This is a genomic window from Mucilaginibacter flavus (assembly GCF_030409315.1).
Classification (GTDB): domain Bacteria; phylum Bacteroidota; class Bacteroidia; order Sphingobacteriales; family Sphingobacteriaceae; genus Mucilaginibacter; species Mucilaginibacter flavus.
In genome coordinates, this window is the sequence record NZ_JAUFPS010000096.1 from 55,864 (window position 1) to 113,534 (window position 57,671).

45 protein-coding genes and 1 other RNA gene (2 of these 46 only partly in view) are annotated in these 57,671 nt (G+C 42.0%); 34 read left to right on the forward strand and 12 right to left on the reverse strand.

Going from position 1 to position 57,671, the window contains the following annotated elements; genetic code table 11:
- On the forward strand, window positions 1-142 hold the end of the coding sequence (locus tag QWZ17_RS28190; RefSeq protein WP_290308698.1) for a rhomboid family intramembrane serine protease. The gene continues 1,322 nt to the left of window position 1, outside the view; only the last 142 of its 1,464 coding nucleotides appear in the window; the start codon falls outside the window, past its left edge; it ends in the stop codon at window positions 140-142.
- A 74-nt stretch (window positions 143-216) separates the two neighbouring features.
- Here QWZ17_RS28190 and QWZ17_RS28195 read toward each other — a convergent pair whose 3' ends face one another.
- Both QWZ17_RS28195 and folB read right to left on the reverse strand, forming a co-directional pair.
- Entirely contained in the window at window positions 217-1,614 is a 1,398-nt protein-coding gene (locus QWZ17_RS28195; protein WP_290308699.1) for an FAD-binding oxidoreductase, read from the reverse strand.
- Window positions 1,611-1,973 carry a dihydroneopterin aldolase gene (gene folB / locus QWZ17_RS28200; RefSeq protein ID WP_290308700.1) on the reverse strand — a complete coding sequence of 121 codons (363 nt, stop codon included), beginning with the start codon at window positions 1,971-1,973 and terminating at the stop codon, window positions 1,611-1,613. The genes QWZ17_RS28195 and folB overlap by 4 nt, the downstream gene beginning before the upstream one ends.
- Before the next feature lie 260 nt (window positions 1,974-2,233).
- On the opposite strand from folB, the gene QWZ17_RS28205 reads away from it, so the two are divergent.
- Window positions 2,234-3,415, forward strand: coding sequence for an acyl-CoA dehydrogenase family protein (locus tag QWZ17_RS28205; protein WP_290308701.1), 1,182 nt, complete (start codon window positions 2,234-2,236; stop codon window positions 3,413-3,415).
- A gap of 162 nt (window positions 3,416-3,577) precedes the next feature.
- Window positions 3,578-5,590 carry a sensor histidine kinase gene (locus tag QWZ17_RS28210; protein WP_290308702.1) on the forward strand — a complete coding sequence of 671 codons (2,013 nt, stop codon included), beginning with the start codon at window positions 3,578-3,580 and terminating at the stop codon, window positions 5,588-5,590.
- On the opposite strand, the gene QWZ17_RS28215 is transcribed toward QWZ17_RS28210, so the two are convergent.
- Window positions 5,562-6,968 carry a GH1 family beta-glucosidase gene (locus QWZ17_RS28215; RefSeq protein ID WP_290308703.1) on the reverse strand — a complete coding sequence of 469 codons (1,407 nt, stop codon included), beginning with the start codon at window positions 6,966-6,968 and terminating at the stop codon, window positions 5,562-5,564. The two genes, QWZ17_RS28210 and QWZ17_RS28215, sit on opposite strands and share 29 nt — an antisense overlap.
- A 450-nt stretch (window positions 6,969-7,418) precedes the next feature.
- Here QWZ17_RS28215 and QWZ17_RS28220 point away from each other — a divergent pair, with 450 nt between their 5' ends.
- The 9 genes from QWZ17_RS28220 to QWZ17_RS28260 all read left to right on the forward strand — a co-directional run bounded on the left by QWZ17_RS28220 (window position 7,419) and on the right by QWZ17_RS28260 (window position 16,256).
- Window positions 7,419-7,817 carry a hypothetical protein gene (locus tag QWZ17_RS28220; protein WP_290308704.1) on the forward strand — a complete coding sequence of 133 codons (399 nt, stop codon included), beginning with the start codon at window positions 7,419-7,421 and terminating at the stop codon, window positions 7,815-7,817.
- 2 nt (window positions 7,818-7,819) lie between these two features.
- Window positions 7,820-8,467, forward strand: a complete 648-nt coding sequence (locus tag QWZ17_RS28225) for an SCO family protein (RefSeq protein WP_290308705.1) — start codon at window positions 7,820-7,822, stop codon at window positions 8,465-8,467.
- 35 nt (window positions 8,468-8,502) lie between these two features.
- On the forward strand, window positions 8,503-8,886 hold the full coding sequence (locus tag QWZ17_RS28230; protein WP_290308707.1) for a c-type cytochrome: 384 nt from the start codon (window positions 8,503-8,505) through the stop codon (window positions 8,884-8,886).
- 227 nt (window positions 8,887-9,113) lie between these two features.
- Window positions 9,114-9,506: RNase P RNA component class A (rnpB, locus tag QWZ17_RS28235), an RNA gene on the forward strand.
- Window positions 9,507-9,628: 122 nt separating this feature from the next.
- Window positions 9,629-11,011 carry a sigma-54-dependent transcriptional regulator gene (locus QWZ17_RS28240; RefSeq protein ID WP_290308708.1) on the forward strand — a complete coding sequence of 461 codons (1,383 nt, stop codon included), beginning with the start codon at window positions 9,629-9,631 and terminating at the stop codon, window positions 11,009-11,011.
- A 99-nt stretch (window positions 11,012-11,110) separates the two neighbouring features.
- Window positions 11,111-11,572 carry a lipocalin family protein gene (locus QWZ17_RS28245; RefSeq protein WP_290308709.1) on the forward strand — a complete coding sequence of 154 codons (462 nt, stop codon included), beginning with the start codon at window positions 11,111-11,113 and terminating at the stop codon, window positions 11,570-11,572.
- 141 nt (window positions 11,573-11,713) lie between these two features.
- Window positions 11,714-13,363: a hypothetical protein gene (locus QWZ17_RS28250; protein WP_290308710.1), complete on the forward strand. Its 1,650-nt coding sequence runs from the start codon at window positions 11,714-11,716 to the stop codon at window positions 13,361-13,363.
- Between the two features lie 147 nt (window positions 13,364-13,510).
- Entirely contained in the window at window positions 13,511-15,298 is a 1,788-nt protein-coding gene (gene lepA, locus QWZ17_RS28255; RefSeq protein ID WP_290308711.1) for a translation elongation factor 4, read from the forward strand.
- Window positions 15,299-15,374: 76 nt separating this feature from the next.
- The gene (locus QWZ17_RS28260) at window positions 15,375-16,256 is read left to right on the forward strand and encodes a bifunctional 5,10-methylenetetrahydrofolate dehydrogenase/5,10-methenyltetrahydrofolate cyclohydrolase (protein WP_290308712.1); all 882 of its coding nucleotides are present in this window, start codon (window positions 15,375-15,377) and stop codon (window positions 16,254-16,256) included.
- Window positions 16,257-16,347: 91 nt separating this feature from the next.
- Here the strand turns inward: QWZ17_RS28260 and QWZ17_RS28265 are convergent, their stop codons facing one another.
- Window positions 16,348-16,683 carry a Rieske (2Fe-2S) protein gene (locus QWZ17_RS28265; protein ID WP_290308713.1) on the reverse strand — a complete coding sequence of 112 codons (336 nt, stop codon included), beginning with the start codon at window positions 16,681-16,683 and terminating at the stop codon, window positions 16,348-16,350.
- A gap of 5 nt (window positions 16,684-16,688) precedes the next feature.
- Window positions 16,689-17,453: a hypothetical protein gene (locus QWZ17_RS28270; protein WP_290308714.1), complete on the reverse strand. Its 765-nt coding sequence runs from the start codon at window positions 17,451-17,453 to the stop codon at window positions 16,689-16,691.
- A 199-nt stretch (window positions 17,454-17,652) separates the two neighbouring features.
- On the opposite strand from QWZ17_RS28270, the gene QWZ17_RS28275 reads away from it, so the two are divergent.
- The 3 genes from QWZ17_RS28275 (at window position 17,653) to QWZ17_RS28285 (ending at window position 20,951) form a co-directional block, all read left to right on the forward strand.
- Window positions 17,653-18,276 (forward strand): 7-carboxy-7-deazaguanine synthase QueE, encoded by a 624-nt coding sequence (locus QWZ17_RS28275; RefSeq protein ID WP_290308715.1) that lies wholly within the window; start codon window positions 17,653-17,655, stop codon window positions 18,274-18,276.
- A 39-nt stretch (window positions 18,277-18,315) separates the two neighbouring features.
- Complete coding sequence (locus QWZ17_RS28280; RefSeq protein ID WP_290308716.1) at window positions 18,316-20,223, forward strand: OmpA family protein; 1,908 nt, start codon at window positions 18,316-18,318, stop codon at window positions 20,221-20,223.
- A 77-nt stretch (window positions 20,224-20,300) separates the two neighbouring features.
- Window positions 20,301-20,951, forward strand: a complete 651-nt coding sequence (locus QWZ17_RS28285; RefSeq protein WP_290308717.1) for a carbohydrate-binding protein — start codon at window positions 20,301-20,303, stop codon at window positions 20,949-20,951.
- A gap of 83 nt (window positions 20,952-21,034) precedes the next feature.
- On the opposite strand, the gene recQ is transcribed toward QWZ17_RS28285, so the two are convergent.
- Window positions 21,035-23,227, reverse strand: a complete 2,193-nt coding sequence (gene recQ / locus QWZ17_RS28290; RefSeq protein WP_290308794.1) for a DNA helicase RecQ — start codon at window positions 23,225-23,227, stop codon at window positions 21,035-21,037.
- 236 nt (window positions 23,228-23,463) lie between these two features.
- Here recQ and QWZ17_RS28295 point away from each other — a divergent pair, with 236 nt between their 5' ends.
- The gene (locus QWZ17_RS28295; protein WP_290308718.1) at window positions 23,464-24,549 is read left to right on the forward strand and encodes a mannose-1-phosphate guanylyltransferase; all 1,086 of its coding nucleotides are present in this window, start codon (window positions 23,464-23,466) and stop codon (window positions 24,547-24,549) included.
- Between the two features lie 134 nt (window positions 24,550-24,683).
- Here QWZ17_RS28295 and rlmB read toward each other — a convergent pair whose 3' ends face one another.
- Entirely contained in the window at window positions 24,684-25,451 is a 768-nt protein-coding gene (gene rlmB, locus QWZ17_RS28300; RefSeq protein ID WP_290308719.1) for a 23S rRNA (guanosine(2251)-2'-O)-methyltransferase RlmB, read from the reverse strand.
- A 305-nt stretch (window positions 25,452-25,756) separates the two neighbouring features.
- Between rlmB and dnaB the strand changes: the two genes are divergently transcribed.
- Window positions 25,757-27,322: a replicative DNA helicase gene (gene dnaB, locus QWZ17_RS28305; RefSeq protein WP_290308720.1), complete on the forward strand. Its 1,566-nt coding sequence runs from the start codon at window positions 25,757-25,759 to the stop codon at window positions 27,320-27,322.
- Window positions 27,323-27,528: 206 nt separating this feature from the next.
- Here the strand turns inward: dnaB and chrA are convergent, their stop codons facing one another.
- Window positions 27,529-28,734, reverse strand: a complete 1,206-nt coding sequence (gene chrA / locus QWZ17_RS28310) for a chromate efflux transporter (protein WP_290308721.1) — start codon at window positions 28,732-28,734, stop codon at window positions 27,529-27,531.
- Between the two features lie 181 nt (window positions 28,735-28,915).
- On the reverse strand, window positions 28,916-29,257 hold the full coding sequence (locus QWZ17_RS28315) for a CDC27 family protein (protein WP_290308722.1): 342 nt from the start codon (window positions 29,255-29,257) through the stop codon (window positions 28,916-28,918).
- 46 nt (window positions 29,258-29,303) lie between these two features.
- On the opposite strand from QWZ17_RS28315, the gene QWZ17_RS28320 reads away from it, so the two are divergent.
- The 4 genes from QWZ17_RS28320 (at window position 29,304) to QWZ17_RS28335 (ending at window position 33,187) form a co-directional block, all read left to right on the forward strand.
- On the forward strand, window positions 29,304-30,041 hold the full coding sequence (locus QWZ17_RS28320) for an electron transfer flavoprotein subunit beta/FixA family protein (RefSeq protein ID WP_290308723.1): 738 nt from the start codon (window positions 29,304-29,306) through the stop codon (window positions 30,039-30,041).
- Between the two features lie 36 nt (window positions 30,042-30,077).
- Window positions 30,078-31,055, forward strand: a complete 978-nt coding sequence (locus QWZ17_RS28325) for an electron transfer flavoprotein subunit alpha/FixB family protein (RefSeq protein WP_290308724.1) — start codon at window positions 30,078-30,080, stop codon at window positions 31,053-31,055.
- Between the two features lie 27 nt (window positions 31,056-31,082).
- Window positions 31,083-31,688 carry a bifunctional nuclease family protein gene (locus QWZ17_RS28330; RefSeq protein ID WP_290308725.1) on the forward strand — a complete coding sequence of 202 codons (606 nt, stop codon included), beginning with the start codon at window positions 31,083-31,085 and terminating at the stop codon, window positions 31,686-31,688.
- A gap of 239 nt (window positions 31,689-31,927) precedes the next feature.
- The gene (locus QWZ17_RS28335) at window positions 31,928-33,187 is read left to right on the forward strand and encodes a nucleoside permease (RefSeq protein ID WP_290308726.1); all 1,260 of its coding nucleotides are present in this window, start codon (window positions 31,928-31,930) and stop codon (window positions 33,185-33,187) included.
- A 270-nt stretch (window positions 33,188-33,457) separates the two neighbouring features.
- Here the strand turns inward: QWZ17_RS28335 and QWZ17_RS28340 are convergent, their stop codons facing one another.
- The gene (locus QWZ17_RS28340; RefSeq protein ID WP_290308727.1) at window positions 33,458-34,099 is read right to left on the reverse strand and encodes a ThuA domain-containing protein; all 642 of its coding nucleotides are present in this window, start codon (window positions 34,097-34,099) and stop codon (window positions 33,458-33,460) included.
- A gap of 136 nt (window positions 34,100-34,235) precedes the next feature.
- Window positions 34,236-35,945, reverse strand: coding sequence for a GMC oxidoreductase (locus QWZ17_RS28345; protein ID WP_290308728.1), 1,710 nt, complete (start codon window positions 35,943-35,945; stop codon window positions 34,236-34,238).
- Window positions 35,946-36,538: 593 nt separating this feature from the next.
- Between QWZ17_RS28345 and QWZ17_RS28350 the strand changes: the two genes are divergently transcribed.
- The 7 genes from QWZ17_RS28350 to QWZ17_RS28380 all read left to right on the forward strand — a co-directional run bounded on the left by QWZ17_RS28350 (window position 36,539) and on the right by QWZ17_RS28380 (window position 43,651).
- On the forward strand, window positions 36,539-37,381 hold the full coding sequence (locus QWZ17_RS28350) for an MOSC domain-containing protein (protein ID WP_290308729.1): 843 nt from the start codon (window positions 36,539-36,541) through the stop codon (window positions 37,379-37,381).
- Window positions 37,378-37,656, forward strand: coding sequence for an Rdx family protein (locus QWZ17_RS28355; protein WP_290308730.1), 279 nt, complete (start codon window positions 37,378-37,380; stop codon window positions 37,654-37,656). Before QWZ17_RS28350 ends, QWZ17_RS28355 begins: the two co-directional genes overlap by 4 nt.
- 252 nt (window positions 37,657-37,908) lie before the next feature.
- Window positions 37,909-38,346 (forward strand): RrF2 family transcriptional regulator, encoded by a 438-nt coding sequence (locus QWZ17_RS28360; RefSeq protein WP_290308731.1) that lies wholly within the window; start codon window positions 37,909-37,911, stop codon window positions 38,344-38,346.
- A 236-nt stretch (window positions 38,347-38,582) separates the two neighbouring features.
- On the forward strand, window positions 38,583-40,673 hold the full coding sequence (locus tag QWZ17_RS28365; RefSeq protein WP_290308732.1) for a ferredoxin-like domain-containing protein: 2,091 nt from the start codon (window positions 38,583-38,585) through the stop codon (window positions 40,671-40,673).
- A complete protein-coding gene (gene cobA, locus QWZ17_RS28370; RefSeq protein WP_290308733.1) occupies window positions 40,673-41,452 on the forward strand; it encodes a uroporphyrinogen-III C-methyltransferase in 780 nt (259 codons plus the stop codon). The genes QWZ17_RS28365 and cobA overlap by 1 nt, the downstream gene beginning before the upstream one ends.
- Entirely contained in the window at window positions 41,430-42,938 is a 1,509-nt protein-coding gene (locus QWZ17_RS28375; RefSeq protein ID WP_290308734.1) for a TSUP family transporter, read from the forward strand. Before cobA ends, QWZ17_RS28375 begins: the two co-directional genes overlap by 23 nt.
- 2 nt (window positions 42,939-42,940) lie before the next feature.
- A complete protein-coding gene (locus tag QWZ17_RS28380; RefSeq protein WP_290308735.1) occupies window positions 42,941-43,651 on the forward strand; it encodes a phosphoadenylyl-sulfate reductase in 711 nt (236 codons plus the stop codon).
- Window positions 43,652-44,128: 477 nt separating this feature from the next.
- Here QWZ17_RS28380 and QWZ17_RS28385 read toward each other — a convergent pair whose 3' ends face one another.
- Window positions 44,129-47,077, reverse strand: coding sequence for a TonB-dependent receptor (locus QWZ17_RS28385; RefSeq protein WP_290308736.1), 2,949 nt, complete (start codon window positions 47,075-47,077; stop codon window positions 44,129-44,131).
- Between the two features lie 305 nt (window positions 47,078-47,382).
- Between QWZ17_RS28385 and proB the strand changes: the two genes are divergently transcribed.
- The 6 genes from proB to QWZ17_RS28415 all read left to right on the forward strand — a co-directional run.
- Window positions 47,383-48,462 (forward strand): glutamate 5-kinase, encoded by a 1,080-nt coding sequence (gene proB, locus QWZ17_RS28390; RefSeq protein ID WP_290308737.1) that lies wholly within the window; start codon window positions 47,383-47,385, stop codon window positions 48,460-48,462.
- A 3-nt stretch (window positions 48,463-48,465) separates the two neighbouring features.
- Window positions 48,466-49,713, forward strand: coding sequence for a glutamate-5-semialdehyde dehydrogenase (locus QWZ17_RS28395; protein WP_290308738.1), 1,248 nt, complete (start codon window positions 48,466-48,468; stop codon window positions 49,711-49,713).
- Between the two features lie 1,156 nt (window positions 49,714-50,869).
- Window positions 50,870-51,958 (forward strand): tRNA 2-thiouridine(34) synthase MnmA, encoded by a 1,089-nt coding sequence (mnmA, locus tag QWZ17_RS28400; RefSeq protein WP_290308739.1) that lies wholly within the window; start codon window positions 50,870-50,872, stop codon window positions 51,956-51,958.
- A gap of 326 nt (window positions 51,959-52,284) precedes the next feature.
- Window positions 52,285-54,684 (forward strand): type I DNA topoisomerase, encoded by a 2,400-nt coding sequence (gene topA / locus QWZ17_RS28405; RefSeq protein ID WP_290308740.1) that lies wholly within the window; start codon window positions 52,285-52,287, stop codon window positions 54,682-54,684.
- A gap of 102 nt (window positions 54,685-54,786) precedes the next feature.
- Window positions 54,787-55,191, forward strand: coding sequence for a hypothetical protein (locus QWZ17_RS28410; RefSeq protein ID WP_290308741.1), 405 nt, complete (start codon window positions 54,787-54,789; stop codon window positions 55,189-55,191).
- Between the two features lie 225 nt (window positions 55,192-55,416).
- Window positions 55,417-57,671, forward strand: the 5' end (the start) of a protein-coding gene (locus QWZ17_RS28415; protein ID WP_290308742.1) for an alpha-2-macroglobulin family protein. 3,337 nt of this gene lie beyond the right edge of the window; the window shows 2,255 of its 5,592 coding nt (coding positions 1-2,255); it begins with the start codon at window positions 55,417-55,419; the stop codon falls past the right edge of the window.

Below are 57,671 nucleotides of genomic sequence, written 5' to 3' on the forward strand. Positions count from 1 at the left end.
ACACCGATATATCGATTTGCGTATTAAAAGCTATGAGGTGCTTTATAAAGGTGTTAGCGAAAATACTGATAAATACAAACCCGACATCGAAAATTATAATCGTCAAATTCAACTCAGCCTTGATGATCTTAAAGGAAAATAACCTGACTTAATGGTTTGAGTATTTGAATAAAATTTGGTCACATTTTCAAATACTCAAACCATCAAATTCTCAAATTAAAATATCTTCCCCGGATTAAGTATCCCCTTCGGATCAAATACGGCTTTGATGCCTTTCCAAAGAGCGAAATGTACATCGGAGTATTTTATCGGCATGAAATCCTTTTGTACCAGGCCGATACCATGTTCGCCGGATAAGGTGCCGCCAAGGCTTACGGTAAGCTCGAAAATTTCTTTGATGCCATCTTTTAATTTGTGGTTCCAGTCATGATCGCTCATGTTGCCTTTGATGATATTTACATGCAGATTTCCATCGCCGGCATGGCCGTAACACACGGATTCAAAGCCGTATTTTGCACCGGTTTCTTTTATCCCTTTAATCAGTTGCGGCAAGGCCGCACGCGGCACTACAGTATCTTCCTCTTTATAAACCGAGTTTGATTTTACAGATACCGCCATGGTACGGCGCAGGCGCCAGAGTTCTTCTTTTTGCGCAGATGAATCGGCAAACAACACGTCGACGCAATCATGCGCTTCTAAAACGGTGTTGATCTTTTCGCAATCGGCAAAAATAACATCCTGATTACTGCCATCTACTTCTATCAGTAAAAAAGCCTCCACTCCATCTTGTAAATTAAAGGCGATATCGTCATGTTCTTTTACCCACTCCACTCCTCTTCTTTCCATAAACTCAAGTGCTGATGGTATTACACCCGCTCTGAATATAGCCGAAACAGCCTTGCAGGCTGCCTCGTTACTCGGGAACGAGGCCAGCATCAGTGCATCCAGTGTTGGTGCTGGTACCAATTTTACTACTATTTTGGTTACTATCCCCAAAGTACCCTCAGAGCCAATGATCAGTTGGGTTAAATTGTAGCCCGACGCATATTTAAGGGTATTGGCGCCCGTCCAGATGATTTCGCCGTTGGGCATTACCACCTGCAGATTAAGCACATATTCGCGAATGGTGCCATATTTAACAACCCTTGGGCCACCAGAACCGTGAGATACATTGCCGCCGATAAAACAACTTCCTTTACTCGCAGGGTCCACGGGGTAAAGCAGACCTTTGGCTGCTACCTGGTTCATAAACTCTTCGGTGATCACGCCGGGTTCAACAGTAGCCTGTAAGTTTTGCTCATCAATCTCCAATACATTGTTAAAACGTTCCATGGCGATGAGCAATCCGCCCTGCACCGGCAACGCGCCTCCGCTTAGGCCGGTGCCTGCGCCGCGCGGCGTTACCGGGATCATGTTATCGTTACAAAGTTTCATTAATGCCGATACCTGCTCTGGCGTGTTGGGCTTTACAACAACTTCGGGATAATATACCAGGTCTTCGGTTTCATCGTGGCTGTATTTTTCCAGGTCGGCATGTTGGGTAATCACCGCATCGGCACCAACAATGGTAGTTATGTGTTCTAAAACACCCGGGGTTATAATATTGTACTTCATTTTGCAGGCTGATAGTTAATGGTGACGCTTGAGCATGCTATTTTACCAATCAATGGTGGATTAAGCTTTTTAACGGCAACCCGGATACTTCGTACAAAAGGGTATTTTTCCACTATCTTTTCAATGATGGCTTCGGCCACGGTTTCAATCAATTTACGGGGATGCTTCATCTCTTCGCAGGCTATGTTATAAACCTTTTCATAATCGACGGTGTTGTTAATATTATCGTCGCTAAAATCGTGTTTAGGCGAAAAATCAACCTCTACATCTACGAGGAAACGGCAGCCTAATTTTTGTTCTTCGGGATAAAAGCCATGGTATGCAAAAAATTCCGCACCCTGCAAAGCGATAGTCATCATGCTTCAAAAGTAGCAGATTTTGTTGGTTTACTCAATAAAATACGTCCTTCAGGGGTTCTACATAAACTAAATAGACTGAACTGATAGTTATTGTAGAACACGTTTGAATTTTTTTGGAAAAATATTTTCTCTAAAAACTATGTTTAAATCATCTAAACATAGTTTTTGATATAAAGTGGCTTCTGGTAACTAAAAACGGCGTTTTTGAATGAAATAACTCCACTTTAAATCCTATATATTTGCTCACCAAGTATAACGTTATGGCCAAAACAGATCTGTACGAATCGCCCGATTATTATTTATTAGATGAATTACTTACCGAAGAACATAAGCTGATCCGCTCGTCGGTACGCGACTGGGTGAAAAAGGAACTAAGTCCAATAATTGAAGACTACGCCCAAAAAGCAGAGTTCCCGATGCAGCTGGTAAAAGGCCTTGCCGAGATTGGCGCTTTTGGCCCTACTATCCCCGTTGAATATGGTGGTGCAGGTTTGGATTATATATCTTACGGTATCATCATGCAGGAAATTGAACGTGGCGACTCAGGCATCCGTTCGGCTTCATCTGTACAGGGGTCTTTGGTAATGTACCCTATTTATGCTTACGGATCTGAAGAACAACGTAAAAAATACCTGCCGCGTTTGGCATCAGGTGAAATCATGGGCTGCTTCGGCCTCACCGAACCCGATCATGGTTCAAACCCGGGTGGTATGACTACCAATATTAAAGATGCCGGCGATCATTATATTTTAAATGGCGCCAAAATGTGGATTTCCAATGCCCCATTTGCCGATATTGCTGTAATATGGGCGCGTGATGAAAACAAAAAAGTACGTGGCCTTATTGTAGAGCGTGGCATGGAAGGTTTTACCACTCCTACTACGCATAATAAATGGTCGCTTAGGGCATCGGCAACAGGCGAGCTTGTTTTTGATAATGTTAAAATTCCAAAAGAAAATATACTTCCTGATGCGATAGGATTAAAAGGCCCCTTAGGCTGCCTTAACCAGGCACGATACGGGATTGCATGGGGTGCGTTGGGCGCAGCAATGGATTGTTATGATACCGCCTTAAGATATGCTAAAGAACGTGTACAATTTGGCAAGCCGATAGCCGCTTTTCAATTGCAGCAAAAGAAACTTGCAGAAATGATTACAGAAATCACCAAAGCGCAGTTGCTGGTTTGGCGTTTAGGTGTACTTAAAAATGAAAACCGTGCAAGCGCGGCGCAAATATCAATGGCCAAACGAAACAGTGTAGAAACCGCGATAACTATAGCCCGCGAAGCGCGTCAGATGTTGGGTGGTATGGGCATAACCGGCGAATATCCTATCATGAGGCATATGATGAACCTGGAATCGGTTATTACTTATGAGGGTACACATGATATTCATCTTTTAATTACCGGCATGGATATTACCGGCGAGGACGCTTTTAAATAAAAAGTAATTTAATCAAAAGGTAAATATTAGGTGGTTTAACTATAGTATTTGAATGTTACAAATACTACTTTTGTTGAAGCCCCTATTTTAATGTCCCCAGTTACATCTGTTATTAATTTTTTTAAACAATTCAAGCGCCATTTGCGGTTGTGTTGGTTTTTTGTGGTTCCTTTATTTTTTTACTCATGTACCGCAAATAATACAGATACAGGCGAATATTCCAGGCAATTTAAAGCCATTGGTGACACGGTTGACAATTTTAAAGATTTAAAAAAGCGACCGCTTATTGGCACCAATTATCTTGACTCGGCTTTTAAACGCATAGGCCACCCTTTTGTTCACGATAAGTTTAGGTTTTACGGCTACCATTATCTTTACCAGTTAAAACAAAAGCACGATTATAAAAAGGCCTTGCTGTATGCAGATAGCATGCTCATGATGGCTAAACAAAGTGTAACTAAACGCCGGTATCAGCTTGATTATGCTGAAGCAAATTTTGCCCTTGGCGACGCTTATTTCGCAATGTTTGAATATGCCGATGCTTATAAGTGCTTTTACCAGGGATATTATATAGGAAAAAGCCAGGTAAATAACGAAATACTGGCCGAATACACTTACCGCATAGGGATGGTGCTTTTTAAGCAGGCTCATTATCTTGAAGCCGCCAATTATTTCAAAATCAGCCATGATAAAAGCAGTGCCTATAAAGATGACTTCCGGTCTTTTTACCAGCGACAGGAATTATTGGCCGATATAGGGGAAAGTTATAAAAACGCGGGCGAAACCGATAGCGCGTCCTTTTACCTAAAAAAGGCGATTGACTATATCAACGCGAATAACCAACGCTTTAACAATGTTGCAGAAATGCTTGAAATTGCCAGGGGTGTTGTATATGGCGATCAGGGCGATGTAGCGTTTATTAAACAGGATTACAAAGGGGCAGAGAGTTTTCTCAAAAAGAGCATCGCCATTAATCTCAAAAAAGGGAATGATAATAAAGATGCTCAACTTACCGAAATAAAACTCGGACGTTTATATCTCGTGTCCAATCGCAGCGATGAATTGTTAGGATTGCTGCAAAGTTTACGTACCCAGTTAGATAGCATTCCAAATGCCGAAGCCGAAATTAACTGGAGTTATTTAATGGCCGGATATTATGAAAACAGAGATAATGCCAAAGCTTTGGCCTATTTTAAAAAGTACTCGGCACTAAAAGATTCAGCTGTTAAGCAGGCAAACTCGCTTAAAAGTATAAACGTAACTACGCAACAAGCTAATTATGAAAAACAAACTGAGATAGATAATCTTAAGGATTATAGCAAACGGCAGCTTATTTATATATACCTGGCGGTGCTGCTGGCTATTATGGCAGCCATCATCGTGTTCCTGGTGTTCAGAAACCTCAAACGCTCGCGCAGGGACGTTGTGGCCATAAAGGCCCTTAATGATAAAATCAGCCATCAAAAAGAAAACCTGGAGCACGCACTGGAAGAACTTAACCAGAGCGGCCGCGAAAAAGACCGCATATTAAGGGCTGTAGCCCATGATCTTCGTAATCCGCTTGGCGGTATTGCCTCACTTTCGAGTGTTATGGCCGAAGAGGAATACACTGCCGATCAATTGGATATGATCAACCTGATTAAAGAAACCTCATTTAATTCATTGGAGCTTATTAACGAAATTTTAGAAGTTGCAAACACTGCCAATGTAACTTTTAATAAGGATTGGGTAGATGTTAATTCGCTGATAAGCAACAGTGTTGAATTAATGCGATTTAAAGCTGCCGATAAACAGCAATCCATCAAACTTGCTTTACCACCGGATTCGGTTTCAATTTTCATCAATCGCGAGAAAATATGGCGGGTAATAAGCAATTTAATCAGTAATGCCATCAAGTTTAGTAATAATGGCAGCGAAATAAATGTTTGTGTTAAAAACGAAGAAGCCTGGGTACACGTTGCGGTAAAAGATAATGGAATAGGTATTCCTGATAAACTTAAGCAAGGTGTTTTTAATATGTTTACCGATGCTAAGCGGCCGGGAACAGAAGGCGAAAAATCGTTTGGATTGGGCTTGTCTATCTGCCAACAGATCATCGGTATCCATAACGGCAAAATATGGTTTGAAAGCGATACCGAAAGCGGAACTACATTTTACTTTTCGCTTCCAAGGTAAGTTCTTCCTGCTTAACCTCCTTTTTCAAAAACTCCGCAAACCACTTTCCAGACATTTTTACAATCCGTTTTTGCGTGTTATGATCCACATGGATTAACCCAAAGCGGGGATGATAGCCTTCGGCCCATTCAAAATTATCGGTAAGTGTCCACACAAAATAGCCATTTACATTACAGCCTTCGTTTTTTGCCTTTAATACCTGGGCAAGATAATCCTGTAAGTATTGTAGCCTCTTGGGGTCGTTAACTTCGCCATCAGCGACTTCATCGGGAAAAGCAGAACCGTTTTCGGTAATGATAATATTTTTGATTTTGGGATAGGCCGCAAACTTTTTTATCATATGATAAATAGATGGCGGGTGTACTTCCCATCGCATCGCGGTGAGTTCTACCCTCCTGTTTTCGGCTTTAATAATCCTGGCGCTTACATATGGCGTAAAAAAAGAATACTTTACAATTTCGCGGGTGTAGTTCTGCACGCCAATAAAATCAAAATCAAAATGCATGTTCTCCTCATCACCGGGCAAAATGTATTTCTGAATCCCCTTTAAAGCAGGCAGATCTTTAACGGGGTATCCCATACCTAAAATGGGTTCAATATACAAACGGTTTATGAGGGCATCTACCCTAACCGCGGCTGCTATATCACGGGGCTTATCCGTTAAGGGCTCAACCTGCGAGCAGGAAAATGTTGTTCCTATCTGTGCATCCGCAGGTAGGAGCTCCCGCAAAATACGGGCACCAGCCACGATACTCAATACTACATGATGAATTACCGAAGTAAAACTTCTCAAACCACTTCGGCCGGGGGCGTGAATCCCAAAAAAGTACCCTGCTCCTGTAAATACTACGGGCTCGTTCATCACCATCCAATGTTTAACCCTATCGCCAAAACTTTTTACACAAAGGGTGGTAAATTCACTGAACCAAGTGATAACCTCGCGGTTAGCCCAACCTCCCTTTTGTTCTAATACCTGCGGCAGGTCCCAGTGATAAATGGTAACCCAGGGCGTTACGTCCTGTTTAAGGCAATAATCAATCACGCGGTTATAGTAGTCAATACCAGCCTGGTTAATCTCGCCTGTGCCGTTTGGCAACAAACGCGTCCATGATATAGAAAACCGGAAATTGGGGATGTTTAATTTTTTAATGAGGTCGATATCCTCTTCGTAGCGATTATAAAAATCGCATGCGGTGAGCGCATGGTCGGCATTTAAAATTTTACCTTTTCTGGCGGTAAAATTATCCCAAACAGATTCGCCTTTACCATCAATATCATGAGCGCCTTCAATTTGAAAAGCGGCTGTAGATACTCCCCATTCAAAACCGGGGCCAAAAAGTTCTCTGTTCAGAGCAGTATGCTGATTAGTAATTTTCATTAAATTGGACTACGAGGGTCCAAAATTGCGATATTATTTGCAAAGGGCCAGTATAAAACTGAATTATATTAATGTATGAAAGATGATTTCATACTTTTCAGCATCATCCACTCGCGTAAACCGCCTATAAGTCTTGAAAACACATTGATAAATTTCATAACCTTATTTTTTTAATTAACTAAAGGTACAAGGCTGATATGTAGTTACTGTAACAGCTATATTATCAAATCGTTAAGCGCCGCGATAAGCAACAGTACTAATATAGCAATTTGCCATCAATTAAAACATTACCTGCAATTATACAAGTATCAGGGCCGGCTATAAATTAAATTCACTGCCACTCAAACTTTACCCATTACTGACTATGTTTATTATTTAAGGCAACTAAACAGTTAACATTAACACGTTTATTTACAATATTTGCCTTTGCATACAAGATCACCTAAAAACATGAAAAAATACACTGCATTCGCTTTTATCGCCGCAATTGCAATGGGTTGCACCGATACTAAAAAACAAGAAAAAGTACTTTTAGACAGTGTTATTGCTGTACATGATAAAGTAATGGCAAACGATGGGCATTTAATGAACAACAAAATGTTGTTGGATAGTCTGGTTAAAAGCAAGCCCGCAGTAAAGGATTCGACCACGGCGTATTTGAAAATTGTTGATGGCGCCGATAGCGTTATGGGCGATTGGATGCACAAGTTTGATATGGAAAACAAAGGAAAATCGCACCAGGAAATAATGGATTACCTGGAAGATCAGAAAAAGAAGATTCAGGCAATCGATTTGCAAATTAACCAGGCAGTCAGCCAATCTGACAAATATCTTAGTCAAAATAAATAACGATGAGGAACTTACTATTTATAGGTATTGCAGCATTGGTTACATTAAACTCCTGCACTTCAAAACCGGATAAACTTCCTGTTTTGGGGAATAAACAACCTGTCACTAAAATGGTCGATGGAAAGCAAGTTACCGATACTGCTTACGCAACAATTCCTGATTTTAAATTTGTTAACCAGTATGGCGATACCATCACTGCTAAAAATTTGAACGGCAAAATATACGTGGCCGATTTTTTCTTTACTACCTGCCCGTCCATTTGCCCGGTTATGCACCGCAATATGCTTAACGTTTATAAAGAGTTTAAGGATGATGATAACTTTCGCATCCTATCGCACACCATCGATCCTAAATATGATACCGTGCCGGTGTTAAAGCGATATGCCGATAAAATGGGCATCAGCGGAAATAGCTGGTGGTTATTGCATGGCAATAAGGGTGATACCTACGGCATTTCCAAAAGCTACCTGCAAAGCGTACAGGAAAAAAATCCGGCGGGGCAGTTTATTCATGACGGTTTTTTCATTTTGATTGATAAGCAAAAGCGTATTCGTGGTACTTACGAGGGCACCGATCCTAAAGAGGTTGATAAATTGATAGCCGATATCAAAACTTTAAAGGCTGAGCCGGAACAAGCAGTTGCAAAATGAAAATTAAACTGATAATTGGTATATTTTTATTCATAATGATTACAGCCATCGTATCGTCATGCCAAAGCGATGCGCAGGTTGAATTTAGTCGGTATTACGCCGGGGGAGCCAGTATTTACCAGGAGCATTGCCAAAACTGCCACGGCGAAAAAGGCGAAGGTTTGCAATCACTGATTCCCCCGCTTACCGATTCCATTTACCTTAAAAATAACAAAAAGTTATTGGCCTGCTTTCTCCAAAATGGTCTTAAAGGAAAAATAACGGTCAATAAAAGCGATTTCGATGATGAAATGAAACCAACAGACCTTGCTCCCATTGAAATAGCCAAGGTGCTTACCTATGTTACCAACTCATTTGGCAACAAAATGGGTACGGTTAATTTACAAATGGTTGAGGGCGATTTGGCTAAATGCCGGTAATGGGGTGCGGGTTGCGGAGATCGATTTTCGTTACACCCTTATGCCCGCATCATACGCATTTGGATTATTTTTTTAGCATTCACATAGGAACTGGCGTCCCATTTATGTGGTGGGCAAAATGGATAGTCAACGTGGCTCCGGTCAAAACGAATCATGTGGTCTTTTAGTGATTTTTCTGGTATTTCCCTTTGCAACTCATAAACCCCGATGTAATTTCCTACCTTTACGGCGCAAAACGTTCTATCGCTGCTTACTTGTTAGGCGGAGGAAAGTCCGGGCAACACAGAGCATCCTGCTTCCTAACGGGAAGGCACCGGCAGCCGGTGACAGCAAAGTGCCACAGAAATAATACCGCCACCTTCTTTTGATTGTGGTAAGGGTGAAAACGTGAGGTAAGAGCTCACGACATTGCCGGGCGACCGGTGATGATGGTAAACCTCAGGAGTTGAAAAACCAAATAGGTCTCGAAAGCGGAGCTGCTCGTTCCCGTATCCTGGCTTGCCAGTATCGTTGAGATGGGTAGGTTGTTTAAACCTGTCAGCAATGGCAGGGCCAGATTAATGATAGAAGTTGCCCCTTCCGGGGCAATACAGAACCCGGCTTACAGATTTGCTGCTGATAAAATGCCCCTTCCTGCAAACAGGAAGGGGTTATTTTTGTTACATGCATCAAAGTGTTTGTTTTTCTATACAAATTAATATATTTAGCGTTTTAACAATTACTACCTACACATATATAAAACATGGCAAAAATTTTAATTATTGACGACGAAAGGGCAATACGCAGCACCTTACGCGAGATTCTTGAATATGAGGATTACGAAGTTGAGGATGTTGACAATGGCGTTGATGGTTTACAACTGATTGAGAAAAAAGATTACGACCTGGTGCTTTGCGATATAAAAATGAACCGGATGGACGGCATGGAAGTGCTTACCGAAGGTTTAGCTATAAAGCCTGATTTGCCATTTATTATGATAAGCGGACACGGCACCGTTGAAACTGCTGTTGAAGCAAGTAAAAAAGGAGCTTTTGATTTTATCTCAAAACCACCAGACCTAAACCGCTTGCTTATCACCGTACGTAACGCCCTTGATCGTGGCAGCTTAGTTGTTCAAGCCAAGGTTTTAAAACGTAAGGTATCTAAAGTGCGGCCGATATTAGGCGATTCGCAGGCTATCATAAAAATAAAAGAAACTATTGACAGGGTGGCCCCTACCGATGCCCGCGTGCTGGTTACCGGCGCAAACGGCAGTGGTAAAGAATTGGTAGCCCGTTGGCTGCATGAAAAATCAAACCGTTCAAACGCGCCTATCATCGAGGTTAACTGCGCGGCTATTCCTTCAGAGTTGATTGAAAGCGAATTATTCGGTCACGAAAAAGGGTCATTTACATCGGCTATTAAACAACGTATAGGCAAATTTGAATCTGCAAGTGGCGGAACTTTATTTTTAGATGAGATTGGTGATATGAGCCAATCGGCCCAGGCCAAAGTATTGCGGGCTTTGCAGGAAAGCAAAATAACCCGCGTTGGCGGCGAAAAAGAGATTGATGTAGATGTACGCGTAGTAGCCGCAACTAATAAGGATCTGTTAAAAGAAATTGAAGCCGGTAATTTCCGTATGGACCTTTACCACCGCCTAAGCGTGATTCTGATCCATGTACCACCATTGGTCGACCGTAAGGATGATATCGCTTTACTTACGCAAAGCTTCCTGGATGAGATTTGCAGCGAGTATGGCATGCCCGTTAAAAAGATTTCAGATGCCGCCCTTGATGCCCTTAAAGCGTTACCATGGACAGGTAACATTAGGGAATTACGAAACATGGTTGAGCGTTTAATCATATTAAGTGATAAAACCATTACCGATAACGATGTACGCGCATTTGCCAATCCATCGGCTCCCGTTACTGCTGTTGCCGATAATAGCAATTCGGCACCGCAAACAGATTTTGACCAATTCAATAACTTCCAGGAATATAAAGACTTTGCCGAGCGCGAGTATATCAAATTCAAGCTGGAAAAAAACAATTGGAACGTTTCAAAAACGGCTGATGATATTGATATTCAAAGAAGTCACCTCTATAGCAAAATAGAAAAATTCGGCCTTAAGCGTGGCGAATAAATACTTTTGAAAATAATTTAAAAAGAGGTGCTCTAAAAGAGTTTGCCTCTTTTTTATTGCAGGTAAAATCGCTAACATTGTGCAAACCAATCATAAACCATGAAACTAAACCACCTAACTTTTATTTGCGCGATAGCGCTGGCGTCCTGCACATCAAAAGAAAATAAACCCGAAATAAAGCCCGATCAGTCCCTTATTGGCACCTGGCATTTAATATCAAGTAAAAGTATTACTAAAGGCGATACCGCTATTACTACTCCGTCGAAAGAAGAAGAAATGGTTAAAATTTTTAACGGAACAAATTTCGCGTTCTTTACGCACGATCTGTTGCATGGCAAAACGGCCAAACCGGTTTACAGTTCGGGCAGTGGTACCTATACCCTATCTGGCGATGATTATGCCGAGCACCTGGCCTATTGCGATGCCCGCGATTGGGAAAACAGGGATTTTAAATTTAAAGTAAAATTTAATGGAGACACCCTTGTACAAACAGGAATTGAAAAGATAGATAGCTTAAAAATTGATCATACCATTATTGAAACCTATATAAAGGTCAAATAAAGCTCGACGTAAAATACTGACCAATAAAGCCGGAATTTATTCGGCTTTTTTGTTTTTGCACAGTACCAGACTATTAAGATACCCCTAAATTATTTGATGTTTTTAATTTGTAAATTATGAACGAAAAAATTTGAGAAACCCATGACTATCCTTTTCCATTACAAATACCTGAGCTTCATTGCAGTTATCGGTTCGTTTTTCAGCCATTGTGGCGAAAAAAAAGCTGAATCGTCGCAAAATATTGCCAGAATTGTGAGGGATACCGTGCAAGTGACCAAATCGGCACCGAATGATACCACTGCTGCAAACAACCCGATAGCGCTTAAAAACATGTTTGGCGTAAATGCTTACGAGTGGAACTTTTTGCAGGACCCTTCAAACCCGGGACTGCATCATACCATTTATGAAAAAAACATGGCTATCATCAAGTCGTTCAGTTCGGTTCGGCATTACATGAACTGGAATAAACTTGAAAATACCAAGGGGAATTACACCTATAATCCAACAAATAACGGCAGCTGGGATTATGATTTGATTTACACCCGCTGCAAACAGGAAGGGATTTTGGTTTTGGCCGATTTGAAAAACTGCCCCACCTGGCTGGAGAGCACCTACCCTGCCGATGCCCAGGATAATGAAAACGTGCCGGCTCCATATGGGCTTGATAAAACCGATCCGGCATCGTATGCCGATCAGGCGCGTACCGCTTTTCAGTTTGCGGCACGGTATGGTTATAACAGCGATATCGATAAATCGCTGGTAAAAGTAGATGCCCGCTCCCGCTGGAATAACGATGATATCAATGTAGTTAAAATCGGTTTGGGATTAATCAGTTATATCGAATGCGATAATGAACGCGATAAATGGTGGAAAGGCGCTGCTACCGAACAAACTCCGGAAGAATACGCCGCTAACATGTCGGCCTTTTATGATGGCAATATGGGCAAGTTAGGCAATAACGCCGGGGTAAAAACCGCCGACCCTAATATGCAGGTTGTAATGGGCGGCTTAGCCAGTTGTGATGTTAATTTTGTAAACCGGATGATAGCCTGGTGCAAAACAAACCGTGGTTACAAGCCAGATGGTAGCGTTAATCTTTGTTTCGATGTGATTAATTATCACTTTTATAACAACAATGGTGATATTTTAAAACACGAACACGCTACCACCGGTGTAGCGCCTGAACTATCTATGGCCGGCCAAATTGCAGATTCCTTTGTTAAACTGGCTAATTCGCTTAAGAAACCTTTGGAGGTGTGGGTAACCGAATCGGGGTACGACATTAACCAGGGGAGTTATCAGAAAGCTACCTACATAGGCAGCAAATCGCCAACGGAAACCCAGGGCGACTGGCTTTTAAGAACATCGCTGCTATACATCAGGCACGGTATAAAAAAAGTATTTTTTTATCAGCTACAGGACGATACCCCTAATGTAGATGTTCAATATGCCACATCGGGTTTATCAGAAAAGGGTACTCCCCGCCCAGCCGCCGATTATATACTACAAACCAATAAGTTGATGGGGGACTACACCTATAAGGCTACTATTAATGCTGATCCGTTGGTTGATAAATATGTAAACGGCGGCAAAACCATTTACGTTTTAACCATCCCCGATCAAAAAGGGCGGACGGGGAGTTTTACACTTGATTTGGGTACTAACGGCGCAAACATTTACACGCTAAAAATCGGGGCTTCAGGTATGGTTAAAACAGTCGCTAAAACCACAAAAGGTAAGTTAACTGTAGCTGTTTCAGAAACACCGGTGTTTGTTGAAGGTGTGGATTAACATTTCATTTTTGCCTTAATTTAACAGCCTGTTTACTTGAATTATTATGGAAAACCGCGAGGTTTTTTAACTATAAAGTTCTTTACACAGGGCTATTTAAAAACAGCCTATCATTTTATCATCCTAAAAAGCTATTTTTGCGGTTCAATGGAGCATATTCGTAATTTTTGTATCATCGCACATATTGACCACGGTAAGAGTACACTTGCCGATAGGTTATTAGAATACACCAACACTATAACCCAACGCGAATCGCAGGCGCAATTGCTTGACGATATGGACCTGGAACGCGAACGGGGTATTACCATAAAAAGCCATGCCATACAAATGGATTATGTGCTTGACGGACAAAAGTATACCCTTAACCTGATTGACACGCCGGGCCACGTAGATTTTTCGTACGAGGTATCACGTTCAATAGCCGCTTGCGAAGGTGCCTTGCTGATTGTTGATGCTGCGCAGGGCATTCAGGCGCAAACCATATCAAACCTTTACCTTGCGTTAGAGAACGACCTGGAGATTATCCCAATCCTTAACAAGATGGATCTTCCCGGCGCTATGCCCGAAGAGGTGAAAGACCAGATAGTTGACCTTATTGGCTGTAAACGTGAAGAAATTCTGGCAGCATCCGGCAAAACCGGTATGGGGGTGCACGATATTTTACGCGCCATTGTTGAACGTGTACCCGCCCCGGTTGGCGATCCGCAGGCTCCGTTGCAAGCGCTGATCTTCGACTCTGTTTTCAACTCTTTCCGTGGTATCATCGCTTACTTTAAAGTGGTAAACGGCGAGATTCGTAAGGGCGAAAAAGTAAAATTTGTTGCTACAGAAAAACAATACCTGGCCGATGAGGTGGGTACGTTAAAACTTCGTCCGCTTGCTAAAGATGTGATCAAAACCGGCGACGTAGGTTATATCATTTCGGGTATTAAAGAAGCACGCGAGGTAAAAGTTGGTGATACTATCACCCATGTTGATCGTCCGTGCGAAATAGGTATTCAAGGTTTTGAAGAGGTAAAACCGATGGTATTTGCCGGTATTTATCCGGTTGATACCGAAGATTACGAAGAACTTCGCGAATCAATGGCTAAATTACAGCTAAACGATGCATCACTGGTGTTTGAGCCGGAATCATCGGCGGCTTTAGGCTTTGGTTTCCGTTGCGGTTTCCTGGGCATGCTGCACATGGAAATTATACAGGAACGTTTGGAGCGCGAGTTTAACATGACGGTAATTACAACCGTACCTAACGTATCCTATATTGCCCATACCACCAAAGGCGATCCTATCGTTGTAAATAACCCGTCAGATTTGCCCGATCCGAGTAAAATAGATTTTGTGGAGGAGCCTTATATCAAAGCTACCATTATCACCAAATCAGAATTTGTTGGCCCGGTAATGTCTTTGTGTATTCAAAAACGTGGTACAATTACCAATCAATCATACTTAACATCTGATAGAGTTGAACTTACCTTTGAAATGCCAATGGGCGAGATTGTATTTGATTTTTACGATAAGCTAAAAACTATTTCAAAGGGCTATGCCTCATTTGATTATCATCAGATAGGCTACCGCCAGTCGGACCTTGTGCGTTTGGATATCCGCTTAAACGCCGAGCCAGTTGATGCTTTGTCATCGCTTATTTTTAGGGGCAACTCTTATGATTTTGGTAAAAAGATCTGCGAAAAGCTGAAAGAACTTTTGCCACGCCAGCAATTCGAAATTATTATCCAGGCTTCTATCGGTGCAAAAATTATTGCCCGTGAAACGGTTAAAGCTTTACGTAAGGATGTTACAGCCAAGTGTTATGGTGGTGATATTTCCCGTAAACGTAAACTATTAGAAAAACAAAAGAAAGGTAAAAAACGCATGCGCCAGGTAGGTAACGTAGAGATACCACAATCGGCGTTTATGGCAGTTTTAAAATTAGATTAAACACAACAGAATCAAGAGCCAAGACAGCTTCAGCTTTTGTTTTTTCTTGATTCTTGATTCTTGACTCTTGACTCTTATGCAGCTTTTAGACGGAAAATACGTATCAGAAAAACTTAAGGTTGAAATAGCCGAAGCAGCGGCAAAAATATTGGCCGAAACCGGCAGGCAGCCGCATTTGGTGGCCGTTTTGGTTGGTCATGATGGTGGCAGCGAAACTTATGTTGCCAGCAAAATCAAAAATTGCGAAAAGGTTGGATTTAAATCTACCCTGGTGCGTTTTGAAGACACGGTTACAGAAGATGAGTTACTTAAAAAAGTAGAAGAACTAAACGCTGATGCCGATATAGATGGCATCATTGTACAGCTTCCCCTACCCAAACATATCGACCCTGAAAAAGTAACTGAGCGCATTGACCACCGCAAGGATGTGGATGGCTTTCACCCGGTTAACTTAGGCCGTATGCAGCGTAACCTGCCATCGTTTATTCCCGCTACTCCTTACGGTATCACCTTGATGCTTAAAGAATACGGTATTGAAACCGCCGGTAAACATTGCGTAGTTGTTGGTCGTAGTAACATTGTTGGTTCGCCAATGAGTATCCTGATGGCGCGTAACACCACTCCGGGTAACTGTACGGTAACTATTTGCCATAGCCGCACTCCTGATATCAAAAAGTTTACGCTTGATGCTGACATCCTTATAGTGGCTATTGGTAAAAAGAATTTTATCACTGCCGATATGGTAAAAGATGGCGTAGTGGTAATTGACGTTGGCATGAACCGTGAAACATCAACCCTAACTAAATCGGGTTTTAAGCTTTATGGCGATGTTGATTTTGATAACGTTGCTCCAAAAGCTTCATGGATAACCCCGGTACCGGGTGGCGTAGGTTTGATGACCATTATTGGCTTGCTGAAAAATACGCTGTCATCGGCAAATAAAGAGGTTTATTCTTAGATTGATTGGGTTTGATTGAGCTGATTAAGTTGGATATATTTCTAAAGGCCAAACCTAATCAACTCAATCAAACCCAATCTAACTTAATCAACTATTTTCTTCCCAAAACTTTATCCCAAAACGATTTTATCCCTACGTAAATTTCCTCGCCCCGGATATCTATAGCATAAGTTTCTAAAAAATCATTCTGCCCTTCCCCGCCTTTTCCAGTTGCAAGTTCATAGGTGTAACGGTGATATGGACATACAATTTTACCTTTAGCACACAAGCCTTCGCTTAAATCATAACCTGCGTGCGGACAACTGGAAGCCATGGCATAAATCTTACCCTCGTAACCTACCAGGCAAATATTTTTACCACCAGCTTTTACTTTTTTTATAAACGGTTCTTTTGTTGGCTCAACATCGGGGATTTTGTACCACTTCATTTGCGCTAAAAATCTATCTTCAAATTCATCAGCGATGGGTTTTTAATCACTTCGTCCATGTTGGTAATCAGCGTTACACTTTTCCGGTCGGCAGATAATATAGCTTTGGAGTTATTGAGCCTTTTTACAGGCTTTGCAAAATTGAGGATTACCTTGTAAGGCATATCTATCAACATTGCCTTGGCCATCATAAAGGTTGATTGGGTTTTCTTTAAAAAAGCGTTGAATTTAGCTTTATCAATGATGCGATAAAACCGGTGTGGCGTTATATCGTAGGAGTAATAATCCTGTCCAACAATCATTTGTTTGGCATCTAAAGCCTTGCTGTTTTTAGCTCCGGTAGTTAACGCGCTCACCTGGCTGTTAAGCGCTATTTTCGATACATTTTGCAGATAATATTTTAAATCGGCGGCATCTTTAGCAGTATGATTGATGGATACCTTTACAATGCTTTTTTTGAGATTCATATTCACTGTAAGATCGCTGCTTTTAGCCAGATCTATTTCGGCTTTGCTCATGCGTTGCTGGGTGCTATCGGGCATGGCATTGTAAAAATTTAACGTAGTATCTTTCACCAAACTAAATTGCGGGGTTTGCTTTAACGAGTCGGAAACCAGGTTTACCAATACCGAAACCGCTTTGCTCATATCAAAACCGTAAACTACGCTACAGCTGCCATCATTTTTAAAGGTATAATGCTCCTCGATATCAACGCATGAACTTAAACAGGTAATTGCCAGGAAAAGGATCAGGAAGTAAAGTTTTTTCATGGCGGTAAAGGTTTTATCGGGGCGTTAAAATTTCATGATGCTAATTTACAATCCAAACAGATTACTTGTATAGGTAAATTGCTTTATTGTGAAAATTATTAATAATAATTCTAATCTGCGGGTAGCCATAAACGTTTTACGCTGCGTTTACCATTCAGCTTTATGCTTTCGGCTTATTTAGGTACTTTTGCAAAATATTATGGCACACCAAATTCCGGACGACGGCACGCTGCTTCCTTTAATGGAAGAGTTTTATACAATACAAGGCGAAGGATACAACACAGGCAAAGCAGCTTATTTTATACGCCTGGGTGGCTGCGACGTGGGTTGCCATTGGTGCGATGTTAAAGAAAGTTGGGATGCAGAGCTACACCCGCTTACCGCTGCCGATAAAATTGTTATAAACGCCTCAGTGCATCCGTCAAAAGCGGTTGTTGTTACCGGCGGCGAGCCTTTGATCTATAATCTTGATTATCTTACAGATCAGCTGCACAACGTAGGTATCAAAACGTTTATTGAAACATCTGGTGCTTACCCCCTCTCGGGCGATTGGGACTGGATTTGTTTATCGCCCAAAAAATTCAAAGCGCCGCTACCTCACGTGGCCGAAAACGCGCATGAGTTGAAGGTGATCGTATTCAATAAATCGGATTTTGAATGGGCCGAGTATCATGCTAAAATGGTTTCGCCCGATTGTAAACTTTATTTACAGCCTGAATGGTCAAAATCAAAAGAAATGATCCCGTTAATTGTTGATTATGTGATGAACAACCCGCAATGGGAAATATCGCTGCAAACGCATAAATATTTGAATATACCGTAATAGTTGTAACTTACGGTATAAATTATCGTATCAACACAGATGAGAATAACTATCCTCTCTATCTTGTTATTTTTTCTTTCGGTTAGTGCCTGGAGTCAGCAAAGGGAATATTCTACCAAAAATACCGAAGCCATAAAATATTTTGCCCAGGCTGGTCAAAACATCGATGAACATTATTATGATGATGCCATTGATAACCTTTTAAAAGCTATTGGTGAAGACTCCAGATTTGTGGAAGCACACGCGCAACTGGGTGATGTATACCGAATCCGCCATACTTATAAGCTGGCTATTGAGCAGTACCTTAAGGTGATTGCTCTTAATCCCGAGTTTAATCGTGGTATTTACCTCAAAATAGGCGAAACCGAAATATACGACGCCAAATATGCGCAAGCGCAGCAACACCTCGAGAAATATCTTACTTACCTGGATATTACGCCTCAAAATAATGAGTTTGCCCAAAAACTGATCGCTGATGCCAAATTCAGTATCCTGGCCATTCAGCATCCGGTGCCGTTTAAACCTATCAACATGGGCCCCAATATCAATACGGCAGATGATGAATACCTACCCGTTGGTACGGCCGATGAAAGCATGCTGATATTTACCCGTAAAATTAATAACAACGAGGATTTTTATAAAAGCCTGAAGGTAAAAGGTAAATGGGATACTGCCGTTTATTTGAGCAGCCGGATCAATACCGATCAGTACAACGAAGGCGCACAGTCATTATCTCAAGATGGCAAATTCCTGTTTTTTACAGGTTGTAACCGCCCGGATGGCCTTGGTAGGTGTGATATCTACATTTCCAAAAAAATGGGCGACGATTGGGGCAAGCCTTTCGACCTGAGCAAACCGGTAAACACTGCGGGCTGGGAATCCCAGCCATCCATTAGCGCCGATGGGCGTACCCTTTATTTTGTAAGTAACAAAAAGGGCGGTTATGGCGGTTACGATATTTGGAAATCGACCCTAACCGATAAAGGTTGGGGCGAACCCGAAAACCTTGGCCCGAACATTAATACAGCTTATAATGAGCAGTCGCCGTTTATTCACCCGGATGATAGTACTTTATACTTTTGCTCCAATGGATGGCCGGGCCTGGGCAATAAAGATTTGTTTGTAAGCCGGCTTGGTAAAGATGGTAAATGGCAAAAGCCGCAAAACCTGGGTTACCCTATCAATACCAACGGCGATGAAAACGGCCTTACCCTTACCGCTTACGGCACTTACGCTTTTTTTGCTTCGGATAACGCGAATCTGAATGGTTTTGGCGGATACGATATTTACACGTTTGAACTACCTGCCAATTTACGCCCGCATATTGTTACCTACGTAAAAGGCAACGTGGGCGATGCCAAAACGAAAGAGCCGTTGGAGGCGGCTGTAGAGATCATTGACCTGGAAAAAAACAAACCCGTTTACCAGGATTACAGCGGTGCAGATGAAGGCGACTTTTTAGCGACGATAACATCCGGCAAAAATTATGCGCTAAACATTTCAAAAAGTGGCTACCTGTTTTACTCGGCAAACTTTTCGCTTATTGGTTATAAAGAGCAAAAACCTTTTCACATCAAAGCATTGTTATCGCCTATTGAAGTTGGTAATAAGGTTATCCTGAAAAACATTTTCTTTGATACCAATAAGTTCGATTTGAAAGACGAGTCAAAATCAGAACTGGAAAAACTCGTAGAGTTCCTTAATGTAAACCCCACCGTTCATATTGAAATATCGGGCCATACGGATAACGTAGGTGCCGATCTGGCAAATCAAACCTTATCAGAAAACCGGGCCAAGTCGGTTTACAAATACCTGGTAAGCAATGGCATACCGGCTGCCCGTCTTGTATATAAAGGCTATGGTAAAACCCAGCCAATTGCACCTAATATAACTGAGGACGATAAGGCACTAAACAGGCGGACGGAATTTATGATCATCGCCAAATAACCTACTCAACGTATCGATTTTAATATGGTAAATGCTTGCCTATAACATATATTAGCGTTACCAATTAAAACAGAGTCATGAAATATATCCTGTTAGGCGTAGCGTGTATAGCCACAATTTGCTGCGCTTTTATTTACCAAACAAAAGACGCCGGCAAACCCTGGCTAAATAAAATGCAGCAACTACCGGGCAAACTGGAATGCGAATTATATAACACCGGCGGCGAAGGCGTAGCCTATCATGATTCTGATAATAGTAACAATGGCAGCGGTAAGCTTAATCCCGCAAATGGCACGTTTTTAAACGAGTTTAGGATGAAAGAAGGGGTTGATATCTCGTACACTAAAGCACATGACCATATTGATGATAATCCATATAACAAGGTTAAAAGAGACATGAACCAGCTTTATGTAGGCTGGACACAACCCGGGGAATGGATCAATTATACTGTTGATGTAACAAAATCCGGCATCTACCCTATTGAAGTAATGTATACCGCCAACGGTGATGGTGCCATCGCCATTGATGTAGATGGTAAAGATGCAACCGGCCCAATGAAAATTACATCTACCCATAACAATCAGGATACCATAGCCTGGCGGCAGTGGCATCATTGGAACAGTTCTGCTAATGTAGGCTCAATTGAACTTACAAAAGGTGTACATGTGCTAACCCTGCATATTGTAAGCAATGGCAATATGAATTTGGATTACCTGGCAATTAAATAGAAATGAATACCGGCACGTCCGTCTAAAACTAAAAAGCCTTTGAAATTCATTCCAAAGGCTTTTTGAGTTATGTACCGGGAATTTCAATTTCCCATTTCTGACAGGAACTTTATTCTCATCAATTGTACTTCTTCGCGGGTGTAATCATCGTTACCTAACTCGGCCAGGGCATCGTCAATAGAATCAGCTTCGGCTGTGCGGAAGTAATCAAAAACCTCTTCCTGCTTGTCCTCATCTATCACCTCATCAATGTAATAATTAAGGTTGAGTTTGGTGCCCGAGTTTACAATGGTTTCTACCTCTTTCAAAATCTCCTCATAGGTTAGTCCTTTAGATGCGGCTATATCGTCTAAATTTAAATGACGATCAATATTCTGAATGATAAACACCTTCAGTGCCGATTTATTGGCCGCGCTCTTGATCACCATATCAACCGGGCGGTCAATATCGTTATCCTCCACATACTTCTGGATCATATCCGTAAACGGCTTTCCAAACTTAAGCGCTTTACCTGCGCCAACGCCCGAGATATGTTTCAACTCTTCTGAATTGATAGGGTAATGCGTACACATTTCCTCTAACGAAGGGTCCTGGAAAATCACAAACGGAGGTAAACCCTTTTGCTTGGCCAGTTTTTTACGCAGATCCTTCAGCATCTGCAATAACTGCGCATCCAACGCGCCGCCGCCTTGTTTAGGGCCATCAGCGTCATCATCATCATCGGTACCCTCAATCACATGGTTCATCACAAAACGGATGCTGTGGGGGTTGTCAATGAAGGTATTACCTAATTTGGTTAATCTAAGTAAACCATATTGATCAATATCTTTTGACAGATAGTTATTTAATAAAGCCTGCCTTAAAAGCGAGTTCCACAAATTGCGCCCCTGCTCCTTGCCCGATCCATAATAATCAAGCGCGTCATGCTCGTAATTTTTGATCTGCGCGTTTTCTTCACCCATCAATATGCTGATGATGTAATGATCGTCAAACTTCTCGCCTATGTGTTTAATAAGGCTTAAGGCTTTGTGCAAATGCTCTTCGCCATCAAAATGCTCTTTATGGCCACAGCAATTATCGCACATGTTATTACAGCCAGCCTCATTAAAATTTTCGCCAAAATAATGCAGCAGCTGCTTACGCCTGCAAACCGATGATTCGCAGTAATCAATAACCTCTTTTAGTATCTGGGTACCTATTTCACGTTCGGCAACCGGCTTGTCTTTCATGAATTTTTGCAGCTTGTCTATATCCTTTTCAGAATAGAAAGCTACACAAACACCCTCGCCACCATCACGGCCGGCACGACCGGTTTCCTGGTAATAACCCTCCATGCTTTTAGGCACGTCATGGTGAATCACATACCTAACATCCGGTTTATCAATCCCCATACCGAAGGCTATAGTTGCAACAATTACATCTACATCTTCCATCAGGAATTTATCCTGCGTATCGGCACGCACTTTAGGATCTAAGCCCGCATGATATGGTAGCGCCTTTACGCCGTTTAAATTAAGGGCTTCTGCAACCTCTTCAACTTTTTTGCGGCTTAAGCAATATATAATGCCGGATTTTCCCTGGTTTTGTTTTACAAATTTTACTATCTCTTTGATTACGTTACGCTTAGCACGTACTTCATAAAATAAGTTAGCTCTGTTAAAAGACGATTTGTACACAGTGGCATTGTTCATTTGCAGGTTTTTTTGAATGTCCTGCTGAACTTTTGGGGTAGCTGTAGCCGTTAACGCGATGATCGGAATATTTTCGCCAATGTTGCTGATCACCTGGCGGATTTTGCGGTATTCGGGGCGAAAATCATGTCCCCATTCCGAGATACAATGCGCCTCATCAACTGCCACAAATGACACATGATTAAGACGTAAAAAGTCGATATTTTCTTGCTTGGTTAATGATTCAGGAGCAACATAAAGCAACTTGGTTTTGCCGGCTAAAACATCTTCTTTAACCCGGGCTATATCAGATTTAGTAAGTGACGAATTTAAAAAGTGGGCTATACTATCCGAGCCTCCAAAGGCCCTTAACTGATCTACCTGGTTTTTCATCAGGGCAATCAAAGGAGAAATTACTATCGCGGTGCCATCGCTCATTAACGCAGGCAACTGGTAACACATTGATTTACCACCACCTGTAGGCATAATAACAAAGGTATCGTTACCGCTCAGGATGTTAGTGATAATCGCTTCCTGCTCCCCCTTAAAGTTGTCGAATCCGAAAAAATTCTGGAGGTTATCAAATAGCGACTTCTTAGTTTCTATCATTATCTTAAATAATCTAAAGTCCGATTTAAAAGTTTAAAGTAACAAAATTTTCTGAATAAACGAGGGATTTACTTTTAAATTTTATACTAATATGATTATTAAATGAAAAACATTTTGTTTACTTGTTGTGACCAAATTATTAACAAATTATTTAGTTTTATTTAGTAGGCAGATATCAGATTATTGTCCATTTTTGCCGCGACTAAACCAAATTATAATTCTTAAAATTGCACATGAACAAAAACTATTATGCCATCATTATGGCAGGCGGAATAGGCAGTCGTTTTTGGCCAATCAGTCGCACATCGCACCCTAAACAGTTCATCGATATCCTTGGCACCGGTAAAACCTTAATCCAAAACACCTACGAACGCTTCCTGAAAGTTTGCCCCAAAGAAAATATTTACGTTGTAACCAACGAGAATTATACCAAACTGGTAAAAACACAGCTTCCGGATATGGAAGATCAGCAGATATTAACAGAGCCGGTAATGCGTAATACGGCCCCTTGTGTTGCTTATGGCTGTTTTAAAATAGAAAGCTTAAACCCCGATGCCGCCATTGTAGTGGCCCCCTCAGATCAACAGATATTGGATGAAGATGCTTTTGTGAACTCCATCATCAGGTCATTAGAAACCGCCACGGCAAATGACTGCCTGGTTACCTTAGGCATTAAACCGTCAAGGCCGGATACGGGTTACGGCTATATCCAATACACCAACAAAACTATCAATGATGATTTTTATAAAGTAAAAACCTTTACCGAAAAGCCTAACCTGGAGATAGCCAAAACTTTTATACAAAGCGGCGATTTTTTATGGAACGCGGGTATATTCGTATGGTCGGCGAAAGCGATAGTAAAAGCCTTTGAACAGCATTTGCCGGATATGCACGAGATATTTACGGACGCAGGTCCCGTTTACAATACAGAAAACGAGCGAAGTCATATTAACCAGGCTTACCAGCAATGCATTAATATTTCGATAGATTACGGGGTGATGGAAAAAGCGGATAACGTTTATGTATTACCATCTGATTTTGGCTGGAGCGACTTGGGTACCTGGGCATCCATTTATGACCTTGCAGAGAAAGATTATGTAGGCAACGCGGTGATACCGGCCGAAAAGGTGATCATGTACGATTCATCAAACTGTATGGTAAACGTACCCGGCGAAAAGCTGGTAATTTTAAAAGGACTACACGATTTTATCGTGGTAGAATCCAACAACACCCTGCTCATTTGCCCCCGCGATCAGGAACAAAGTGTAAAGCAAGTAGTTGCAGATGTAAAAAGTAAGTTTGGGTCGAAGTATATTTAGTGTTGAGTAAGTTGAATAGGTTGATTTAGTTAGATTGAGTTGATTAGATTAAGAGCGATAAGACAATATCAATATTTTAGTTTTTCAACAACTCAACCAACCTATTCAACTTATTCTAACTCAATCCAACTTAATCAACCCTTAACTCCCCTCTGCCTTATCGCCTCGTACAAAATAACGCCGGTAGATACTGACACGTTTAATGATTCAATCTCACCAAACATGGGGATTTTGGCCAGGTGATCGGATATGCGGATGATCTCGTTACGGATGCCGTCTTCTTCAGATCCCATGATGATGGCTGTTGGCGCTGTATAATCCGGCGCGTAAATATCTTCTTTTGTTTTTTCGGTACAAGACACTAACTGCAAGCCTGATTCCTGTAAAAATCTTACGGTTTGCATAAAGTTATCATGGCGGCAAACAGGGATTTTGTATAAAGCTCCAGCGGACGTTTTAATAGCATCGGGATTGATCTGCGCCGATCCTTTAGCCGGGATAACAATGGCATGCACACCGGCGCATTCGGCAGTACGGGCAATGGCGCCCATGTTACGTACATCGGTAATAGAATCTAAAACTAAAATCAGCGGCACCTCCCCTTTTTCAAAAACTTCGGGGATGATATTTTCTATTTTTTGATAAACTATGGGTGATATAAAGGCAACAGCCCCCTGGTGATTTTTCGCGGTAAGGCGGTTAAGCTTTTCGATAGGTACCTGCTGAGCGGTGATATTGTATTCGGTAAGCAATGCTTTTAACTCATGAGATAAGCCGCCGGCTGCACCTCTTTGTATATACAATGCCTCAATTTCTTTCCCCGAAGTAATGGCTTCCATAATGGCCCGGATACCAAAAACCATTTGGTTACTTTCACGCTTTTCCCTGTTGTTGTTAAACATCAAATTTTAATTTAAGAGTGCAAAAGTAGCCATATTAATTGATTAAGCGGTTATTGAACTCATTTAGCATTTTAGTTCAAGTTTTAACAACTAACATTTTTAAACTTTGTTAACACGCTTTTAAAACACTGATTGCAAGATAACTAAACACTACACTAACATCTTACCAACAATTGTGTGTTAATATCTATTAAGTACAACACTATAAATTATTAAATTGAGAATGATTGCTTTAAAACCTCAATACACTATGTGGATGGAATAGTAGCAACCCTAAAACATTTTTTGTATATTTTTGTCGCCTTATGAGTTTTGAGAACGAGAATCAGTACAAGCCTAATACAAACGACCGTCGTAGCCGCATTAGTAACCCAACCCCATTTAGCGGGATGGGCAAGTTGCCCCCGCAAGCTACAGATTTAGAAGAAGCCGTGCTTGGTGCGCTGATGCTTGAAAAAGATGCACTGTCATCAGTAATTGACGTGCTCAAAGCAGAGGTATTTTATCGTGATAACCACCAAAAAATTTTCGCGGCTATTAAAGATCTTTTTGAAAAGTCGCAGCCAATAGATATCCTTACCGTTACCGCGCAATTACGCAAACAGGGTGATTTGGAAATGATTGGCGGCGCTTATTATATTACCGAACTCACCAGTCGCGTGGCTTCGGCTGCTAATATTGAGTTTCACTCACGTATCATTATCCAAAAATACATTCAGCGCGAATTGATCCGGATTTCTACCGAAACCATCAACAGCGCTTATGAAGATAGCAGCGATGTACTCGATTTATTAGATAAGGCCGAAAAAAACCTTTTTGAAATTGCACAAAGCAACCTGCGCCGTGACGCCCGTAAAATGGACGACCTGGTACAGGAAGCCTTAAGAGATATTGAGTCATTAAAAGATAAAAAAGATGGTTTAACCGGTGTAGCCTCTGGCTTTACGGGCTTAGACCGTATGACCTCTGGCTGGCAAAAATCAGATCTTGTAATTATCGCTGCCCGCCCCGCGATGGGTAAAACGGCTTTCGTACTAAGCTGCGCGCGTAACGCGGCGGTTGATTTTGACAAGCCTACCGTTGTTTTTTCGTTGGAGATGTCGTCAGTACAGTTGGTGAATCGTTTGATTGCCGGCGAGGCTGAGATAGAACAGGAGAAGATCCGTAAAGGAACATTGGAAGAATGGGAATGGCAGCAAATTCACTCTAAAATTGGCCGTCTTGAAAAATCGGTTTTTATTATTGACGATACCCCCGCGCTAAACATCTTTGAATTTAGAGCCAAATGCCGCCGTTTAAAGGCCCAGCATGATATTCAGCTAATCATCATTGACTACCTGCAGCTGATGCATGGTAAGGCCTCTGATGGTAAAGGTGGTGGCGGTAATCGCGAGCAGGAAATTGGTAGTATCTCGCGTGCCTTAAAATCGGTTGCAAAGGAATTGAATGTGCCGGTGATCGCACTGTCTCAGTTAAGTCGCGCGGTGGAGCAAAGGCCGGGTAACTCAAAAAGACCAATGCTATCTGATTTACGTGAGTCGGGCTCTATTGAGCAGGATGCGGATATGGTACTATTCCTTTACCGTCCCGAATATTACGGCTTAACGGAAGACGAAGACGGTAATCCAACCCAGGGTGTAGGTGAGGTAATTATAGCCAAACACCGTAACGGTGAAACCGGCACTGTAAGACTTAAATTCGTAGGTAAATACGTGAAGTTTGCCAACCTGGAAGAAGGTATGGACGGCTTTCCTCCGCTTGCAGCCAACGCGTTTAGTGGCCTCGCCCCATCGCAGGATTTTGAAAAACAAAGCAACTTCATTATTCGCCCGTCAAGAATGGATGATATAGATGATGAACCGCCGTTTTAATTTCGGATTTGGGAATTTCGATTTCGGATTTGCAGCATGCCAAACGAAAGCATAAAAACGACAAAGCCTGATTTATTAAATCAGGCTTTGTCGTTTTTATGTAGTTAGCTTAGTTAGCTGCCGCGAGATTTCAGCTCGTGGTAAATCGTGGTTTCGGCTTTCAGCTGAACTTACTAAAATATTTCCCTGGCGATCGTTTTTGCCTATCAAACAATCAATCCTATAACCACCCCAATCACAATGATGAGTGGTGCTTTGATCTTTGTAAACCGAAGCAATAAAAACGTTCCAAGCATTAAAACATAAGCAATCCAGTTACCTCCAAACGGGCGTACCAACAGGATAAATGCTGTGGCCATAAAGCCTACAGCTACAGCATTGATGCCGCTCAAAGAGTTTTTGATACGGGTTATTTTTTTTAGATCTTCCCAAAACGGGACTATAAACAGGATTAATATTAAGCCAGGTGTATTCACTCCAATCACGGCCACAAGGCTGCCGATGATTTGCCCTCCAATACCGTATCCTTTATTACCTAAAGTAATTCCCCCTAAAAACGAAGTAAATGAAAATGTTGGGCCGGGCAAGGCTTGTTGCAACGCGTAGCCCGAAAGAAATTCGGAGTTGCTGAGGTAATGTTTTACCTCTACAAATTCGGTATACATCAGCGGTACCATTACCTGCCCGCCGCCGAAGATCAGAATACCATTACGGTAAAAGTTCTCGAATAAACGGATAGGCAAACTGAACGGCGAGGTTTGATTGATAATAGCACCCAAAGCCGCGAAAAATAACAGGATACCAATAAAATAAGCAACCTTGTTGGGGTTAACATTAGCATACAGACGGGTACGCAGTTCATTTTCCTGCGGCTGAGTTTCCATAGCCGAGGATATAATGCCGCCCAATAAAATCAGGATAGGAAACGCGTACGCGTTTTGTAAAATCAGCGTAGCAACCAGCGAGGCTATAGCCAACAAGGTACTTACCTTTGTTTTTAAAAATTTAAAAGCGAAGCTATAAGTTGCATAAGCAACAATACCTACCGCCACAGGTTGCACATAAGTTAATACATGGGCAAACTTAGCATGGTTGGCAAACATTTTATAGCTTATAGCTGCCATGCCCATGATGGCCGCCGAGGGCAATATCCATATCACAAAAGTGAGCAGCGCTAATTGCAGTCCGCCAACTTTCCAGGCAATGCCAACCAAAGTTTGGGTTGATGAAGGGCCAGGCAATACCTGTGATAAAGCATTGAGCTCCATCAGCTCTTCCTCGGTAACATAGCGTCGTTTCTGTACAAATTCGCGCAGCAAAACAGCAATATGTGCCTGCGGCCCGCCAAAAGCCGTAAACGTATAGATTAAAACATCCCGAAGAAAAAGTAGGTGGCGTTTTTTAATGTTCATTAGTTCACTGGTTCATTAGTTCATTGGTGTCGCTCCGGGAATGTTGATTGGCTCATTAGTTAATTGGTATAGCTTGGAAACTTATCTGTTGGGTATATCGATTTCGTCGGGATAAATGCCATGTATACAAGACGATTCAGTGCAAAAGACCAATGAACTAATAAACCAGTGAACCAATGAACTAATAGTCGTCATCATCTTCCTCAATTCCCATGGCTGCCCGGTATACGGCTTGCAGCTCGGAAAAGGCGTGATTATCGCGCTTGGCTTTGGTAATTTTCATGCCGTTTTCGTAGGTGGCAATGGCGTCCTGTTTTCGATTAAGAGCCTCGTAAAGCTTACCCAAATGATAATATGTACCTACGTAATTGGGGTGGTTATTAATTAGGTCCTCGTAGTAAGTGAGGGCTATATCTGCCTGATTAAGACGTAGATATTCTGTTGCGAGCGCGTATTTTAAAAACTCGTCGTTGGGTTCATTTTTTATAAATTCCAGTAGCTTATCCAATCTGCTCAACTCCATTTTAAACTCTATCTTTTTTAACTTAAATTTGCAAAAACCTATTGATATGAAGATCCTGGTATGTGCAAGTAATGTTCCTGATACCACCACAAAAATAACTTTTACTAATAATAACACCCAATTTAATACAAATGGGGTGCAATTTATATTAAATCCTTATGATGAAATAGCACTTTCACGCGCTATTGAACTTACCGATGGCGGTAAAGGTACAGTAACTGTTATCAACGTTGGCGAGGTAAGTACAGAGGCCACCATCCGTAAAGCTTTGGCTATTGGCGCTACCGACGCGGTACGTGTAAATGCCAAACCTCATGATGCCTGGTATGTAGCTTATCAGATTGCGCAATATGTAAAAGCTAACCCTTTCGATTTGATCCTTACCGGCAGGGAGTCTATTGATTATAACGGCTCAAAAGTGGCCGGTATGCTTGGCGAGTTGCTGGATCTTCCGTCGGTATCTATCATCAAAAAATTAGATGCTGCTGATAGCGAAGCAACCGTTGAACGCGAAATTGAAGGTGGTAAAGAAATTCTAACTATTCCCTACCCTTTTGTGGCAGGAACGGCAGAAGGCGTTGCCGAACCAAAGATTCCTAACATGCGCGGCATCATGTCGGCACGTACCAAGCCCTTAACTGTTGTTGAACCTGTTGATGTAAAAAACTTTTCAGAGATCATTAGTTATGAAACACCGGCCCCACGTGGCCAGGTTACCTTAGTTGCCGCTGCCGATACAGCAAAGCTGGTTGAGTTATTACATACCGAAGCGCGCGTTATCTAATTTTATTCAAATCGATTTTACGAAACACATTATTATATGTCAGTTTTAATATATGCGGAAAATGCGGGCGGAACATTCAAAAAGTCAATTTTTGAAGCCGTAAGCTATGCCAAAGCCATTGCCAATCAAAACAACACCGATCTGATTGCCATATCCATTGGTAATGTAAGTGCCGATGAATTAGCATCCTTAGGTAAATACGGCGCTAAAAAGGTGCTTAATGTATCGGGCGATAAACTAAAAAACTTTGTAAACCAGGCTTACGCCTCAATAATAGCCGAAGCAGCAAAAAAAGAAAGCGCTGATATTGTTGTTTTATCAAACACATTCTCTGGCCGCGGCCTTGCACCAAGACTTGGGGTAAAATTAGAAGCCGGTGTTGCAGATGGCGCTGTGGCATTACCTGAGCAAAACGGAGGCAAATTCACTGTTAAGAAGACGGCCTTCTCTGGTAAAGCGTTTGCCGTTGTAGAACTTTCATCAGCAAACAAGGTGATCGCTTTGGTACCAAACTCTTACAAAGTAGTTGAAACCGGCAGCAGCGCCCAGGTGGAAGATTTTACTACAGAAGCCAAAGAGTCGGACTTTAAAGCGATAATTAAGGATATTGTTCGTTCAACGGATAAAGTATCCTTGCCCGATGCGGAGATCGTTGTATCGGCAGGTAGGGGCTTAAAAGGGCCCGAGAACTGGGGTATGATTGAGGAACTGGCAGACTTGCTTGGCGCAGCTACAGCATGCTCCAAACCGGTATCAGACGCAGGCTGGCGACCACATAGCGAACATGTTGGACAAACCGGTATAGCTGTCAGCCCAAATTTGTATATTGCGATAGGAATTTCAGGTGCTATTCAGCACCTGGCCGGCATTAGTTCTTCAAAGGTTATTGTAGTGATCAACAAAGATCCTGAGGCTCCGTTTTTTAAGGTAGCTGATTACGGGATTGTTGGCGACGCATTTGAAGTGGTGCCCCAATTAATTGCAGCAGTTAAAGCTTATAAAGCTTCAGCATAAATATTTAGGCGCGAGATGGGTAATAACATGAAAAAAATTAAGCTGGATATTGTAGGCTTATCATATAGCCAAACACAATCTGGCGCTTATGCTTTAGTTTTGGGGGAGGTTAGCGGCAGGCGCAGGTTACCTATCATTATAGGTAGTTTTGAAGCTCAGGCCATTGCCATCGAAATAGAAAAAATGACGCCGAGCCGTCCGCTTACGCATGATCTTTTTAAAAGTTTTGCGCAGGCCTACCAGGTAGAAGTGCAGGAAATTATCATTTATAATTTGGTTGATGGTATCTTTTATTCCAAGCTGATTTGCAGTGATGGCAAACGTTCGGTTGAAATTGACGCGCGTACATCAGATGCCATCGCGGTGGCGGTAAGATTCGATTGCCCTATTTTCACTTACGAGTTTATTCTATCCACCGCAGGTATTGTTATTGAAGGTAACGACTTTGTTTATCTGGAAAACATTAACGAAAACCAGGAGGAGAAAACTGTTAATACCTCATCTGTAGGTAGCGGCTTTGCATCATTAAGCGTTGACGAGTTGAAAACAAAACTGCAGGAAGCACTGGCCGAAGAATCATACGAGAAAGCGGCAAAAATCCGCGACGAACTCAACAAACGAAAAGCATCCTGATTTCGGAATTGGGAATTTCGATTTTGACGGACATAATAGATAAGCCGGTCGAAATTCCCAACTTTCAAATGTTTAATACCAAATAATAATTTCCTTTTGGTGTAAATACATCATTAAAGCGTAACATTTAAGTTCAATTTACCAAATTCCATATTACGCTGCTTTCTGATTTACATTAATTTCACTACTTTCCGCTTTTTAATTTAACACTGATCAAAATTATTTAATCCAGGCACCATATGAATATTAAGTTCCGCTTAATACTGATGAATTTTATGCAGTTTTTTATCTGGGGGGCATGGTTGCTTACCATTGGTGCATATTGGTTTCAGGATAAACATTGGTCGGGCGCGCAGTTTGGCGCTATCTTTAGCACCATGGGAATATCGGCTATATTTATGCCGGCCCTTACGGGTATCATTGCAGACAGATTCATAAATGCCGAAAAACTATACGGTATTATGCATATTTTGGGAGCAGCATCTTTGTTCACGCTCCCTTTAATCACAAACCCATCCGCCTTTTTTTGGGTAATGTTGATTAACATGGTGTTTTATATGCCAACCCTCTCCCTTTCTATTACCGTTGCATATTCGGCTTTAAAGAGTAGCAATAAAGATGTTGTTGTTGATTATCCTCCTATTCGTATATGGGGAACCATTGGATTTATCGCCGCTTTGTGGACAGTAAGCCTTACACATAACGAAACTTCGCCCAATCAATTTTACATAGCGTCGGCAGTAGCTTTGGCGTTGGGCTTATATTCATTTAGCTTACCTAAATGCCCACCTCTTGCGGCAAAAGCAACCAATAAATCATTTACAGATTCATTAGGACTAAACGCCTTCAAATTATTTAAAGATCCTAAGTTTGCCATCTTTTTTGGCTTTTCGATGTTGTTAGGTGCTGCCTTGCAGTTAACCAACGCGTATGGCGATACTTTTATACAGGATTTTAAAAACGTAGCTATTTACAAAGATTCGGTAGGTGTAAAATATCCTGCTATCATTATGTCGATATCGCAGTTTTCTGAAACTTTTTTTATTTTATTGATTCCTTTTTTCCTGCGTAAATTCGGCATTAAATATGTGATGCTATTCAGTATGTTAGCATGGGTATTACGTTTTGGGTTATTCGCTTTCGGCGATCCCGCGGGCGGCCTCTGGATGATTGTTTTATCATGTATAGTTTACGGTATGGCTTTCGATTTTTTCAATATCTCAGGCTCCCTGTTTGTTGAAACACAAGCCAGCCCCGAAATTAGGGCGAGCGCGCAAGGCTTGTTTATGATGATGGTAAACGGATTCGGAGCTTTCTTCGGCAGTATTGCCAGCGGTTTAATTATCGATAAGTTTTTCCTTTTACCCGGCGGCACTAAAGACTGGCACGGCATATGGCTGACCTTTGCAGCTTACGCCCTGGTAATAGCAGTTATATTCCCTTTTGTATTTCGTTACAAACACAACAAGGCGCTTGTAGAGGCTATAAAACACACTTAGTGTCTGAATCAGAATTTGCCAAATTTAAGAATTGGCAGAATTGCTTATCCTGTATAAAATCTCAACTCCCGCAAGGTTAGCGTTAGCGTAACTCGTGGGTAAAACTGGCAGAAGCTTTTAGCTTCCGTTTAATTCTAAGCCTGACATTACAGGGCAGCTACAAGCTGCACCCAACTTTCCCCACGAGCTGAAAGCTCGCGGGAGTTTAGTTAGCGGGAGTTTTTTTTTATTTTGCTAATTCTAAAATTCTGTAAATTCTGATTCAGACAATTACTTCTTCCCTATTGCATACTGAATACCGCCCAACAGGTGTTTCAAATATAAAGGATCAGCATATGATTCATCGGTGTGACCTAATTCGGTATAAAAAGCCCTGCCGCCGTCAAAACTGTGATACCAGGCCATGGGATGATTATCGCCATTTTCGCCGCCGGTGTAGCTTTTCTCGTCTATCTTGATCAGCACGTGCAAATCATCACCAATCCATTTGTAGTTATACCATTCATCAAAACGTTTCCAGTCTTCAGGCAGGTGTTTCGTAGCAATAAAATCACGGTCGACCACATGCAGCGTAGCCTCCTGTTGTTTTGGGTGACTTTTAAAATAAGCGCCAACCAGTTTACCATACCATGGCCAATCATACTCTGTATCTGTAGCGGCATGCACGCCAACAAAGCCGCCACCCGCTTTAATATAACTTTCAAAAGCCGCCTGCTCGGTATCATTTAAAACATCGCCTGTGGTACTCAAAAATATCACAGCCGCGTACTGTTTTAAATTAGCTGTTGTAAATTTTTCGGCATTGGTAGTACTATCCACATCAAACCCATTCTCGGCCCCCAACTTCATAATGGCAGGGACGCCCACGGCTATTGAGTTATGATGAAATCCCGCCGTTTTGCAAAATATCAAGACTTTAGTTTTGGCTGTTGCGCTTAAACTGAGCAAGCAAACAAACCCACACAGTAACAAATTATATTTAGTTCTCATTTTTTATCTTTTGTCTAACAGTCTTTTGTCTCATAGTCTAATAATCCCATAGTCCCCCCTACAAATTCCTTTTCTTCAATTCATCAGCTGCAAAATTAGCTGCGCGGGCAGTTAAAGCCATATAGGTTAACGATGGATTTTGGCAGGCCGATGAGGTCATGGCCGCGCCATCGGTAACAAATACGTTTTTAGCGTCCCAAACCTGGTTGTGCTCGTTCAATACCGAAGTTTTTGGATCGCGCCCCATACGCGCGGTACCCATTTCGTGGATGCCATCACCTATATTATGGCCTTTATCATGGGTTTCGATGTTTTTAACCCCGGCACTTTCTAACATGGCCTTTGCTTCTTTAACAATATCAACCCGCATTTTCAGTTCGTTATCCCTGATTACGGCATCCATCGATAAAATAGGCAGGCCCCATTTATCCTTAAGTGTTTTATTTAGGGTAATCTTGTTATCGTGATAAGGCAATAACTCGCCAAAACCACCAATGCCTATTTGCCAGCCACCAGGTTCGGTAATGACATCTTTATATTGACCGCCGATGTTCATTTCGGCAATTTCCCTGCTCCAGCCTGTCCGGCTTGCAGCGCCCTGGTAGCCAAAACCGCGCAGGTAATCGCGTTTATCGCCAAACAGGTTTGCAAACCTTACAACATAAATTCCGTTAGCCCGGCGACCATAATAATATTTATCTTCAAAACCATCTACCGTGCCCGATGCCCCTAAATTATAATGGTGATCCATAATATTATGGCCAAGTTCACCACTGCTGCTGCCCAGTCCATCGGGCCATACGTCAGTTGCCGAGTTCATCAAGACCCAGGCGCTATTTAACGCCGAAGCATTTACAAACACAATTTTGGCGTAATACTCATAGGTTTTATTGGTTTCGGCATCAAGCACCTCTACACCTTTGGCTTTTTGGGTGTCCTTATCGTAAATGATTTTGGTTACTATGGAGTATGGTCTCACTGTTAAATTCCCGGTAGCCAAAGCTGCGGGTAAAGTTGATGATTGCGTGCTAAAATATCCACCAAAAGGACATCCCTCCCAACACCTGTTCCTAAACTGGCATTTAGTACGCCCAGGTATAGCGGCTGTTAAGTTAGCGGCACGACCGATGATCATGTGCCTTGTACCATTGTAATTTTTCTTGATCCGCTCGGCAACGTCTTTTTCAACCCAATTCATATCCATGGGCGGCAGGTAATGACCATCAGGCAACTGTGGCAGGCCTTCTAACGATCCGCTGATACCTGCAAATTTCTCTACATGATCATACCAGGGTGCTAAATCCTTATAGCGGATAGGCCAGTCAATAGCCCAGCCGTCTTTGGCGTTGGCTTCAAAGTCAAAATCGCTCCAACGGTAGCTTTGCCGGCCCCATAAAATTGAGCGGCCACCTAACTGGTATGATCGCCACCAGTTAAAGGGTTTTACCTCGTGATAGGGTGCCTGCTGCTCATCAACCCAGTAATCCATGATAGCTTCCTGTGCTCCCCAGTTTCTTGATATAACCGGCCGTTCTTTACGCTGCGCCTGCGTTACCGCCCCGCGGTGCTCAAAATCCCAGGGATCTTTGCCTGCGGTTTTGTAATCCTTAATGTGCTCAAAGTTGCGTCCGCGTTCAAGCATAATGGTTTTAAGTCCTCGTCCGGTTAATTCTTTAGCCGCCCAGCCGCCGCTGATACCCGAGCCTATAACAATAGCATCATAAGTATTACCGGCTTTTGCGCTGCCGCTCACGTTGTTTAATGGCATAATTTCGCTAATTGGTTATGTAATTCAAGAAATGGTTTAGCAATTGGATAAAACAATATTATCAATTAAAATTTACTAAAGCAATGAATTGAAAATAAAAATGCAATCGATTGAGAACAAGCCTCACCCCGGCCCTCTCCAAAGGAGCTACTGTGTGTACACATCTTTTACTTTTTAACACATAAATAAAAAACGTTGTCATTTCGAACGAACCAGGGTGGGATTGCGCGCCGGAGGTAAGGAGAAATCTTCTAAAAATGGACACTCTGCCATGCAAATCGTATAAGATTTTTCGCTGCGCTCAAGAGATAGTTTCTCCTCGCGCCCCACCTTTCCCTACCCTTGCTCGTTCGAAATGACATTTTTCTTTATTAAAAAAGATGTGTACACACAGTAGCTCCAAAGGAGAGGGAGTAAAAAAAACTAACTGGGTGATAAGAAGACGACTTTCAAAATTCAGCGTTTACAAAAAAAACACCATGCAAATCAAAAACCCTCTCCTTTGGAGAGGATTATTCGTATTTAATTTATTATAGCACTCATGAAGGCTTTGCCGTTTAGGTGAGGCTTACTTTTTTCCTTATTTTTACACCATGCTACAGGTAAGCGAACTCTTCATCTATCCTATTAAATCATTAGCGGGCATTTCGGTAAAATCGGCCGAGGTTACCAGTCGCGGGTTTAAGTATGACAGGCGCTGGATGTTGGTTGACAGTCAAAACAGGTTCCTTACTCAAAGGGAGCATTTTCAAATGGCCTTAATTAAGGTAGCAGTACGAAGCGATGGTTTACTGGTTTCTCATGAAGCCAATGGATCAATAAAAATACCTTTTGATTACAATGCCGATAGTAAACATAATGTTGCCATCTGGGATGATACTTGCATGGGCGTTTATGTGAGCGATGAGCTTGACAAATGGTTTAGCATTACTTTAGACATCCCCTGCCGCCTTATTTATATGCCCGATGACAGCGAACGCGAAGTTGACCAACGCTACGCCCAGCCTGGCATGATCACTTCTTTTGCAGATGCCTACCCTTTTTTATTAATAGGGCAAGCATCTCTTGACGATTTGAACAAGCGGTTGCCTGAGGCTTTGCCGATGGATAGGTTCAGGCCCAATATTGTATTTACCGGTGGTGATGCTTTTGCTGAGGACGTAATGAACCATATTAAAATTGCTGGTATTGATTTTTACGGTGCCAAGTTATGCGCCCGCTGCATCATGACAACTATTGACCAGCAAACCGGAACCAAAGCTAAAGAACCCTTAAAAACGCTGGCCAAATACCGTTTTAAAAACAACAAAATTCTTTTTGGTCAAAATCTGGTTCATGAGGGCGATGGGGTTATTACCGTTGGCGACGAGCTTATGCCTTTAACCACCCATAACGAAGAAAGATTTATTGTTGAACGTAAACCCTTATCAGCATGAAGCCAATCATAACCATTGAATATTGCCCTAAATGCGGCTGGATGATGCGCGCGGCGTATATGGCACAGGAACTACTTACAACTTTTACCGATGATGTATACGGTGTAACCCTCCACCCCAGCGAAATTAACGGTAGATATACCATCAGTGTAAATGACGATATTTTATTCGATCGGAAAAGGGAAGGCCGCTTTCCCGAAATAAAGGAGCTAAAACAACTGGTGCGCGATAAAGTTAATCCAGAAAAAAGCTTGGGGCATTCCGATAAAAAATAGAATTTCGGCAATAAAATCGAATTAACGTTGCGTATTTTTCTACAAAATAAGATTTAACACATATAATTTGTAAATAAAATGCAGTAAGTGTTGGTTTATCCGTGTAAAAACAACACCATTTTAATGCATTTTGAAAAAAGCTTAAAATGAACAGCAATAAAAAAGGTAAATAATATAGTATAGTGGTACTCTATAGTATTAGTGGATATTTTTATTTAATATTGTTTAACTTTGTAAGTTTTATTTTAGAAAATGCTTTCCAAAAAGACTAAGTACGCTATTAAAGCACTGGTGATCCTGGGTAAAAATATGGATCAGCCACCTATGCAAATTTCAAAGATCGCTGAGGCCGAACGTATCCCCAAGAAGTTCCTGGAGCAAATCCTGCTCGATTTACGCAACGCGGGTTTCCTGTACAGTAAAAAAGGTGCCGGAGGCGGTTACAGCCTTAACCGCGATCCTAAGGAGATATTCCTGGTAAGCATTATGCGTATCACGGACGGGCCTATCGCTATGGTGCCCTGCGCCAGTTTAAATTTTTACCACAAATGCGAGGAATGTCACCAGGAAACTACCTGCGGCATTCGTGATGTGTTTGTTGATGTACGGGATGCTACCCTTAAAATCCTGAGCGAAACAAGCATTGCCGATATCATTTCGCGCGAGCAATCGCTCATCGTTCGTACTTAAAAATTTCTCATCAAACTGTAAAATAGCCGTTATTTTCAATTAAATTCTACCATTTCCCTATACTATGTATATATTTGGAGAACAAACATGAATATTTCAATTAATACTGGCTTTTATATGTGTCAACGTTGCTGCTACGCAGGCGGTAAGGGCTCATTATAGTTATGTATTGAACCTTATACGCCTCTTTAGCCAATGCCAAAGGGGCTTTTTTGTAACCGACTAAAATATAGCATATGCAAAGCTTCAGAACAGAGCTGGAGAACCCTATTGTTGAGCAGGATATTATTGATCTTGAAAAAAAGATCAGGGCTTTTCGCGAGGGTAAAATACATGATGAAAAGTTCAGGAGTTTACGTCTGGCCCGTGGTGTTTATGGCCAGCGCCAGCCTGGCGTGCAAATGGTACGCATCAAATTGCCTTTTGGTAAAGTAACATTTAAGCAGTTATTAAAAATTGCCGATATATCTGACGAGTATGGAAGCCGCAACCTGCACCTTACCACCCGCCAGGATATCCAGATTCACTATGTAAGCCTTGATCGTACCCCGGAGCTTTGGGCAAAACTGGAACAGGATGATATTACCTTGCGTGAAGCTTGCGGTAACACCGTTAGAAATGTTACTGCCTCCCCTTCTGCCGGTATTGATCCGCAGGAGCCATTTGATGTTTCGCCATACGCGCATGCTACTTTTGAGTATTTTTTGCGTAACCCGGTTTGCCAGGAAATGGGTCGTAAATTTAAAATCTCATTTTCGTCAAGCGATGTTGATACGGCGTTTTCCTACATACATGATATCGGCGCTATCCCTAAAATAAACGCTAATGGCGACCGTGGTTTCAAAATCATGTTGGGTGGTGGCCTTGGTGCCCAGCCGCTATTGGCCAGCATAGTTGAAGAGTTTTTACCAGAGGATCAATTGATCCCTTACATAGAGGCTATCATTCGTGTATTTGACCGTTACGGCGAGCGTAATAACCGTAACAAGGCCCGCATGAAATACCTGATCCAAAAATTAGGGTTGGATGAAGTATTACGCCTTGCAAAAATTGAACGCACTGCCATTAAAGTAAAAAGCTATCCAGTTAACAGGGATGCCGTACCACAGCCAGAGCCAGCAACAGAAACCGCCTTTGCAGAAGTAAGCATCAGCAACCCGTTCCGTTACGAACAGTGGCTGGCAACAAACGTTTTTGAACAAAAGCAAAAAGGCTTTTACGGCGTATACATTAAAGTGCCTGTAGGCGATATTTCATCTGATACAGCCCGCGAGTTGGTTAAGGTTTTAGAACCTTTGGTAGCCAACGAAATCAGGATAACCCAAAACCAGGGCTTGTTATTAAAATTTGTACGCAAAGAGGCCTTGCCATCACTATACGAAGGCTTGGCTAAGCTTGAACTGGCAGCCCCGGGTTTTGATACCGTTGCCGATGTTACCACATGCCCCGGTACCGATACCTGTAACCTGGGTATCAGCAACAGCATGACCATGGCCCGCGTATTGGAAGATTTAATCTATAACGAATACGAAGAATTTATATTTAACCGCGAAATTAAAATCAAAATAAGCGGTTGTATGAACTCATGCGGTCAGCATGGTTTGGCGCATATTGGTTTCCATGGCAGCTCATTAAAAGCCGGCACAAAGGTTTTACCTTCGGTTCAGGTAATGTTGGGTGGCGGTACTGTTGGGGATGGCGTTGGTCGTGCGGCCGAGCGCGTAATTAAAGTACCTTCAAAAAGGGCGACTGATGTGTTAAGATCTGTATTGGATGACTATAAAGCGCTTTCTCCAGAGGGAGAAACCTTCCACGCTTATTACGACAGGCAGGGTAAAGATTATTTTTACCGCTTACTAAAACCACTCGCCGATTTAACCACCCTTACCGAAGATGAATTTGTTGACTGGGGCCACCAGGAAACTTTTGTTACCGCTATAGGTGTTGGCGAGTGCGCCGGTGTAGTGATAGATCTGGTTGCTACCCTATTGTTTGAATCGGAAGAAAAAATGGGCTGGGCCAATGGCTCATACCAATTGGGTAACTGGTCTGATGCTATTTACCATTCTTATAATGTATTTATCAGTTCGGCTAAGGCTTTGCTGTTAGATAAAGGCATCAACAGCAGCACACAATCGGGAATTATCAAAGAGTTTGATGCGCAGTATATCGCTACCGGTGAATTTGAACTGCAAGGAACTTTTAACGATCTGGTTTTGCAAATCAATCAAAACGAACCATCGGAAGAATTTGCAACTGCCTACCTGGCGCAAGCAACTGAGTTTTTGAATAAGAGTAAGGATAAGAGAGAGGCATTGGTTCAATAATGACTGATAAAAATTTGAAAGAATCTAAAATAACACTGGTGGGTGCGGGTCCGGGTGATGCCGATCTAATTACGGTAAAGGCAATCAAAGCCCTTAAAACTGCCGATGTTGTTTTGTACGATGCTTTGGTTAACGAAGAGTTACTGGAATATGCTCCAACGGGTGCTGTAAAGGTGTTTGTAGGTAAACGTTCGGGCGATCATACGTACTCGCAGGATGCGGTAAATAAACTGATGGTTGATTATGCTCTGAACTATGGTCATGTAGTTCGTCTTAAAGGCGGCGATCCTTTTGTGTTTGGTCGTGGATTTGAAGAGTTAGATTTTGCAGCGTCTTTTAATATTCCTGCTACGGTTATTCCCGGTATTTCAAGCTCTATCGCGGTTGCAGAGTTACAAAATATTCCGGTTACCCACCGTGGTTTAAGCGAAAGCTTTTGGGTAGTAACAGGTACTATATCTAACGGAAAAGTTTCTCCTGATATTTACGATGCTGCCCGCAGCCGGGCTACCGTGGTTGTGCTAATGGGAATCAATAAACTTGCCGAAATAACAGAAATCTTCAAAGCTGAAGGTAAAACCAAGTTACCAGTAGCCGTTATTCAGAGCGGAACAACTGTAAATGAGCAGGTTGTTATTGCAACTGTTGATACCATAGTTGAGGCCGCCAAAGAAAACAAAATTGGTTCGCCCGCCATTATTGTGCTGGGCGAAGTAGTGTCCCTACACCCGAAATATAAATTGATTACAGACATCTATGACGTTGTTGCCCAGGGATAAAAGTTTAGCTAAAATTGAGCACGAAGAGATTGGCGGCAATCAATTGTTCCCGGTATTTCTGAAGCTTAATAACCTGCATACGGTTTTGGTAGGCGGCGGCAATGTGGGCCTTGAAAAACTTACGGCAATACTCAACAATAGCAACCATGCAAAGGTTACTATCATCTCAAAAACCTTTTTGCCCGAGATTCATGAACTTGCCGCTAAATATGAGGGACTTAACATTATCCAGAAATCATTTACCGACTATGACCTTAACACCGCCGAGGTAGTTATAGCAGCTACTAACGATAGTGAACTGAATAAATATGTACGCCAATCGGCCCACGACCGTAAGTTGCTGATTAATGTAGCTGATAAACCTGAACTATGTGATTTTTACTTAGGATCAATAGTTAAAAAAGGCGACCTCAAACTGGCAATTTCTACCAATGGTAAATCCCCAACTGTAGCTAAGCGTCTTAAAGAGGTTTTAAATGAAAGCCTACCCGAAGAGTTAGACACCACCCTACAGCAAATGAGCGAGTTAAGAGAAACACTTAGCGGCGATTTCGCGGATAAAGTAAAAAGATTAAATAGTGTAACCAAAGTATTGGTAGAACCTAAATCGGCAGTAATCAAAAACTTCATATGGCTTATTTGGTCTACTATTATTGTCTCTATAGCAATTGTGGTAACTGCGCTTTACATTAAAGAACCCGCTTTTAAAACTTTTATCGAAGGTGTTAACCCACAATTTTATTATTTCCTGGGTGCCGGCTTTGTGTTTGCCATGATTGATGGTGCTATAGGCATGAGCTATGGAGTTACAACAACTACATTTTCATTATCAATGGGCATCCCTCCCGCTTCGGCCAGTATGGGTGTTCACCTTTCAGAAATTATGAGTTGCGGCATTGCCGGCTGGATGCACTACCGTATGGGTAATATTAACTGGAAATTATTTTGGCTATTGGTTTTGCCCGGTGTGCTGGGAGCCGTTTCGGGCGCTACCATCCTATCGTCGCTTGAGCATTATAGCATGTATACCAAACCTGTAGTATCGGTATATACATTGATATTGGGATTTGTTATTCTTTCCAAAGCTTTCAATATCAAGAAAAAAAAATCTGCCGATAAAGTAAAACGGATCTCGTTGCTTGGTTTAGGCGGTGGTTTTATTGACGCTGTTGGCGGTGGTGGTTGGGGCTCAATCGTATTATCAACTTTAATAGCAGGTGGCCGCAGCCCTATATTTTGCTTAGGCACTGTAAAGTTGTCGCGCTTTTTTGTGGCAATAGCCGGATCAATCACGTTTATTGCTTTGGTAAGCAGTAGTCATTGGCAGGCGGTTGCGGGCCTGGTGCTTGGTAGCGCGCTGGCTTCGCCTATAGCTGCCAAAATATCAAATAAAATATCAACAAAAACAATTATGGTGTCGGTATCGGTTATTGTTATCCTTATCAGTATCAGGGCTATTGCGTTGTTTTTAATGAAGGTGCTGTAAATATGAACGAGTTAGCAAAACAAGTAAAAGCTTCCATAGCTGGCCTTAGCCCTGTTGAAGCATTGGCCAAGCTGGCCAACCTTTTCCCCGGCGAAATTGTATTTTCTACCAGCTTTGGCTGGGAAGACCAGGTGATTAGTCACATGATCTTCGCCAACAAATTGCCTATCAAAGTTTTCACGCTGGAAACCGGAAGGCTTTTCCGCGAAACTTACTCGGTTTGGAGCAGTACTATGGATAGGTATAAACAGCCGATTCACGCCTATTATCCTAACCAGGATTTGCTGGAGCAAATGGTGAGCACTAAAGGCCCTAACAGCTTTTACGAATCGGTAGAGAACCGTAAAGAGTGCTGCGGTATCCGTAAAATAGAGCCGCTAAAACGCGCGTTAAAAGGCAATAAGTTATGGATTACCGGCATTCGTGCAGATCAATCTGTTAACCGCCATGATATGCATGATGTGGAATACGACGAGCAAAACAACCTGGTAAAATTCCACCCCATTTTTAGCTGGACTTTGGATGATGTTAAAGCGTATATCAAACAATATAACATTCCTTATAACTCATTGCATGATAAGGGCTTTCCGAGCATCGGCTGTATGCCTTGCACACGTGCTGTAGCCGAAGGCGAAGATTTTAGAGCCGGCCGCTGGTGGTGGGAAGATCAATCCAAAAAAGAATGCGGGCTGCATGAGGTTGCGGCTAAATAAAACACGATTTAAGGATTTAACAAAATTTTTGCCGCTTGCATTTGATACAGGCGGCTTTTTATTTTTTTTAAATTTAGGAGATATCTATTTTAAAAATACAGCGCTTAGTTTGGCTAAAGCCACCCACCTTGCTCATTGCTTTTTTTCGCCCCATAAATGAGACGGCAATGAGTTTTCAAATAACTTTCAAGTCTGATTTTTTTTAATTCATTGCCGTTTTGGCTTTAGCCAACGGTTAATAAAAATAATCATAAAGGCGGCTTTAGCCTAAATTAGCGGATTATAATCCTAAAAGCGATTCTTGAAACATGGTTGTATTCTCCTAAGCTGTCTTACATATAACCTCTACATCGATTATCCAAAATGTCTCGTCCTGTAAATCCCGCCAACTCCTTAAATCATGTCAAAAAAAAGACGGATAAGGTTTTATCCCTATCCGCCTCAAAACTAAATATGAAAAACGTATTAAAAAGCTACTTATTTGTTGTTGCCGGCTAACAAACCATCTAAAGTAACCGATATGTAGTATAAGCCACCGATAGTTGGGCCGCCAGCGTACTGGTAATAACGCTTGTTGAATATGTCGCTTGCGCCTACTTTAAATGTTGCATAGTAAGCAGGTACGTGGTAAGTAACCTGCGCATCAAACGTGCCTATAGCTGGTACGTTGCCGGTAACCAGTGGGCTTTCCCACAGGTATGATTGCTGCCATTTGTACACCACATTGAAACCTACGTTTTTAGCAACCTCGCGGTTACCAAAAGATACGTTGCCCGACCATTCCGGCGTGTTGAAACCGGTAACGAAAATATCCGATTTAGATTGAGCCTTTAACTTGTTGAAGCTCACGTTACCAGATACCGTATATCTTTTATAAAAGTTGTAGCTGATCCCTGCCGATGAACCGTAGTTATTATAAATGTTTTTGGCGTTAGTATACACACGGTAACGTGCCTGTCCCTGGCTGGCGGCGTTGCTTGATGTACCGGTAGTTGGGTCGCGGTTAACGTCAAGCATGGCTAATACAGCCGCGTCAGTTCCAACGTTAACACCGTTTGGCACAAACACCTGTACCTGGCCCAAAAAGCCGTTGTAGCGGTTTGTATAGGCATCAATATCAATGAAAACCTTATTATCGGCAACAATGCCTTTGTAACCAACTTCGTATGAAGTAATTTGCTCTGGGCGTGCTGGTGGCAAATCGGCTTTTTGTAATAAGTTTCTGTTAGCAAGGGCAACCTGGTCTGTGCCTCCTGCAGCGTTAACCGCGGCGTTAAATGCAACTACAGATGTTTGCGTATAGCTGTTGTTCAAGTAACCCAAACCGTCGTTAATGAAAGGTAAGCTACCTACCCTTTTTACACGACCGTTGTTTACGTAAGATAAGGCCTCAAATAATGATGGGAAACGGTAACCATTCTGGAAGGTGAACCTAAAGTTATGGTTTTCATTTATGGAATAAACCGCCGCCAAACGTGGAGTAAATTTAGGATCGAAATACGGGTTATAATCCCATCTTACGGAACCAAATAATTTCAGTTTTTCATCAAAGAAAGTTTTGGTAATCTGTGTAAAGGCACCATATTTTTTGTAGATCACATCTTTACCAAAGGTTCCATCAGCTAAAGGTGTATTTCTGTCGGCAATCGGGCGGGTAAAGTCAACAAAGTTGTTTCCATCCGGAGTAATGCTGTACACGCGCACGTCGCCACCTACTAAAAGGTCAACTACTTTAACCTTGTTTGTTAAATCCCATTGGGCTTCAGCGTTGTATAAATGACTTTTTTGGATTAAGGCCGCGCCACCTGTAACCGGGGCATTAGGAATCAGGCTGGATTTAATATCCCAGTTATTGATGCCGATAATGGTTTTTCTTAAAGCATCAAACGCAGGCGTACCCGGTTCAACACGACCGGCATCTGCTGCTGCTCTCGCTGCCTCTTCTGCCGCGCCAAAGTTGGCCGATGTTAAACCACCATGTGCATTACCATAAGCGGTAATTGCGTTTTTAAAGCTTGTACCCCAGGCCGAGTTGCTGGCATGGTTAAGATCAAGGTTATCGGCCAGTGGTTTTACGTTGAATGAATTGCCGGTATTTTCGATAGACTCATAAGCACGTACTAAAAACTCTTTACCTTTTAACTCCACTTTGTGGTTTTGCACGGTAGCACCCTGCAATGAAATTTTGTTACCACGTTGAAAAACACCATCTAATCTGCCATAACGGTAAGTGTAAGATAATATCGTATTAGGTGTTAACTTGTAAGATAATGTACCATCTAACTTTAAGTTGGTAACCTTAGGGTTAACCAGGTCAACTTCGTTATAACCGGTACGGGCAACGGTAAGGCCTGGCATTGCTTTGCCATCTACGGTAAGGCCTTTTACAACCACGGTGTTACTACCAGCAAGGGCGTCATCACCATACTTGTTCCAGCCATCGTATGCCGGGTTATCTGTACCGGATACTGCCGGGAACGCAGGGTTGGCTGTTTTAAGATTGTATGGGTTTTGATCCTTACGGGTATCTGATTGCCAGTCTTTTCCTTGCAGGTAGCTCACATTCAGTTTAAACGCAAATTTGTTGTTAAACGCTTTGGCATAACGCAAAGCATCTTCTGTCATGGTGCTTGCACCCAGGCGGTCATTACCAACATGGTTTAAGCCTTCGCGGTGATAAAAACTAAGGCCCTGGTATTTGAAAGGATCTTTGGTAGTAAGGTTTGATAAACCGTTAATAGCGTTAGTGCCATATAATGCAGCGGCAGCACCGGGGGTAATCTCAATGCTGGCGATATCCAACTCCGTTGGGCCAATGGCGTTACCAAGCGGTACACCTAACGTTGCCGATTGCATATCAACACCATCAACCAATTGCATAAACCTAAAGTTGTTTGGGCTGTTAAAGCCACGTGTGTTAGGCACTTTAAGTGTGATACTGGTAGTGGTCATTTGCACACCCTTTACGTTTTCCAGGGCATCGTAAAAACTTGGGCCAGGCGATTGTTTCAGCGCGTTGATGCTCAATTTTTCAATAGCAACGGGCGAGCGAAGCAGTTTCTCTTCCTTACGCGATGCGGTAACTACCACCTCGTTAATTAGTAAGTTTTGGCTGGTTAACTGGATATTTAGAGCACTGTTGGCGTTTTTTATATAAAACTCCTGTGCCTGGAACCCTACCGCGGTAAATACCAGGGTATAAGGTAATTTAACACTGGTAGTTAGCGAAAATTTACCGGTACTATCAGACGCAGTGCTATTTGTAGTGCCTTTGATGCTTACGGTAGTACCTACAAGTGGCTGACCATGGTCGTCTTTTACCACACCACTTAATATATATGATCCATTAAGTTGGGCGTGGCCGATGGCCGGGACAAGGACAAGAAAAAGCACAATAAGCTTTATAGAATTGATTAAAGTCTTCATGAAAAAGGTTAGAATATTTTTTTAATATATGTTTGTTGATTATCTGGTTTAGGTATAAGCGAGGGTGCAAATCAACAACAACACATGGAATGGGTTTCTTTATTCAACAATGAAGATAACAAAAAGGGGTAAATTTTATACATACTCTATGGAATTAGTCGACAAAAATATAAATTATTTATTGACTGTCAATAGTTTTACCAAAAATTCTATAATCCCTACCATTTTACTGGATATATTTTTGCATCATAACCGGTTTTTGGCTTCAAATTCGTAATATTGAGCGTTCAACCTGTATAAGCCCAATGTGTTTCAATTACCAGCGTATAGTTATAAAAATAGGATCAAACGTACTTACCCAAAAAAACGGCCTGCCCGATCTGGCGCGGATCAAACATTTAGTCGGGCAGATCGCTGCCATTAAAAAACAGGGGAAAGAAGTAATCCTGGTATCATCCGGCGCTGTTGCATCTGGCCGTAGCCTGATCACCATTTCAGAAAAATATGATGCGGTAGCAGCCCGGCAGCTATTGGCATCTATTGGGCAGGTTAAGCTCATTAATACCTACGCTAATTTTTTTGAAAGCTTTGATATACTTTGTTCGCAGGTATTGGTAACCCGCGAGGATTTCAGGGACAGGTTACATTACCTCAACATGAAAAACTGTCTTGACCTGTTGCTACAGCACCAGGTTATCCCGGTGGTTAATGAAAATGACGTAGTATCGGTTACCGAATTGATGTTTACCGATAACGACGAACTTGCCGGCCTCATTGCATCAATGCTGAACGCGCAGGCTCTCATAGTTTTAACCAATGTTGACGGTATTTATAATGGCGATCCTAAGGCAGAAGGATCGGCAGTGATTGAGGAAGTGGCCGGCTCAGTTGTTGATTTTGCAGAGTTTGTATCGTCGGGCAAATCGCAGTTTGGGCGCGGTGGTATGATTACCAAATCGACCATGTCGCAAAAAACGGCTCAACTGGGCATTGCGGTACACATTGCCAATGGCACGCGCGATAATATCTTAACAGATGTATTGGAAAATAGAGTAATCCATACACGCTTTATACCCAACAAAACGGCATCAGGCAAAAAGAAATGGCTGGCTCATTCAGAGAAATCGGCAGTTGGCTCGGTCCAGGTAAACGAGGGCGCTAAAACGGCGCTTGTTTCCAATAAAGCTACCAGCCTGCTTCCCATAGGCATTGTTGAGGTATTGAATGAATTTAAAAAAGGCGATATCATTAAGCTTGTTGATGACAGCCACAAACTAATAGGCCTTGGTATTGCCGAATATGGCTCTGATAAGGCCCGCGAATGGATAGGCCAAAAAAACCAGAAGCCATTGGTGCATTATGATTATCTTTATTTACAAGGCTAAGCCATGAATTACAATAGTTATTTTGAAAACGCTTTAATTGCAGGCAGGAAAGCAACCCTCGCCCCTGCCCTTATTAACCAGGTGTTGAATGATGTTGCTGCCGAAGCCATCGCGCAAACGCCATATATTTTAGCCGAGAACCAAAAGGATCTTGACCTGATGAATCCTGAAGATCCTAAATACGACAGGCTAAAACTTACAGCCGCCCGTATAGAGGCCATAGCCGGCGATATGGTAAGCGTAGCCAACCTGGATAGCCCGCTGGGTAACCAGCTTTCAGAAACACACCGGCCCAACGGCCTTTCAATAACTAAAGTGAGAGTCCCCCTGGGCGTTATCGGCGTAATTTATGAGGCAAGGCCCAACGTTACCTTTGATGTATTCGCCTTGTGCTTTAAAACAGGTAACATCAGCATATTAAAAGGCGGCAGCGATGCAGATCATTCAAACCGCGCCATCATATCCGTTATTCACCAGGTCTTAACTAAACATCACATTGATGTTAATGTAGTCACCCTCCTTCCTGCCGAGCGGGAAGCCACAGCCGCTTTATTGAGCGCCATAGGCTATGTTGATGTGCTGATACCACGCGGCAGCCAGTCGCTTATTAATTTTGTGAGAGATAACAGTAAGGTGCCGGTTATTGAGACAGGCGCAGGGATAGTGCATACTTATTTTGACTTGTCGGGAGATTTGGCTAAAGGCGCCGAAATTATAGCCAATGCCAAAACCCGCCGGGTAAGCGTATGCAACGCGTTGGATTGCTTGGTTATTCATGCCGGCAGGCTGGCAGATTTGCCACAACTTGCTTCTGTCCTGAAAGAAAAACAGGTAGAAATTTTTGCCGATGAAGATGCTTATCAGGCTCTAAAAAATGATTATCCGGAAAATCTACTGCATCACGCAACACCAGAACATTTTGGAACTGAGTTTTTATCCATGAAAATGGCGGTAAAAACGGTGGCCGATTTTAATGAAGCCTTAGTTTATATCGCCACCAACAGTTCTAAACATAGCGAAGCCATCATATCAGAGGATGCGGAAAATATTGCCACTTTTTTAAATGACGTAGATGCCGCGGCTGTTTACGCCAATGTATCAACCGCTTTTACAGATGGGGCGCAGTTTGGTTTAGGTGCCGAGATTGGGATAAGTACTCAAAAATTGCATGCCCGCGGCCCAATGGGTCTGGAAGAACTTACCAGCTACAAATGGGTTGTACGTGGCGATGGGCAGGTAAGAAACCCGTAGGCATCTTATTTCACATTTCACAGACCGCAAATCAGCATGTTTGATTTGCAGGCAGAAGACGCAAAATATTGCGTCTCTACAAAAATAAATTTTACTCCACAAAAAAAGGTGCTTCGATTGAAGCACCTTATTCGTTTCCGGCAAACTGAAATTACTTAACTAAATAGTTAGCAACGGCAACAAAACAAATGATCATCAGGATTACCCCCTGCAACTTCTGTTCTAACGTTAATTGGCTTATCATTTTATTAAATTAATTAGGGTAAAGCAAATTTATATTGTAATCTGAATGTTACAATAGATTATTTCATTTTTACGTTTATTTTAATAAAAGGATGCAAACTGTTTTATAATAGTCAACCCTACATTTATTCTTTAAATATTTGGCAATAAATCTGTTTTAATATTAAAACAGTGTTAGTGTAACACTGTTTCAAATCACCTGTTTTTAGCTATAAAACGTCATAAAAGCGCATTTTTTATTCGTTCGATCTCAATGCTTACACTTACATCTTTTCATAGTCAAAAAATATTGTCATAACTGTTTTGGTCGTATAAGTTACGATAGCCAAATAAATCTAATAGCCAGGCAAATAATTATTATCTCCACCAGTCTTATTATTGACTTTTAGTCTTAATTGGTTAGATATTTATTTTTCAAAATACTTGACACATTTGTATCATTCCTGTTACATTTATAAAAAATATAAACCCAAAGATATGCCAGAGCACATTTTTATGATTTACCTCTTAGTAGCCTGTACTGTTGTAGGTATCCTCGTTAACTCAAATATTAAGCAACGACTTAATAAAAGGAGTTAGGCTATTGTTAATTACAAGATTAAATATCCCTAATTAATAGCCCTGCAAAATCATGCGCTCATTGTTACTACAATGGGCGTTTGTTGTTTTCTACGATTCCTGATCTTGAAATTTCATAAATTAAAACTCCATATAGCAGCCATAACAAATTGCATAACAATGTAAATTAACCATAAGTTAAGTTTAAAGAAGATTGATTTACAATATTCGTAATCCTCAAAAAACGAATAACCACAACTATACAAGTACCTCAATTACTTCAAAGTATAATTTACCCTCTCCTGACCCGCGCACGTATTAACATCAAACGTAAAACCGTATCTTTGCGCCCATTATGAGTAAGCATGGCAGAATCTTAGTGGCAATGAGTGGTGGTGTTGATAGTTCGGTGGCAGCAGTGATGTTGCATGAGCAGGGCTATGAAGTTATTGGCCTTACCATGAAAACCTGGGACTATGCCTCAAGCGGTGGTAGTTCAAAAGAAACCGGCTGTTGCAGCCTGGATAGTATCAATGATGCCCGCGCGCTTGCTGTAGGTTATGGCTTTCCACATTATATATTAGATATCCGCAACGAGTTTGGCGATTTTGTAATAGATAACTTTGTTGACGAATACCTGGCTGGCCGTACCCCTAACCCATGTGTTTTATGCAACACCCATATTAAATGGGAAGCGTTATTAAAACGCGCCGATAAGCTGGATTGCGAATTTATCGCAACAGGACATTATGCCAATATCCGTTTACAGGATAGTGGCCGATACGTAATATCAAAAGGTAAAGACGAAAATAAAGATCAATCATACGTGCTTTGGGGCGTTTCTCAACAAAACCTGGCCCGTACCAAATTTCCTTTAGGCAGTTTTTCGAAACCCGAGATCAGGCAAATGGCCTTGGATATGGGCCAGATTGAACTTGCCGGCAAAAGCGAAAGCTATGAGATTTGCTTTGTGCCGGATAACGACTACAGATCGTTTCTAAGACACAAAGTTGAAGATTTGGAAGAACGTGTAGCCGGAGGCAACTTTGTGCTTACAGATGGCAAAATAGTAGGCAAACACCAGGGATATCCGTTCTACACCATTGGGCAGCGTAAGGGATTAGGTATTGCATTGGGCCAGCCCATGTTTGTCACCAAAATTGATCCCGTAACTAATACCGTTGTTTTAGGTACTGCCGAAGAACTGGAACGCAAACAGGCTTGGGTTAAAAACCTTAACCTGGTTAAATACGCCAGTATCCCTGAGCCGATTGAAGCCATTACCAAAATCCGTTATAAAGATGCCGGTGCAACAAGCAGCATTATACAAATGGGCGAGCATATGAAAGTTGATTTTCATCATAACGTATCGGGCATAGCCCCGGGCCAGTCGGCAGTTTTCTACGAAGGCAACGACTTGTTAGGTGGTGGCTTCCTGATGTAGTTTTCCTCGTTGTTGGAAGGTTGTAACGTTGAAATGTTGTAATGTTAGCTTTGCAAATGTAGTTAATTGTTGTTCGAGGGTTTTAATGTTGAGATGTTACCTTTGCAGGTATTATGTTATATTAATCATTTCATCCAAATTTTAAAACCTTAAACATTCTAATATTTCAACTTTATAGCCTTCCGGTATTCCAACTTCTCAACATACAAACCTTACAACTTTTCAACTTTACAACATTCAAACCTCCTAACTTTCTAACATCTTTAGCAAAAACAAATTGGTGTTTCGGGTACTTTATGTTTTATTTGCAAAAAATAACTGCTTAAATGGCTAAAAACTTACTGATAGTTGAATCTCCGGCGAAAGCCAAAACCATCGAGGGCTACCTTGGTAGTGACTTTGTTGTAAAGTCGAGCTACGGCCATATCCGCGATTTGGTAAAGTCTGAAGATGCGATAGACATAGGTAACAACTTCGCTCAAAAATATGAGGTACCTGCCGATAAAAAGCAGGTAGTAAGCGAGTTGAAGAAATTAGCTAAAGAAGCCGAAATGGTTTGGCTGGCATCGGACGAGGACCGCGAGGGAGAAGCCATATCATGGCATTTATATGAAACTTTAGGTTTAAAAGACCTAACCACCAAACGTATCGTTTTCCACGAGATCACCAAGCCTGCTATATTAAAGGCTATTGACACCCCCCGCAAAATTGATTACAACCTGGTAAACGCCCAGCAGGCGCGCCGTGTTTTGGATAGATTGGTAGGTTTTGAACTTTCTCCTGTGTTATGGAAAAAGGTTAAACCATCATTATCTGCCGGTAGAGTACAATCTGTAGCGGTAAGACTTATTGTTGACAGGGAACGCGAGGTAAATAAATTTACCGCCGAGGCCGCTTTTAAAATAGTGGCCATATTTGGTAAAGGTAGAGAGGCCTTTAAAGCCGAGCTTGCCGAGCGTTTTGACAAGCAGGAAGATGCGGAGAAGTTTTTGCAGGATTGTATAGGTGCCGATTTTGATGTACGTTCGTTAGAAACCAAACCGGCCAAACGTTCGCCAGCCGCTCCTTTCACCACATCAACCCTGCAGCAGGAAGCCAGCCGTAAGCTGGGTTACTCTGTCGCCCGCACCATGCAGGTGGCGCAAAGGTTATATGAATCCGGACACATCACCTATATGCGTACCGATTCGGTAAACTTATCAGATACCGCCTTAAATGGAGCGCAGCAAGAAATAGTATCAGCCTATGGCGATAAATATCATCAGCTAAGAAAATATAAAACAAAAAATGCAAGTGCCCAGGAAGCTCACGAAGCTATCAGGCCAACGTATTTTAATAACCATACCATCAACGGCGAATCAAACGAAAAGCGTTTGTATGAACTGATCTGGAAACGCGCCATCGCGTCGCAAATGAGCGAAGCACAGTTTGAGAAAACTACCGCAAAGATCAGTATCTCAACACGTAAAGATGAGTTGACTGCCAATGGTGAAGTAATGAAATTTGATGGTTTCCTTAAAGTTTACCTGGAATCACAGGACGATGAGGACGAACCACAAGCCGACGGCGAAAACGCTATGCTGCCGCCTTTAACCCGCGGACAACGTTTGGCTTTACAGGAAATGTCGGCAACGGAGCGCTATTCTCGCCCGCCCGCGCGTTATACCGAGGCAAGCCTGGTAAAAAAATTAGAGGAATTAGGTATCGGTCGCCCGTCTACCTACGCACCTACCATCTCTACTATTCAAAACCGTGGTTATGTAGTTAAGGAAGAGCGCGAAGGCAAGCAACGCAACTTTAGGGTATTAACCTTAAAGGCCGGTCAGATCACCAAAGAACAAAAAACCGAAAACACCGGTGCCGAGCGTGGTAAGCTATTCCCTACCGATATTGGCGCGGTGGTAAATGATTTCCTGGTTCAGTATTTTACTGATATTGTTGATTTCAATTTCACTGCCAGCGTTGAAAAACAATTTGATGAGATAGCACAGGGCATGAAAGAGTGGACAGCCATGCTGCACGACTTTTACAACCCTTTCCATAAAGAAGTTCAAAATACCATAGAAACCGCTGATAAAGCTACCGGCGAACGTGAATTAGGCGTTCATCCCGAAAGCGGCAAAAAAGTATCGGTACGTATTGGCCGTTATGGCCCGTTTGTACAGGTAGGCGAAAGCGCTACCGACGATGATAAAGAAAATAAACCAGCTTATGCCAGTTTACGTGCCGGCCAAAGTATTGAAACCATTTCGCTTGAAGACGCACTTGAACTGTTCAAGCTGCCAAAAGTAGTTGGTGAATATGAAGGCAAGGTAATGAAGGTGGCTATCGGTCGTTTTGGCCCTTATATTAGTCATAACAGCGCGTTTGTATCTTTACCAAAAGATATTGATCCGCATGATGTAACGGAGGCGCAGGCTATTGAGTTAATTGAGGCCAAGCGTAAAAAAGATGCCGAAAAATTGATCAAGTCTTTCGACGAAGACCCGGATGTAAAAGTTTTAAACGGCCGCTGGGGTCCGTATATTGAGTTTGGCAAGTTAAACGTTAAAATCCCTAAGGATAAAGACCCGCAAACGCTTACTTATGAGGATTGCAAGGCCTTAGCCGATGCCATGCCGAAAGATGCGAAGAAAGGTCGTTTTGGTAAAACCGTGGTAGCAGCCGCCAAACCTGCTGCAAAAAAAGCGCCGGCCAAGAAAAAGGCTCCGGCTAAGAAGAAGTAATGTTGTTGGAATGTTGTAAGGTTGAAATGTTTTAAAGTTGTTGTTAATCGGACTGCCAAACAACATTTCAACCTTACAACATTCCAACTTTATAACAAAAAAATGATCAAAGACCTCCCCGATAATACCGTACAGGACATAGCCATTGCAGTTGCTTTGGAGCGTGAAAGTGTTGAGAGTAAAATCTGGTACGTATATCTTATCAATCTCAAAGATGAGCCTATTGAAAACGTACTAATCACTTCAAAAGGTTACGGCGAAAAAAATGGCGAGCAGGTAAAAACCTCAGTTTTAAGGCACATGATCCCGGTTGTTGATGGCAAAAACTACAAATTGATAGAGCCGATTGATGAGCAAACTTTCGGTCTTAATAACGAGTACTGGCTTAGTTATTATATCGGTACCAATATTTATGATAAAAAGTTCATTTTCCTGCCCGAAAGTATCGTCGAGATGAATTTTATAAAGCTGCCGGTACTCAATAAGCCCGGCGTAATGATATTGTGATGGTTTGGTTAGTAGTTGATTGAGTTGGAGTAAGTTTCAGTGAATCAGTTTTTTTAGGCAATTTATTTTCAAATTAATAAAACAAAGTATCTGGCGATTGCATTGCGCCCTAATCAACCTAATCAACCTAATCAACCTAATCAACCACTCACCACATAAAATATTCCCAAACTATTATTTGTTGTTATAAATTTTATACATTCATGAAATAAATAAACCTATTTCATGGAGAACGGATATACCAGGTTCCGCAAGCGTAAAAGCTTAATTACATTCGGTTCTGCGCTCGCGGTGCTGTTAGTTATAGCTTACCTTATTGTAAATGCCAATAAAAAAATCATTGTTGATCCAGCCTTTAGCAAATACATTGAATCATATACTACCGGTGTAATTTCAAAGGAAAGTACCATCAGGATAAGGCTGGCCAATACCGTTCAGGTTACGCATCAGCAAAATGAAGAGGTTGATAACGATCTTATTGATTTTTCGCCGTCGATAAAAGGCAAAGCTTATTGGGTTGACGCACGCACTATCGAATTTAAACCCACTAAAAAACTCGATCCAGAGAAAACCTATATTGCCGATTTTAAACTGGGTAAACTGATCGATGTCCCCTCAAAATTTAATCGTTTCCGCTTTAATTTTGAAGTTGTTAAACCCGATTTTAATGTAACCCTTAATGGTTTGCAAACAGCCACCAGTACATCAACAGATGAAATGAAGCTGGAGGGCAATATCCAAACCGCCGATGTTGAAGATCCGGCACTGGTCGAAAAAATAATCACCATTAATTACCTTACTCCCGTAAAAATTTCCTGGGTACACACCGGCCAAACCCATACCTTTAAAGTTACCGGCTTAAAGCGTCAATCGGGCGAAGTAGCGCCACTTACCGTTAACTGGGACGGCAGCAGTTTGGATATCGATAAAAAAGGCGATCAAAAGTTTGAGGTGCCCGCTATAGGCGATTTTAAGGTGCTTAACATACGCGCTATTCAGGATAACGACCAATATGTGCAGATCCAGTTTTCTGACGCCATTATGGTTGGCCAGGAATTAAACGGCCTTATTGGTATCGGTAACATAGCCGATGCCGCCTATACTATTGATGGCAGTGTAGTAAAGGTATATGCGCCCGAACGCCTTGAAGGCAACTACAGCGTATTTGTAAACGAAGGGGTTGAAAACATATCGCACAAAAAGATCACCAAAACCTATACCGCTAATGTTTTCTTTGAGAACAGGTTACCTAACGTCACCATCCCCGGCAAAGGCGTAATTCTTCCAGATTCTGGCAAGTTGATGATGCCATTTGAAGCCGTTAACCTTAAAGCGGTTGATGTAAGTATCATTAAGATTTATGAAAGCAATGTGCCGCAGTATTTTCAAAACAATGATTTTAACGGCGGCCAGGAATTAAGGCAGGTGGGCAAGCCCATAGTGCAAAAAACAATAAGGCTTGACGCTGATAAAGGGATAAACCTGCATAAAAAGAACCGCTTTATGCTCGATCTGGATCAGATGATCCGTACCGAACCGGGTGCTATTTACCGGGTGATCATCGGTTTCAGGCAAGAATACTCGTTATATAATTGCAGTCTTGGCGGCTCTGGCAAAAAAGGCGACGGCGACGATGAATATGAGGGTGGCGAACAATACAGCGATAACGCCGGTAAAGTAAGCGATGAAGATGACGACTTTTGGAGCAGGTACGATAACTTTTATCCCGAAGGTTACAGCTGGCAGGATAAGGATAACGCCTGCACCCCATCCTACTATACCAAAACACGCTGGGCCATCCGCAATATTATCGCGTCGAACATTGGTTTGATAGCTAAACGTGGCAATGATAATAATATGTTGGTTGCGGTAACCGATATCATGAGCGCCAAACCAATGGATGGTGTGGAGTTGCAGTTACTGGATTACCAAAAACAGATCATTTTTAAAACAACTTCAGGATCGGATGGGTTGGCCAATTTTTCGCTGAAAAGAAAGCCTTACCTGTTGGTGGCCAAAAAAGGTAGCCAGCGCGGTTATTTGAAATTAGATGACGGCAATTCGCTTCCCCTCTCCCGTTTCAATGTAAGCGGCGAAGAAATTCAGGGCGGCTTAAAGGGCTTCCTTTATGGCGAACGCGGCGTTTGGCGGCCCGGCGATAGCATTTACATGACCTTTATGCTGGAGGATAAACTCAAAACCCTTCCGGCAGACCACCCCGTTGAGTTTGAATTGAAAGACCCCAACGACAAGTTATATAAACGCATCACTCAAACAAAATCTGTTGATGGTTTCTACAGTTTTCATACCGCTACCGAAACCTCATCACCTACCGGTAACTGGACAGCCAAAGTAAAAGTGGGCGGCGCCAGCTTTGAAAAGAAAATTAAGGTTGAAACCATCATGCCAAACCGCCTTAAACTGAGTTTGACCTTTGGTGGCGCAAATGAACTAACCAAGGGCAATAACGCCAACGGTAA

Bases quoted from the DNA above. Each gene is read 5' to 3' on its own strand.
- QWZ17_RS28195 (WP_290308699.1), bottom strand. From the start codon at position 1,614: ATGAAGTACAATATTATAACCCCGGGTGTTTTAGAACACATAACTACC.
- folB (WP_290308700.1), bottom strand. From the start codon at position 1,973: ATGATGACTATCGCTTTGCAGGGTGCGGAATTTTTTGCATACCATGGC.
- QWZ17_RS28205 (WP_290308701.1), top strand. From the start codon at position 2,234: ATGGCCAAAACAGATCTGTACGAATCGCCCGATTATTATTTATTAGAT.
- QWZ17_RS28215 (WP_290308703.1), bottom strand. From the start codon at position 6,968: ATGAAAATTACTAATCAGCATACTGCTCTGAACAGAGAACTTTTTGGC.
- QWZ17_RS28220 (WP_290308704.1), top strand. From the start codon at position 7,419: ATGAAAAAATACACTGCATTCGCTTTTATCGCCGCAATTGCAATGGGT.
- QWZ17_RS28225 (WP_290308705.1), top strand. From the start codon at position 7,820: ATGAGGAACTTACTATTTATAGGTATTGCAGCATTGGTTACATTAAAC.
- QWZ17_RS28230 (WP_290308707.1), top strand. From the start codon at position 8,503: ATGATTACAGCCATCGTATCGTCATGCCAAAGCGATGCGCAGGTTGAA.
- QWZ17_RS28240 (WP_290308708.1), top strand. From the start codon at position 9,629: ATGGCAAAAATTTTAATTATTGACGACGAAAGGGCAATACGCAGCACC.
- QWZ17_RS28245 (WP_290308709.1), top strand. From the start codon at position 11,111: ATGAAACTAAACCACCTAACTTTTATTTGCGCGATAGCGCTGGCGTCC.
- QWZ17_RS28250 (WP_290308710.1), top strand. From the start codon at position 11,714: ATGACTATCCTTTTCCATTACAAATACCTGAGCTTCATTGCAGTTATC.
- lepA (WP_290308711.1), top strand. From the start codon at position 13,511: ATGGAGCATATTCGTAATTTTTGTATCATCGCACATATTGACCACGGT.
- QWZ17_RS28260 (WP_290308712.1), top strand. From the start codon at position 15,375: ATGCAGCTTTTAGACGGAAAATACGTATCAGAAAAACTTAAGGTTGAA.
- QWZ17_RS28265 (WP_290308713.1), bottom strand. From the start codon at position 16,683: ATGAAGTGGTACAAAATCCCCGATGTTGAGCCAACAAAAGAACCGTTT.
- QWZ17_RS28270 (WP_290308714.1), bottom strand. From the start codon at position 17,453: ATGAAAAAACTTTACTTCCTGATCCTTTTCCTGGCAATTACCTGTTTA.
- QWZ17_RS28275 (WP_290308715.1), top strand. From the start codon at position 17,653: ATGGCACACCAAATTCCGGACGACGGCACGCTGCTTCCTTTAATGGAA.
- QWZ17_RS28280 (WP_290308716.1), top strand. From the start codon at position 18,316: ATGAGAATAACTATCCTCTCTATCTTGTTATTTTTTCTTTCGGTTAGT.
- QWZ17_RS28285 (WP_290308717.1), top strand. From the start codon at position 20,301: ATGAAATATATCCTGTTAGGCGTAGCGTGTATAGCCACAATTTGCTGC.
- QWZ17_RS28295 (WP_290308718.1), top strand. From the start codon at position 23,464: ATGAACAAAAACTATTATGCCATCATTATGGCAGGCGGAATAGGCAGT.
- rlmB (WP_290308719.1), bottom strand. From the start codon at position 25,451: ATGTTTAACAACAACAGGGAAAAGCGTGAAAGTAACCAAATGGTTTTT.
- dnaB (WP_290308720.1), top strand. From the start codon at position 25,757: ATGAGTTTTGAGAACGAGAATCAGTACAAGCCTAATACAAACGACCGT.
- chrA (WP_290308721.1), bottom strand. From the start codon at position 28,734: ATGAACATTAAAAAACGCCACCTACTTTTTCTTCGGGATGTTTTAATC.
- QWZ17_RS28315 (WP_290308722.1), bottom strand. From the start codon at position 29,257: ATGGAGTTGAGCAGATTGGATAAGCTACTGGAATTTATAAAAAATGAA.
- QWZ17_RS28320 (WP_290308723.1), top strand. From the start codon at position 29,304: ATGAAGATCCTGGTATGTGCAAGTAATGTTCCTGATACCACCACAAAA.
- QWZ17_RS28325 (WP_290308724.1), top strand. From the start codon at position 30,078: ATGTCAGTTTTAATATATGCGGAAAATGCGGGCGGAACATTCAAAAAG.
- QWZ17_RS28330 (WP_290308725.1), top strand. From the start codon at position 31,083: ATGAAAAAAATTAAGCTGGATATTGTAGGCTTATCATATAGCCAAACA.
- QWZ17_RS28335 (WP_290308726.1), top strand. From the start codon at position 31,928: ATGAATATTAAGTTCCGCTTAATACTGATGAATTTTATGCAGTTTTTT.
- QWZ17_RS28345 (WP_290308728.1), bottom strand. From the start codon at position 35,945: ATGCCATTAAACAACGTGAGCGGCAGCGCAAAAGCCGGTAATACTTAT.
- QWZ17_RS28350 (WP_290308729.1), top strand. From the start codon at position 36,539: ATGCTACAGGTAAGCGAACTCTTCATCTATCCTATTAAATCATTAGCG.
- QWZ17_RS28355 (WP_290308730.1), top strand. From the start codon at position 37,378: ATGAAGCCAATCATAACCATTGAATATTGCCCTAAATGCGGCTGGATG.
- QWZ17_RS28360 (WP_290308731.1), top strand. From the start codon at position 37,909: ATGCTTTCCAAAAAGACTAAGTACGCTATTAAAGCACTGGTGATCCTG.
- QWZ17_RS28365 (WP_290308732.1), top strand. From the start codon at position 38,583: ATGCAAAGCTTCAGAACAGAGCTGGAGAACCCTATTGTTGAGCAGGAT.
- cobA (WP_290308733.1), top strand. From the start codon at position 40,673: ATGACTGATAAAAATTTGAAAGAATCTAAAATAACACTGGTGGGTGCG.
- QWZ17_RS28375 (WP_290308734.1), top strand. From the start codon at position 41,430: ATGACGTTGTTGCCCAGGGATAAAAGTTTAGCTAAAATTGAGCACGAA.
- QWZ17_RS28380 (WP_290308735.1), top strand. From the start codon at position 42,941: ATGAACGAGTTAGCAAAACAAGTAAAAGCTTCCATAGCTGGCCTTAGC.
- QWZ17_RS28385 (WP_290308736.1), bottom strand. From the start codon at position 47,077: ATGAAGACTTTAATCAATTCTATAAAGCTTATTGTGCTTTTTCTTGTC.
- proB (WP_290308737.1), top strand. From the start codon at position 47,383: ATGTGTTTCAATTACCAGCGTATAGTTATAAAAATAGGATCAAACGTA.
- QWZ17_RS28395 (WP_290308738.1), top strand. From the start codon at position 48,466: ATGAATTACAATAGTTATTTTGAAAACGCTTTAATTGCAGGCAGGAAA.
- mnmA (WP_290308739.1), top strand. From the start codon at position 50,870: ATGAGTAAGCATGGCAGAATCTTAGTGGCAATGAGTGGTGGTGTTGAT.
- topA (WP_290308740.1), top strand. From the start codon at position 52,285: ATGGCTAAAAACTTACTGATAGTTGAATCTCCGGCGAAAGCCAAAACC.
- QWZ17_RS28410 (WP_290308741.1), top strand. From the start codon at position 54,787: ATGATCAAAGACCTCCCCGATAATACCGTACAGGACATAGCCATTGCA.